At 33.4% G+C, this 57,671-nt stretch carries 48 protein-coding genes and 1 pseudogene (2 of these 49 only partly in view); 19 read left to right on the forward strand and 30 right to left on the reverse strand.

What is annotated here, in order from left to right; genetic code table 11:
- The 9 genes from FLAPXU55_RS00785 to FLAPXU55_RS00825 all read right to left on the reverse strand — a co-directional run.
- Window positions 1-2,163 carry the 5' portion of a carboxypeptidase-like regulatory domain-containing protein gene (locus FLAPXU55_RS00785; protein ID WP_180856045.1) on the reverse strand. The gene continues 609 nt to the left of window position 1, outside the view, so the window shows 2,163 of its 2,772 coding nt (coding positions 1-2,163); the start codon lies at window positions 2,161-2,163; its stop codon lies off the left edge, out of view.
- 314 nt (window positions 2,164-2,477) lie between these two features.
- Complete coding sequence (locus FLAPXU55_RS00790; protein WP_180856047.1) at window positions 2,478-3,341, reverse strand: hypothetical protein; 864 nt, start codon at window positions 3,339-3,341, stop codon at window positions 2,478-2,480.
- A gap of 56 nt (window positions 3,342-3,397) precedes the next feature.
- Window positions 3,398-4,552, reverse strand: coding sequence for a hypothetical protein (locus tag FLAPXU55_RS00795; RefSeq protein ID WP_180856048.1), 1,155 nt, complete (start codon window positions 4,550-4,552; stop codon window positions 3,398-3,400).
- Between the two features lie 349 nt (window positions 4,553-4,901).
- Window positions 4,902-5,627 carry a hypothetical protein gene (locus tag FLAPXU55_RS00800; protein ID WP_180856050.1) on the reverse strand — a complete coding sequence of 242 codons (726 nt, stop codon included), beginning with the start codon at window positions 5,625-5,627 and terminating at the stop codon, window positions 4,902-4,904.
- A 4-nt stretch (window positions 5,628-5,631) separates the two neighbouring features.
- Window positions 5,632-12,357 carry an RHS repeat-associated core domain-containing protein gene (locus tag FLAPXU55_RS00805; protein ID WP_180856052.1) on the reverse strand — a complete coding sequence of 2,242 codons (6,726 nt, stop codon included), beginning with the start codon at window positions 12,355-12,357 and terminating at the stop codon, window positions 5,632-5,634.
- Window positions 12,358-12,363: 6 nt separating this feature from the next.
- Entirely contained in the window at window positions 12,364-12,810 is a 447-nt protein-coding gene (locus FLAPXU55_RS00810; RefSeq protein ID WP_180856054.1) for a T9SS type A sorting domain-containing protein, read from the reverse strand.
- Between the two features lie 143 nt (window positions 12,811-12,953).
- Window positions 12,954-14,804, reverse strand: a complete 1,851-nt coding sequence (gene glmS, locus FLAPXU55_RS00815; protein ID WP_180856056.1) for a glutamine--fructose-6-phosphate transaminase (isomerizing) — start codon at window positions 14,802-14,804, stop codon at window positions 12,954-12,956.
- Between the two features lie 7 nt (window positions 14,805-14,811).
- The gene (locus tag FLAPXU55_RS00820) at window positions 14,812-16,443 is read right to left on the reverse strand and encodes a DUF4270 domain-containing protein (protein ID WP_180856057.1); all 1,632 of its coding nucleotides are present in this window, start codon (window positions 16,441-16,443) and stop codon (window positions 14,812-14,814) included.
- Window positions 16,444-16,464: 21 nt separating this feature from the next.
- Complete coding sequence (locus tag FLAPXU55_RS00825; RefSeq protein WP_180856059.1) at window positions 16,465-17,271, reverse strand: glycogen/starch synthase; 807 nt, start codon at window positions 17,269-17,271, stop codon at window positions 16,465-16,467.
- Between the two features lie 78 nt (window positions 17,272-17,349).
- Between FLAPXU55_RS00825 and panC the strand changes: the two genes are divergently transcribed.
- The 5 genes from panC to FLAPXU55_RS00850 all read left to right on the forward strand — a co-directional run bounded on the left by panC (window position 17,350) and on the right by FLAPXU55_RS00850 (window position 23,295).
- On the forward strand, window positions 17,350-18,228 hold the full coding sequence (gene panC, locus FLAPXU55_RS00830) for a pantoate--beta-alanine ligase (protein WP_180856061.1): 879 nt from the start codon (window positions 17,350-17,352) through the stop codon (window positions 18,226-18,228).
- A gap of 14 nt (window positions 18,229-18,242) precedes the next feature.
- The gene (gene panD / locus FLAPXU55_RS00835; protein ID WP_053473997.1) at window positions 18,243-18,593 is read left to right on the forward strand and encodes an aspartate 1-decarboxylase; all 351 of its coding nucleotides are present in this window, start codon (window positions 18,243-18,245) and stop codon (window positions 18,591-18,593) included.
- A gap of 201 nt (window positions 18,594-18,794) precedes the next feature.
- A complete protein-coding gene (locus tag FLAPXU55_RS00840) occupies window positions 18,795-19,949 on the forward strand; it encodes an alpha/beta hydrolase (RefSeq protein ID WP_180856063.1) in 1,155 nt (384 codons plus the stop codon).
- A complete protein-coding gene (gene radA / locus FLAPXU55_RS00845) occupies window positions 19,949-21,310 on the forward strand; it encodes a DNA repair protein RadA (RefSeq protein WP_180856066.1) in 1,362 nt (453 codons plus the stop codon). The genes FLAPXU55_RS00840 and radA overlap by 1 nt, the downstream gene beginning before the upstream one ends.
- Before the next feature lie 20 nt (window positions 21,311-21,330).
- On the forward strand, window positions 21,331-23,295 hold the full coding sequence (locus FLAPXU55_RS00850; RefSeq protein WP_180856068.1) for a transglycosylase domain-containing protein: 1,965 nt from the start codon (window positions 21,331-21,333) through the stop codon (window positions 23,293-23,295).
- A 131-nt stretch (window positions 23,296-23,426) separates the two neighbouring features.
- Here the strand turns inward: FLAPXU55_RS00850 and FLAPXU55_RS00855 are convergent, their stop codons facing one another.
- On the reverse strand, window positions 23,427-24,176 hold the full coding sequence (locus tag FLAPXU55_RS00855; RefSeq protein WP_180856070.1) for a LytR/AlgR family response regulator transcription factor: 750 nt from the start codon (window positions 24,174-24,176) through the stop codon (window positions 23,427-23,429).
- On the reverse strand, window positions 24,173-25,996 hold the full coding sequence (locus FLAPXU55_RS00860; protein ID WP_180856072.1) for a tetratricopeptide repeat-containing sensor histidine kinase: 1,824 nt from the start codon (window positions 25,994-25,996) through the stop codon (window positions 24,173-24,175). The genes FLAPXU55_RS00855 and FLAPXU55_RS00860 overlap by 4 nt, the downstream gene beginning before the upstream one ends.
- Window positions 25,997-26,143: 147 nt before the next feature.
- On the opposite strand from FLAPXU55_RS00860, the gene FLAPXU55_RS00865 reads away from it, so the two are divergent.
- The 4 genes from FLAPXU55_RS00865 to FLAPXU55_RS00880 all read left to right on the forward strand — a co-directional run bounded on the left by FLAPXU55_RS00865 (window position 26,144) and on the right by FLAPXU55_RS00880 (window position 30,749).
- Window positions 26,144-27,124, forward strand: coding sequence for an SIMPL domain-containing protein (locus tag FLAPXU55_RS00865; RefSeq protein WP_180856074.1), 981 nt, complete (start codon window positions 26,144-26,146; stop codon window positions 27,122-27,124).
- A 110-nt stretch (window positions 27,125-27,234) separates the two neighbouring features.
- Entirely contained in the window at window positions 27,235-28,395 is a 1,161-nt protein-coding gene (locus FLAPXU55_RS00870) for a vWA domain-containing protein (RefSeq protein ID WP_180856076.1), read from the forward strand.
- 22 nt (window positions 28,396-28,417) lie between these two features.
- A complete protein-coding gene (locus FLAPXU55_RS00875; RefSeq protein WP_180856077.1) occupies window positions 28,418-29,041 on the forward strand; it encodes a murein L,D-transpeptidase catalytic domain-containing protein in 624 nt (207 codons plus the stop codon).
- A gap of 67 nt (window positions 29,042-29,108) precedes the next feature.
- Window positions 29,109-30,749, forward strand: coding sequence for a DUF4139 domain-containing protein (locus FLAPXU55_RS00880; protein ID WP_180856079.1), 1,641 nt, complete (start codon window positions 29,109-29,111; stop codon window positions 30,747-30,749).
- Window positions 30,750-30,919: 170 nt separating this feature from the next.
- On the opposite strand, the gene FLAPXU55_RS00885 is transcribed toward FLAPXU55_RS00880, so the two are convergent.
- The 3 genes from FLAPXU55_RS00885 to FLAPXU55_RS00895 form a co-directional block, all read right to left on the reverse strand.
- A complete protein-coding gene (locus FLAPXU55_RS00885; protein WP_180856081.1) occupies window positions 30,920-31,957 on the reverse strand; it encodes an NADP(H)-dependent aldo-keto reductase in 1,038 nt (345 codons plus the stop codon).
- 307 nt (window positions 31,958-32,264) lie between these two features.
- Window positions 32,265-33,209, reverse strand: coding sequence for an OmpA/MotB family protein (locus FLAPXU55_RS00890; protein ID WP_180856082.1), 945 nt, complete (start codon window positions 33,207-33,209; stop codon window positions 32,265-32,267).
- Between the two features lie 145 nt (window positions 33,210-33,354).
- Window positions 33,355-34,116: an exodeoxyribonuclease III gene (locus tag FLAPXU55_RS00895; RefSeq protein WP_053473985.1), complete on the reverse strand. Its 762-nt coding sequence runs from the start codon at window positions 34,114-34,116 to the stop codon at window positions 33,355-33,357.
- 120 nt (window positions 34,117-34,236) lie between these two features.
- Between FLAPXU55_RS00895 and FLAPXU55_RS00900 the strand changes: the two genes are divergently transcribed.
- Window positions 34,237-36,039 (forward strand): GNAT family N-acyltransferase, encoded by a 1,803-nt coding sequence (locus FLAPXU55_RS00900; RefSeq protein WP_053473984.1) that lies wholly within the window; start codon window positions 34,237-34,239, stop codon window positions 36,037-36,039.
- Between the two features lie 89 nt (window positions 36,040-36,128).
- Here FLAPXU55_RS00900 and FLAPXU55_RS00905 read toward each other — a convergent pair whose 3' ends face one another.
- From FLAPXU55_RS00905 to FLAPXU55_RS00930, 6 genes are all read right to left on the reverse strand, one after another.
- Entirely contained in the window at window positions 36,129-36,509 is a 381-nt protein-coding gene (locus FLAPXU55_RS00905; protein WP_180856084.1) for a DUF805 domain-containing protein, read from the reverse strand.
- A 261-nt stretch (window positions 36,510-36,770) separates the two neighbouring features.
- Window positions 36,771-37,034 carry a TM2 domain-containing protein gene (locus FLAPXU55_RS00910; protein ID WP_073485822.1) on the reverse strand — a complete coding sequence of 88 codons (264 nt, stop codon included), beginning with the start codon at window positions 37,032-37,034 and terminating at the stop codon, window positions 36,771-36,773.
- Between the two features lie 90 nt (window positions 37,035-37,124).
- On the reverse strand, window positions 37,125-37,403 hold the full coding sequence (locus FLAPXU55_RS00915; RefSeq protein WP_053473981.1) for a TM2 domain-containing protein: 279 nt from the start codon (window positions 37,401-37,403) through the stop codon (window positions 37,125-37,127).
- A 22-nt stretch (window positions 37,404-37,425) separates the two neighbouring features.
- On the reverse strand, window positions 37,426-37,851 hold the full coding sequence (locus FLAPXU55_RS00920) for a DUF805 domain-containing protein (protein WP_180856086.1): 426 nt from the start codon (window positions 37,849-37,851) through the stop codon (window positions 37,426-37,428).
- A 211-nt stretch (window positions 37,852-38,062) separates the two neighbouring features.
- The gene (locus FLAPXU55_RS00925) at window positions 38,063-39,010 is read right to left on the reverse strand and encodes a 2-hydroxyacid dehydrogenase (RefSeq protein WP_180856087.1); all 948 of its coding nucleotides are present in this window, start codon (window positions 39,008-39,010) and stop codon (window positions 38,063-38,065) included.
- 81 nt (window positions 39,011-39,091) lie between these two features.
- Window positions 39,092-39,325 carry a hypothetical protein gene (locus FLAPXU55_RS00930; RefSeq protein ID WP_180856089.1) on the reverse strand — a complete coding sequence of 78 codons (234 nt, stop codon included), beginning with the start codon at window positions 39,323-39,325 and terminating at the stop codon, window positions 39,092-39,094.
- Between the two features lie 693 nt (window positions 39,326-40,018).
- Between FLAPXU55_RS00930 and nhaA the strand changes: the two genes are divergently transcribed.
- The 4 genes and pseudogenes from nhaA (at window position 40,019) to FLAPXU55_RS00950 (ending at window position 42,524) form a co-directional block, all read left to right on the forward strand.
- The gene (gene nhaA, locus FLAPXU55_RS00935; protein WP_180856091.1) at window positions 40,019-41,164 is read left to right on the forward strand and encodes a Na+/H+ antiporter NhaA; all 1,146 of its coding nucleotides are present in this window, start codon (window positions 40,019-40,021) and stop codon (window positions 41,162-41,164) included.
- 63 nt (window positions 41,165-41,227) lie between these two features.
- On the forward strand, window positions 41,228-41,770 hold the full coding sequence (locus tag FLAPXU55_RS00940) for a hypothetical protein (protein ID WP_180856093.1): 543 nt from the start codon (window positions 41,228-41,230) through the stop codon (window positions 41,768-41,770).
- Between the two features lie 189 nt (window positions 41,771-41,959).
- Window positions 41,960-42,067, forward strand: a pseudogene (locus FLAPXU55_RS24050) (c-type cytochrome); the annotation flags it as partial.
- 157 nt (window positions 42,068-42,224) lie between these two features.
- Window positions 42,225-42,524 carry an antibiotic biosynthesis monooxygenase gene (locus tag FLAPXU55_RS00950; protein WP_205720343.1) on the forward strand — a complete coding sequence of 100 codons (300 nt, stop codon included), beginning with the start codon at window positions 42,225-42,227 and terminating at the stop codon, window positions 42,522-42,524.
- 331 nt (window positions 42,525-42,855) lie between these two features.
- Here FLAPXU55_RS00950 and proC read toward each other — a convergent pair whose 3' ends face one another.
- The 10 genes from proC to FLAPXU55_RS01000 all read right to left on the reverse strand — a co-directional run bounded on the left by proC (window position 42,856) and on the right by FLAPXU55_RS01000 (window position 55,115).
- Window positions 42,856-43,632, reverse strand: coding sequence for a pyrroline-5-carboxylate reductase (proC, locus tag FLAPXU55_RS00955; RefSeq protein ID WP_180856096.1), 777 nt, complete (start codon window positions 43,630-43,632; stop codon window positions 42,856-42,858).
- 112 nt (window positions 43,633-43,744) lie between these two features.
- A complete protein-coding gene (gene mgtE, locus FLAPXU55_RS00960; protein WP_180856098.1) occupies window positions 43,745-45,094 on the reverse strand; it encodes a magnesium transporter in 1,350 nt (449 codons plus the stop codon).
- Window positions 45,078-45,863 (reverse strand): 16S rRNA (adenine(1518)-N(6)/adenine(1519)-N(6))-dimethyltransferase RsmA, encoded by a 786-nt coding sequence (rsmA, locus tag FLAPXU55_RS00965; RefSeq protein ID WP_180856099.1) that lies wholly within the window; start codon window positions 45,861-45,863, stop codon window positions 45,078-45,080. Before rsmA ends, mgtE begins: the two co-directional genes overlap by 17 nt.
- 491 nt (window positions 45,864-46,354) lie before the next feature.
- Window positions 46,355-46,666 (reverse strand): DUF4286 family protein, encoded by a 312-nt coding sequence (locus FLAPXU55_RS00970; protein WP_073485844.1) that lies wholly within the window; start codon window positions 46,664-46,666, stop codon window positions 46,355-46,357.
- Between the two features lie 117 nt (window positions 46,667-46,783).
- On the reverse strand, window positions 46,784-48,565 hold the full coding sequence (locus tag FLAPXU55_RS00975) for a tetratricopeptide repeat protein (protein WP_180856101.1): 1,782 nt from the start codon (window positions 48,563-48,565) through the stop codon (window positions 46,784-46,786).
- Between the two features lie 112 nt (window positions 48,566-48,677).
- Entirely contained in the window at window positions 48,678-49,949 is a 1,272-nt protein-coding gene (serS, locus tag FLAPXU55_RS00980) for a serine--tRNA ligase (protein ID WP_180856103.1), read from the reverse strand.
- Window positions 49,950-50,097: 148 nt separating this feature from the next.
- Window positions 50,098-51,492 (reverse strand): T9SS type A sorting domain-containing protein, encoded by a 1,395-nt coding sequence (locus FLAPXU55_RS00985; protein WP_180856105.1) that lies wholly within the window; start codon window positions 51,490-51,492, stop codon window positions 50,098-50,100.
- Window positions 51,493-51,516: 24 nt separating this feature from the next.
- Window positions 51,517-52,410 carry a hypothetical protein gene (locus FLAPXU55_RS00990; RefSeq protein ID WP_180856106.1) on the reverse strand — a complete coding sequence of 298 codons (894 nt, stop codon included), beginning with the start codon at window positions 52,408-52,410 and terminating at the stop codon, window positions 51,517-51,519.
- 91 nt (window positions 52,411-52,501) lie between these two features.
- A complete protein-coding gene (locus FLAPXU55_RS00995) occupies window positions 52,502-54,052 on the reverse strand; it encodes a patatin-like phospholipase family protein (protein WP_180856107.1) in 1,551 nt (516 codons plus the stop codon).
- A gap of 325 nt (window positions 54,053-54,377) precedes the next feature.
- Window positions 54,378-55,115, reverse strand: a complete 738-nt coding sequence (locus FLAPXU55_RS01000) for a DMP19 family protein (protein ID WP_235991979.1) — start codon at window positions 55,113-55,115, stop codon at window positions 54,378-54,380.
- Between the two features lie 236 nt (window positions 55,116-55,351).
- On the opposite strand from FLAPXU55_RS01000, the gene FLAPXU55_RS01005 reads away from it, so the two are divergent.
- The 5 genes from FLAPXU55_RS01005 to FLAPXU55_RS01025 form a co-directional block, all read left to right on the forward strand.
- Window positions 55,352-55,753: a hypothetical protein gene (locus FLAPXU55_RS01005; RefSeq protein WP_180856108.1), complete on the forward strand. Its 402-nt coding sequence runs from the start codon at window positions 55,352-55,354 to the stop codon at window positions 55,751-55,753.
- A gap of 37 nt (window positions 55,754-55,790) precedes the next feature.
- Window positions 55,791-56,075: a hypothetical protein gene (locus FLAPXU55_RS01010; RefSeq protein ID WP_180856109.1), complete on the forward strand. Its 285-nt coding sequence runs from the start codon at window positions 55,791-55,793 to the stop codon at window positions 56,073-56,075.
- A 3-nt stretch (window positions 56,076-56,078) separates the two neighbouring features.
- A complete protein-coding gene (locus tag FLAPXU55_RS01015) occupies window positions 56,079-56,594 on the forward strand; it encodes a hypothetical protein (protein WP_180856110.1) in 516 nt (171 codons plus the stop codon).
- A 5-nt stretch (window positions 56,595-56,599) separates the two neighbouring features.
- Window positions 56,600-57,157 (forward strand): YdeI/OmpD-associated family protein, encoded by a 558-nt coding sequence (locus FLAPXU55_RS01020; protein ID WP_180856111.1) that lies wholly within the window; start codon window positions 56,600-56,602, stop codon window positions 57,155-57,157.
- Between the two features lie 164 nt (window positions 57,158-57,321).
- On the forward strand, window positions 57,322-57,671 hold the beginning of the coding sequence (locus FLAPXU55_RS01025; RefSeq protein WP_180856112.1) for a PhzF family phenazine biosynthesis protein. It continues 553 nt past the right edge of the window; only the first 350 of its 903 coding nucleotides appear in the window; its start codon is at window positions 57,322-57,324; its stop codon lies beyond the right edge, outside the window.

Genomic DNA, 57,671 nt, shown 5'->3' on the forward strand with positions numbered 1-57,671 from the left:
GTAACCAGCTTCAAAAGCTTGTACTTGTTCCGGTTTTACCAATCCTATATTAGCTACCTGAAGATCGGCTACATTTCCTGATGCACCAAATGCCTGAACAGATGCTACAGTATAAGCATTACGATATGCATTTTGACCAGACATTCCAATAGTTGCCGGCTGACCAGCGATTGTTTGTCCTGCCGCACTTACATTTACAGTTTCCTGAAAACGATCTAAATTTTCTGCTGCTGAACCAATCAATGCAAATGGCCCTAAATCTAAACCAATATATTGATCTTGAGTTGTTGGGTTACGGAAACCTGTTTGATAAGACAATCTGAAGTTATGTCTTTTTGATGCTCCTGCAGAATATACAAACGAAACTCTAGGCGAAACATTTCCGTCAAAGTTTTGACTTTTATCATAACGTAACGATCCTGTAAATTTCAATCTGTCATCTAAGAATTTTTTCTGTAATTGTGCATATGCACCATATTCTCTGTAAGAGATTGGTCCGTCGTAATCTGTAAAGATTGTTCCTTCAGAGTTCATTATGTATTCTCTCCAAGATCCACCAACCTGAACTTCTGCCCATTTGATGATATCTCTAAAATTATAATTCACATCTGAATGATATAATTTTGAATGATCGATAAATTTAGCTCCTTGTGTTAAATCAGGATTTGAAACCACTGTTGCCAAAGCACTATTAAATTTCGCAGACCCTGGCTCAAATCTAGGAGATCCTGTTGGAGCAGGAATAAATGATATAGCAGCCGGAAGCACATTGTAATCAGCAAAATTTCTCGCTATTGCAGCAGATTGATTTGCATCTGTTCCCATAACTGCACCAGCATATTGGTAAGCTGTTGCGTAATTTGTAAACCATTCTGTATCTGATTTCGCAGCTCTGTTAACGTTCCATGCTGCAAATCTCATGTCATAAGAATCTCCAGCATCTTCACTTGTAAAATATACTCTACCAAAAAAGTTTTTTCCTTTTACTTCAAATTTACCTTGCTGCATTAAGAAATCTTTTAAAGCATATCTGTTTGCTCCTTGGTAAATAGTACTTCCTGTACCTATTTTATATTGCAGTATAAATTCTGTATCGTCAGCCCAAGGTTTGATATGAGCACTAAAGTCAGCTTTCATACTTTTAACTTTATTATCTGTCAAATCTTGTTCACGATATCCAGTTCTACTTACCTGACCAACATTTGGAACAAAAGTAGTAACCTCGTCACCATAGATATTTAATCCATCATAATTTTGATTTACTGCATGGCTGTCACCTCCTGGCGTCATACTTCTTTTATCTCCGGCAATCCATTCCGTAGCAGTCATATAAGTAAAATTAGCCTTCATAGCAAAATGCTTTGTGAATGCTTTTGCTGCTCTAATTCCGAAATCATTATAGTCATTTGTTCCTGCTATATCCTGACTGGTTTTACCATATTTATAGTAAACACTAATTCCTTCATTTGTAAAAGGGCTTTTACTGTTCATAAACATAATTCCGTTGAAGGCATTTGCTCCATAAAGAGCAGAAGATGCTCCAGGCAAAAGCTCAACGCTTGCCACATCAATATCAGAAACACCAATTAAGTTTCCTAACACAAAGTTTAAGGCTGGCGAAGAGTTATCCATTCCGTCTACCAATTGCATAAATCTGGTATTGGCAACTGTAGCAAAACCACGGGTATTGATTGATTTAAAAGAAATACTGCTCGTATTGAAATGCACTTCTTTTAAATTTTCTAATCCGTCATAAAAACTAGGAGCTGTTGTATTCTTAATTTCCTGAATACCCATTCTTTCAATAGTAACTGGGGACTCAATAACTCTTTCAGGAGTTCTGGAAGCAGAAACCACTATCTCGTCTAGTTTAGTTTCCTCATCTTTTAAAACCACATTTATTCTTTGGTTTACAGATGAAACGCTGATTGTTTGAGCTTCAAAACCTACCGCCGATACTTTTATCGAAAAAGGCAATTTTGCACTTGTGGTTAATTTAAATGTTCCATCAAAATCAGTGGATACACCTCCGCTGCCTCCAAGTACAACAACATTGGCACCGGGAATAGATTGTTTGTTACTGTCAGTAACAGAACCTGTAATTGTATTCTGCGCAAAGGATATTCCGCTGAAAAACAACATAATTAGCAAGTAGACTCTCATTAGGGTTAGTTTTTGGTTAGTTCTTATTAGTTTTAATAGCCAAAATACAAATATTTTTAATATTAATAAAAAAACGTTAAAAAAAATTCATATTCAGCACAAAATTTTAAACTATTTTAACTATTTCATAATAGCTTTTATTAGATAAAAATCAATTATGAAACCAAGAAAAACCTTAATACTATGCATACATATAAAATTTGAAAGAAAAATTGCGGATTTACTAAAAATACAGGGTCAAGAAAAAAAATTTGACAAATAAAAAAAGCGAGACCTAAATCTCGCTTTTTTAACATTATTTGTATTTTCTTAATCTAATTGCGATTAGACTCTATTTTATCCAATCGGTTTTGCAAATTAGCAATCTGTTTGTTTTGTTCAATAACATACAATGTTAATTCTTCAATTTTTTGAAGCAGTTTAGCATTCATTTCTCCCAAACTAATTCCATTTTTCAAAACTTCTGCTTCATTTGGGATATTTTCTAAATGACCTTTTGCTTTAATATGTGTTTCAACTTCTTCAAGTGTTGGCAGGTTATATTCTTTTTTAAAAACGAAATCTGCCCAGCCTGTTGCCTGCACTTTTACTTCTCTTGCTCCAATAGAACCTTCAACCGCCAGTTTATGGGCTCCAGTTGTTATTGTTCCAATACCTACATTACCACCAATTGGATTAATTATAATATTTCTTTGACCCATACCACCTTTGATAGACTGCAAATAAGAATATTCACCGTCTGTATTTATACCAATATTAATACCTAACCTATAAATTGCACCATCATGTATAGAAATACCATCTGAACTTGATATGCCTTTACTAGTTTGTACTTTTACTTCAAATGTATTTAAGGGAGATGGTGAATTGATACCTACATTACCACCATTTAAAAGGATTTTATCTGTACCATTTTCAACTGTAATATTGAAACTGCTTAAATCATAACTTAAACCAACCCATGATTTTCTTGTTCCCGAACTATTCAAGTATTGGGTATAAAGCCATCTGTCATCTGTAGTTTGCAATGCCAAAATAGCGTCATTAGAGCTTTTAATATGTAGCGGAGATGTAGGGGTTAGATTTCCAATACCTGCATTTCCGGATGTAGGAAATATATTTTGACCAAAGTTTGATTGCGCAATTAAGGCCAAAGCAAAAAATATAATTTTATTCATAATTTAATTTCAAGTATTTCTTTTTTATTTTGTTTTTTATTTCGAAATGTTTTTAATTAATTCTTTGTGCGACTCATTTCTAATTTACTCACTCTTTCCGCCAATTTCTTAAGCTCTTCATTCTGAATTTTTAAATCCTTTATTTCTTTATTTTGATCAATCATATACAATGTCAGTTCTTCGATTTTCTGCAATAATTTTACATTCATTTCACCCAAACTAATTCCGTTTTTCAAAACTTCTTCTTCACTTGGAATGTTTTCTAAATGACCTTTTTCTTTGATATGCGTTTCAACTTCTTCAAGTTTTGGCAGGTTATATTCTTTTTTAAAAACGAAATCTGCCCAGCCTGTTGCCTGCACTTTTACTTCTCTTGCTCCAATAGAACCTTCAACCGCCAGTTTATGGGCTCCAGTTGTTGAAGTTCCAATTCCTAAACTTCCGTTTGAGGTTAAGATCATCTTTCTAGTACCATATGAATCCCAAGAAAACAAAGGTCTGGTAATTACAGCTGAACCACTTAATCTTGCGTCAAATACCGTAATAGGATCAGCACCGATATCATTGGCAGACTCGATCATACCTGTTAAATAAAGGGCTGGTCTGTTATCACTAACACGATATCCTTGTAAAACAGGTAGAAATTGTTTATCAGCATTTGTTCCATTTGCAATTTTTAAATTATCTTGAGTCGCGTCGCTGACACTTAATTTCAGCAATGTTTCTGCACCTGTAATAGAAGGAGTCACAACTTCAAGACTGGCAGATGGTGTTGCGGTGCCAATACCAAAATTACCAGTAGTAATGTAGCTATTTCCTAGTCCTTTTATTTTTAAACTTCCAGACGATTCAATGTCACTTTTGGAGTCTAATAAAGTCCGCCATTCGCCCCAAGAGTTTTGATTATAGAAGGCACTCCTGAACATCATTTTATCACCTTCCCAAGTACTTTTAAAATATAGTTGAGAAATTGAATGTGCATATTTTCCATAAATTTCTAACAAAGATCCATAAGTAGATGGTGCACCAGCTCCTCCATAATTATCCCAAAGTTTTAAAGACATTGAATTAATCCCAACTCTTGGTAATGCATTAAAATCTTTTTGTTCTGTTGCCCATCTTAAACTGTTAGAACCTAAATTTCCGTCAAAAGTCTGACTGTAAACTAAAGCATTAAAAAACATTACTGCAAAAAACATTACTTTTTTCATATTTATATTTTTTTATTTTATTTAAGTTAAATCTTGTTAATGTAAATTTTAAAGCAAAATTTTACCTATTGGATATCATGTTTAAATGAAGTAATTTATTAAAAATCCCATCAAACCCCTGTTGTCGCGAGCATCTTGCCCGTGAACACAATCTAAATCAATTGATATTTTACTATAAGATAAATTCCTGTTTTATTATCGAACTTTCTTTTTTCTGCTCATCTTTTTTTATTTAGCATGAGCTAACTCTCTTTACGTTCACGAGCAAGATACTCGCGTCAGTAGGGGGAAGATCAGCTAGTATATTTGTAAATATATAATTAGTGATTGGTTTGAACTTTTATACATCTTACTTAAAAACAATTGGTATTTTTTGAGTTTCAATTTCTCCCTTAAAAATCTCAATATTATTCTCCTTATAATTAGCCAAAATATCTTTTGGAATAACTTTTTCAATGTCATCTTTTAGTTTGTACTTCAGACGAAATGTATACTTTTTTTCAGGATTTAGTTTAAAATAAATAGGTCTTCTTAAATTTTCTTCTTTATCTTCAACTACAAATGGGAGTGATAAGGATGTTTGAAAAAGATAATTTTCTTTTGAAGAAATAATAGCCTCTTGATTATAAAAATTTAAAATTTCACTTTTTATGTTATAACCATTTTTTTTCAATAATTCTTCTTTATTACTTTGAATATAAAAATCCTGTTCAATTAAACTACCCAATTTACAACTGTACGAAGGATCTATTAAAGGTTCATTTTTATATATAAAATTGCCCCTTTCATCTTCAATAATTATATCTAGATTATATATATCATATAAGTTTAAACTTTTAATAAAAAACAGATATTTTTTATCCGTTTGATTAAATAATTCAAACTTTACAATATTAGTAAAAATGTATCTTTCATTTTCACTATTAAACTTAGGATAATTATAAAAGGCTTCCATCGTATCTGCAGAAAACCTCTTACATATAATTTCCTTATTTATTAATTTTAGTTCCATTTTGTTTTCTTGACACGAAACAAATAAAATCAATGATAGAACCATCAGAATATTATTTTTCATTTTATTATCTTTGAATATTATTAAAAAATATAGGGTAGTTTTTTATACTAAAATTGTTAAATCCCGATTGATTTGCCATTTTATTATATAAATTATAAAAATGTGAATGATCAGCATTATTAAAAACATTATTGTCCAAATAGTGCATCATTTCATAGGCTCTTGTTTCAGTTATTGCTCTTGATTTAGATCCCCAAGCAGACATCAATCCATGATGATAATCCCAAGCATGTAATCCTTCATGCATGATTGTTAGAAATAAATCTCTGTTTGTAGTAAAAGCTTTAGCGTAAATAGTAACTTCTTTATTAATATACTTCCCATAGTCAGTTATTGCCGAATCATATTTTATATTAGGATTACCTGCATCATTATATAAAATATCTGCCAGATCCACATTTGTACGCATTCTTTTTACATATAAATCTCTACTAATTTCGTCCATTTGAGAGATATCTCTATCAGGATCATAATTACTATTTATTAGAGATTCATCTGCTATTGAATTAATTCTGTTTTCCTGTATTTTATGTGCATAATGATTCAATCCGCTAACAACAAGTCCTGTAGCAGCTCCCTGCCAAAAGTTTCCCCCAGTTAATTGTGCACCAACGCCACCAGATACAGTACCAAAACTAACCATACCAACTCCAGATTTAGCGAAATTGCCTGCTCCATGATAATCACTTGTTGATCCTCCTCCGCTCCAGGCACTAGCCGCAATACTACTTAAAGCCCCCGCAGCAAAACCACTCCAGAATTTTCCTCCTGAAACTGAGGTCATAGTACCTTGAAAAGCACCATGAGCTACTGCACTAACTCCTGCTCTAATATAAAAATTACTAATTGTTCCTGCTGCACTGCCAATACCATAGGTTACAGCAGCGCTTGCTGCACCAATAAAAGTTGCCTTAGCTAAACCTTCTACATTAAAAGGAACATCAGCCAATAAAGCGGTAAGCGTATAAGTTGTCGCTGCTATTATAGCTCCAATACATACTGCAACCCCAAAAGAAATTAACTCCTCTCCACTAGGGTCGATATATTTTAGCGGGTTATTTAGCACATAGCCATAACGGTTGTAGTTCTGTGTGTTGGCAGGGTCTTGTATAAAATTGTCTGGTTGTAAAAAGCGATGCATTTTGGGGTCGTATAAACGGCCGTTCATGTTTATAATGCCAACACTTTGTAAATGCTCGTGCCCTGTGTAATCCCGGTCTAAAACAGTTAACCCTGTTAATGCAACTCCCGAACCATTTTGTACTTTTAAAATGCCCCCCCAGGCATCAAACAAACGTTTTTCGACTATAGCACCAGCATTATCTGTTACAGCTACAATTGTCCCTTGATAATCCCTATGTAAATATAAATAATTTTGAGTCGTACCGTCGTTTTTTACGACAAGTGGCGCACTATAGCCGTCGCCGCCTATATAGGTTACAAACTCTACAGCTCCGGTTGTTCGGTTTTCTTTAATTTCCATTGTTCCGTCGCCTGAGTAATGTTTACGAAGCGGTCGGTCTAATTTGTTATCCTGTGACCCTCCATAAAACATTGTGCTGCGATCATTACCATCGTTGTAGGTAAAACTTAAGTAATCAATATAATTTCCATCGCGTCCTTGTTCTTTTATCGTTACAGGACTTTTGAAGGTATTATAAGTAATATCCAATGAAAGTTTTGAAGCAGAATTAGCTCCTACTCCTCTGTTTTTATAGTAATTTGAAGCTTCTGTACTTAATGAAATAGAATTAGTTTGGTACGTTTTTCCTGTTTGTGGATAATCGTAAGTTCCAACGTTATTTTTAGAAATTCTTCCTTTTATATCATAAGTCTGTGTTTCCTTTTGTCCTAGTTCATTATTATAGGTTAACAATCGGTCTAATTCATCATAAATAAAACTTTCATTCCAGCTGAACAAGTTGTTTGTTCTGTTTATTAAATTCCCTCTTTTGGGTTCAAAAAGGGTTGTAAGTGTCATTACATTTCCCGGATTGGTAACTGTTCTGTCTGCTTTAATCTGAGAAGCATAACCATAAATGTCATAATTATTTGTTATGGCAATTCCGTTTCCTAAACTTGCTTCTTTTAGCTTTCCTCTTTCATTTAATGAATTGGTCTGCCACAGGATTTTTTGGGTGGCATCATCCAGAATAATCTGCCAGGCAAAACCATTTTGATAGGTAAGTTTTACTTTTTTTGAATTCGATTTTCCCGAAATAGAAGCGGCAGATGCTTCCGTTAAAGTACGGCCATAAGTATCATAGGTAAGTTCTTTTACGAAAACTGCGTAAGGTGTTGTTTCCGTTTTTTTGCTGATTCTTTTATAGCTGTCATATCCAAATGAATTGATAATCGAAGTTCCTTCGTCAATATTTTTAAAAGAACTTTCTGTTATTAAATTGAATGCATTATAAGTATATTTACTTAAACTATTGTTGCCCGCTCCTTTTATAGTTTTTTCTATTAGTTTTCCTGCATCATCATATTCGTAAGCCGTTGTGCCGTTTGGCGTTGTTTCTGTTTTTATCTGCCCAAAAGCATCATAGGAGTATTTATAAGTTCCGGCATTTGGGTCTGTCATTTCAATCTTATTTCCCCAGCCATCTATTACCATTTTCACACTATTAGTGTCGTAATTAGATTCTTTTAATTGTCCGTTTGCGTAATAAACAAAACTAACAGCTCCTCCCGGATCAGTTGTCTGGGTTTTATTCCCTAATGCGTCAACGGTAACTGTTGTAATTTTACCATCGTCATTGCTTGTGGTTTTCAGCCCTTCATATTTAAAAGTTTGAATTTTACCTGTATGTGCGGTTATAGTGACCGGACGCAGTAAATAATCATATTCAAAAACTGTCCATTGGCTCGGAGATGTAAAATACGGTTCACTTTCTTTTGTTTTTCTGCCTAATCCGTCATAAACTATTTGTTTTGATACAGTAGACCCCACAGCGAAACCTTTACTGGTCGTTTTAACTATTCTTCCTAAAACATCATATTGTGTTATTGTTTTACCATCTGTATTATCAGTTGTAGTTGTTGTATAACCTCCATCTGCTAATCTATTGTAATCTACTATAGAAGTTAATGCTGTTTCTGATGCATTTTTTATTGTTGTTGTTTTAAGTTTACCCCAATTATCGTAGGTAAAACTGCTCACTACCCCAAGGTAATCTTTTGATTCCTTAACCTGACCTAGTGTATTATAATCAAAAGTAGTTACCAATTTTTGATGATCTGTTTTCTTAACAACAAATCGTTTGGTAGCATCATATTCATCGGTTATGAGTCTTGGGACAGGAGGAACTGGAGCGCTAGGTGCACTAACTTTTTTAGTCAATAAATTTCCTGCTGCATCATAGGTCATATCTTCAATTACACTATAAGTGTTATGTCCTTTTTTTTCTGTTTTAGTTAAATTACTTCCTGTATAAGTGTATATTTCTTCTGCTGTACGCGTATCTCCTGTATAAATGTTAGTTGAAGTATTTACTTTTTTTGGTCTCCCAACATAATATGCTGCGCCAGCACCTCCCGGATTATTTTCATATTGTGTACTGACAATTGTAGTTCCCTGCAGCGCAGAACCGCTAAATTGCTTTGTTGTGCTTTTTGTTTCTAAACCAAAATAATTAACACTGTCAACCGTTCCATCATAAGTGTAACTAATTTCTGTTTTGGTATCAGCCAAATGATCCACAACTGTTTGTTTAGTCAATAAAATATTATAAACACTGCTATTTGATAAAGGCGCACCTCCAGCTGCTGCAGATGGAGAAGCTTTAAAAATGCTTCCATCTGTTGCTTTTACACTAAAACCAGGCTTTAAAACTATTTGTACTGCCTGATAATTCACTCCCAGATTATCTTTCACAGCAGATGAAGCTGTAATTGAATTACTGGCGATAAAATTCTGGTTTTTGGTTACCTGATCGGTGATTAAAATGTTATTTTGCATTATTGGACTTAAAGGAATATTGCCTCCTTTTGTATATACAGCGAATTCGTTTGTTTTTGTATTTACTAAGTTGGTTGGAACTGTATTAAATACTGTATTTCCATCTCTACTTGTCCATGTAAATGTATTAGCACCTCTTAAAGCCGGGTCGTTATATTGCGTTGTCCACAATTTATCATCAGAATCTTTTAAATACCAACTGCTCCTGGTTGTTTTTGTAAATCCTACAGTTCCAAAATTAAAATTGGAAACAAAGCCTCTATATCTAAAATCCTGATACTTCGACACACCATTTATTGTCGCTATAAGTTTTGATACTAAATAGCTGTTAGGATTTCTGATAATTTCAATATTAGGATATGAAACACTATTGGCGGAGGAATAAAAATCAGCTGCATTTCCCAAACCTCCATCCAAAGATTCCATTGCCTTATACTCAATAGTCTGCTTTATATTGCCATTTGATTCTGTAACGGAAATTAATCTATTTTCGTTTCCAACATTTTTATTAAACTGATAATATTCGATTGTTTCCTTCTGACCTCTAACAAGAACAAGATCGGTATTAGCTCCATTATACTTGTAATTAGATGTAAGTGGGATTGGAATATCTGGAGAACCAGAATCAAAAACATTAGAATCATATGTTTGTACAAATCCAAATTCTCCCGTTTTTCCTATAGTATTTGAAAAAGCTGTTACCTGCCATTTTGTATTATGATCATTTATTGTCCATTTTGGTTTATAATATTTCCTCCAAACACGAACTAAATCTGATTTTCCATCTCCATTGATATCAATAGCATAGTAGGTACTAAAATCAGCCTGCGTGTCATAAGGTTTTCTTTCTTTAGTTGTGTCAGGACGATACTCTACAATATCATGCGATTCTTTTGTAAAAAATTCTCCTGCAGACGGGTTACCATTACTGTAATAAATATGCCATTTAGTTTGACCTTCTCCCCCTTCGGAGTCTGGTAGCATAATATCAGTCTTTCCATCACCATTAAAATCTCCAAAAAGCATTTGTTTTGTTTTAGAATATGCATCTAATATTCCTGATCCTATTGTTTCTATTTCACTCCATGGACTAGTGGTAAGTTGTTTAAAACTTATAATTTTATAAGTTTTATCTGGATTTACAATTAAAATATCTGATTTACCATCACCATTAAAATCATTTATATATTTTTCACCTTCATAAGACTTAGAAGAAGATACAAGTTGAAAGAATCCGGCAGAGCCTAATGCAGTGGAAGAATTTGGATTCATATCTAATAAATAAAAATTCTTTCCTTGATTAGTAACTCTAACATCACAGGAACAATCCCATTGAGATGTACCATCAACATTAACCTCCCAGACTTCATTAGATGTTGACTCAATTAAAATTTCCGAAATACCATCACCGTTAAAATCACCTTCATAGTACTTATTACTATCTTTAATTGAATTTATTAAAGGGTCTTCACAATTAGGACAAGTTGTTCCTGGAACAGGCATATAATTATCAAAATAAATAATCTTTTTGAAATTCAAAACTAAGCTATTATTCACTAGATTATTTACTTTAAATTCAGTAGTATTAGTCAATTCGTTAATTGCTAAAATTGAATGGTATTGATTAATTTTATTATTTGTAAGAGTTGTAATTGACCTAATTCTCCCCCTATATGTTACATCAAACGCGGGCAGAGTAATGGGTGCATTACCTGAATCGCCTGAAAATAAATTCGTAAAGAGCTTGTTATTTGCTATAAAATCTAATCTTCCATCACCATCAAAATCTCCCGCTAAATCTATTTTATCAAATTGCAGATTATTTATATACTTTTTCTCGGTTCTAACTTCTTTAGTAGAAGTGGGAGCATAAGCAAAAATGACAGGATTTGATTCTTCATTTCGAGCATTAATTTCTGTTATTTTTTCTAACCTTTGATATCCTAACTCCTTATCTTCAATGTGTGAAAGTTTATACGTTCGAAAAATGTCGTTATCAGCATAAACTTCAATCCTTTGAAGAATTTTTATATTGTAAACTGGCAAACCCTTTATATAATCTTTCTCAAAACGTTTTGAATCCCAATAAATGAAACTAATTTTGTTTTGAGTTGGTATATTCATTTTCACATTTCCACTAAATGTAATTGTATCTATATAAAGCTGATCACTACCATAATAAGTAATAGTTTTATAATTATAATCGATAAAATTTGTATCAACATCTTCGTAACGTACAATATACCATGAATTTATTGAAGCGGAATTTTGTAAACTTCCTGAACCTTTAGAACCGTACCAACTTCTAGAGCCATCGGGAGCTGTTACAATAAAGTAAGTAACACTTCCTTCTATTTTTAACTCAATTCTTGTATTACTTTTGTATTCTGTTTCGTATGTAGAACCATTTGCCCAATAAGTTCCTGTTTTTAATAAAAGACGTTGCCCATCTAATGCTAATTTATCATTATCATCAAAATCTACACCATCTACAAAACCATCAATATCAAGACGTGCCGCCATACGGCTGATAGCAGAAATACTATTAATACTCCATCCTTGTCCGGCAATACCTCCTTTTACTCCACTACTATAAACTAAGTTAATTATAGGTGCTGTGTTTTTAATACTTGGCGGTGTAGCAATAGGCAATGTATAAACAGCTGTTCCTGATGCAGAAATTTGCAGTTCACCTTTTGTATCGGTAAAGTTTTGAGAAAAAGAAAAATGAGTTATTACAATTAACATGAAAATATAAAACTTCCTCATAGCAAATTATTGTTTAATGATTTTAATAGATTTTTCTCCTCCATCTTTATAAGAAAGCAGCACCAGATAAATACCTGTAGGATAGTGCTGAAAAGGAATATTTAAATTGTTTAAACTGCTATTTGCCTGGTATGTTTGTAAAACCTGTCCCGTTATAGAATAAACATGAACAGAGGTCACATAATTATCCTGAGCCAGCTGCCATTGTAAATACAATTGTTCTTTTACAGGATTTGGATAATAGGAAATAACATCTTCAGGAAAGAATTTCTCTAAATCATTTTCGACTACAGCTTCAATTTCTTTAACCTGCTGTACAGATTTTGATAAACAATTGATGCATAACGATCTGTTGATTTGATTTCCGGCACCATCATAACTAAAAGTTAGTTTGGTTTGTGCATTTGTAGAAAAGCAAAAATAAAATAGAATAAAAAGTAAAGATAGGCGCATAAATAATAAATTTAAAATATTTCCTACAAACATAGTTTTATATTTTAAATCCTACAAATTTATGTTAATAAAAAAATTTTAGACATAAAAAAAGCGAGACCTAAATCTCGCTTTTTTAACATTATTTGTATTTTAAAAAATATTTATTCTACCGTAACAGATTTTGCTAAGTTACGCGGCTGATCAACATTACATCCTCTCATAACTGCAATATAGTAAGAAAGCAATTGTAACGGAATTGTCGTAATAAGCGGTGATAATGCATCAGATGTTTCAGGAATTTCGATTACATAATCGGCTAATTCGCGAACCTGCGTATCTCCTTTTGTAACAACGGCAATGATTTTACCACTTCTGGATTTAATCTCCTGGATGTTACTTACAATTTTATCGTAATGACCTTGTTTAGGTGCAATTACAATAACCGGCATTTGCTCATCAATTAAAGCAATTGGTCCGTGTTTCATTTCGGCAGCAGGATAACCTTCTGCGTGAATATAAGAGATCTCTTTAAGTTTTAAAGCTCCTTCTAATGCTACCGGGAAATTATATCCTCTACCTAAATAAAGGCAGTTTGGAGCATCTTTAAATTTAGCAGCAATTTCTTTTGCTCTGTCATTTGTTTCTAATGCTTCTGCTACTTTTTCAGGAATTAATTCTAATTCTTGTAAGTAAGCATGGAAATCAGGATTTGACAAAGTTCCTTTTGCTTTTCCTAATCGTAAAGCAATCATGGTAAGAACTGTGATTTGAGTTGTAAAAGCTTTTGTAGAAGCTACTCCAATTTCTGGTCCTGCGTGCGTGTAAGCACCTGCATGGCTTTCTCTTGAAATAGATGAACCTACAACATTACAAACTCCAAACACAAAAGCTCCGTTTTCTTTAGCCAGTTTAATAGCCGCCATAGTATCGGCCGTTTCTCCAGATTGAGAAATAGCGATTACAACGTCATCTTTATTTATAATTGGGTTTCTGTATCTAAATTCAGAAGCGTATTCTACTTCAACCGGAATACGTGTAAATTCTTCAAAGATATACTCAGCAACTAAACCTGCATGCCATGAAGTTCCACAAGCAACAATTAAAATTCGCTTAGCGTTTAAAAATTTCTCCAGATTATCTTCAACACCAGCCATTTGAACAATTCCTTCATTGGCATGAAGTCTTCCTCTGTAAGTATCTTTAATTACACTTGGCTGTTCGTAGATTTCTTTTAGCATGAAATGATCATAACCTCCTTTTTCAATCTGCTCCAAATTCAATTGAAGTTCCTGAATGTAAGGATCTACTAAAGAGTCATCTTTAATTTTTCTTACTTTAAGAGGTTTGTGCAGTCTGATATTAGCCATTTCACCATCTTCTAAATATACAGCATTTGCTGTATATTCAATAAACGGAGAAGCGTCTGAAGCAATAAAAAATTCTCCTTCACCTACTCCAATTGCCAGTGGACTACCTAATCTTGCAGCAACAATTTCGTTTGGATTTTTTTTATCAAAAACGGCAATTGCATAAGCTCCTACAACTTGGTTTAAGGCAATCTGAACTGCTTTACCAAGTTTAATCTTCTCATTTTTCTGAACTTCTTCAATCAGGTTTACTAAAACCTCAGTATCAGTATCAGATTTAAAAGTGTATCCACGCTTAATTAACTCTTCTTTAAGCGGCGCATAATTCTCAATAATTCCATTGTGGATGATTACTAAATCTCCAGAATTAGAAACATGAGGATGCGAGTTCACGTCATTTGGTACACCGTGGGTAGCCCAGCGTGTGTGTCCAATTCCAATATTTCCATTTATTGTAAAACCTTCATTAGCTTTAGCCTCAAGATCTGAAACTTTACCTTTTGTTTTACAAACTTTTATACCTGATTCGCCATCATACAACATAACGCCGGCACTATCATATCCTCTGTACTCAAGCCGCTTTAAGCCCTTGATAACAATAGGATAGGCCTCTCTATGGCCGATATATCCAACAATTCCACACATATATTACTTATTTATTTGGTTTCGTGTAGTAAACCTCAAGCCTCAATCTTTTATCGTAATCCGCATTACCGGCAGGTATATTATTACCATATAATATCGTACCTAACGGATTCATAACTGATGCTCTTGGTGCTTCTGAAAAATATTCATTTGTACTTGCGTTCAATAGAATTCTATTTTTCAATTTGTTTGATGTTACAGCACTTATATCATCTATAACAACTAATCCTAATTTAACATTGGTTGCAGTTGCAGTTTTTATAATATTACGAATATGATTTGTTATCCTAATTTTATAAGTAGTTCCTCTTTTTGTAGTTGCATCAACATTAATTATGCCTCCATAAATAACTTTTGACATTCTCGGGTCACTAGTTATACTTGAACTTCCATCTGCACTATAATCTAAAATTGGTATATTATTTGTAAAGTCATATAAATATACTCTTTTAGGTTCCTGAGCTTCCAGATTATCAGTCTTTTTAACCGCCATTTTTGCAGCATCAATAGTAAAGACTAAATTGGCTTCATTTACCAGCCATCCGTTTTTTCTAATCTCTTCTAATTTAGAACCAAAATCTTTAAGTTCTATAATGGCAAGAGATCCCTGACCACCTTTTAAATAAAGCCTGTCATCACCCGTAGTCATATTACGGCTGCTTATCGCATTTTGATACGCGGCATCTTTAACATCCTGAAAAAGATTAACATTACTTCCTGTTAAATTAATTACTAAAGTTCTATCTTCTTTTACGTCATCAGCATCGGTTGTAATATCTGTTTTTGCTTTGTAATAAACCGTGATTTTTCCTTTAGAAAAATCCATCAAAGCCATATTACTTGGACTGCCGCTAACTCTTTCAACCTTAAAATATAATCCTCTAAAATATTCCTGAAACACATCAGCAGCAGAAAGTTTTTCTTTTGCAGCATTTAAAATTTTAGTTTGGAAAAATGCCTTATTTAATTTTAAGCGCATCGCTGGCGATGTATACGTTTTAACATCTTTACCATCTTTATCTTTTGTTACCTCTGTAGTTTCCTTAGAACTAAAATAGAATTTATTATTTTGAAATTCGTTAGCATCATCATTCAACAACGTCCCTTTATTAGTATCAAAATCACTATTTTGATCATTATAATAAAGCTGTGCTAATTGATTCCCATTATCATAGTAAGAACTTCTCATTAGATATTTAGACTCGTAAACACCTAATTTTAAAAATCCGCCTTCGCTTCCATAAATAGAATCGAGCGCATAATCATTCCTTCCAGTTTTAGCATTTATACCTGTAACGTGACTAAAATAAGGTATATTAACAGTTACACTATCAATTACAGGTGCGTCTCCAACTGCTACTCCATAAGCAGCAAGTCCTACCTGCGTATTATAATTTGCTGTAGTTGTACCAAAAACCGGATTATCATAAATCCCTAAAGCATTAATTGCTAAAGAATTTGATTGTATTGGAGTTACTTCTTGATTATAAGCTATAACATCATATTTTTCAGATTCCAATCCAAAATGATCATCACCAATTAAATCATCACCAATCGCATTAAAATCTTTGTCGCAAGAATATAAAAAAACAACTGTTGCAGCTAATAGAATTTTCTTAATAAAAGAAGTATTGTACATATTCGTATTAATAGTTAAAATTTAAAGACCCATAGTTTTATAGAAATTTGTATACGCTTCAGCGAATGCATCTTTCGCGGCGAAAGGTAAAAAAGGTTTTCCTGAAGATTCTATAAATTTTGTTAAACTTGGAGAAACATTTTCTGACGCAATAATGACAGCATCAGAATGCAATATGCTGGCCTTTAAGACATTTTCATAATTTGGGATTTCAAGATCAGAAATTGATTCGTGAGGAACACCATCAAATTTAACCTTGTTTATCATTTCTAAATCTAAATTTTCATCAAAAGACTGACCATAAACTGAGGTAACGATTTTTGTATCGTTAAATAAAGCCTCATTTTTATAGTAGTGTTTCATATAAATTGGAAGCATCGCAGCCAACCATCCATGAACATGGATAATATCTGGAACCCAATTTAATTTTTTTACAGTTTCAACAACTCCTTTTGCAAAAAATATCGCACGCTCGTCGTTGTCTGGATATAAAACCCCTTCCTCGTCTGCAAAAGTGGCTTTACGTTTAAAATATTCATCATTATCAATAAAGTAAACCTGAATTCTTTCTTTCGGAATTGAAGCTACTTTGATAATCAATGGCATATCTAAATCATTCACTACCAAATTCATCCCTGAAAGCCTGATCACTTCGTGTAATTGATGTCTTCTTTCGTTGATATTTCCATATCTTGGCATGAAAATTCTTATCTGACCTCCCTGATCGTTAATCATTTTAGGAACGTCATAAGACATTAAAGAAACCTCATTTTCAGCCAAATAAGGCACGACTTCAGATGATACGTATAATATCCTCTTATCTTTCATAATAGTATTTTACTTAATTTTTGGTAATAAAAACGTCGCAAAATTACAAAAATTTATGCAGTTTATAACTAATATATTATGTTTGCACTAAATTTTAATAATACCGCCATGCATATTTTCTACGGTAAAGTAGCTCTGATAGCCTATTTAAAAACTATCAAAACCGCAAATTCGACTATAGGATTTGTCCCAACCATGGGAGCTTTACACCAAGGGCATCTGGCTTTAATGCAGCGTTCACTTAAGGAAAATGACGACACCGTTGTAAGTATTTTTGTAAATCCTACGCAATTTAACAATCCCGAAGATCTTGAAAAATACCCTCGAACTCTTGAAGAAGACGTCAAGAAAATGAGAGGATTAAGTGACAAAATAATTTTATATGCTCCTTCTGTCGATGATATTTACGAAGGACAGACAATTTCGCAGTCTTTTGACTTTGATGGTTTAGAAAATCAGATGGAAGGAAAATTCCGTCCGGGTCATTTTAATGGTGTTGGAACAATCGTAAAACGCCTATTTGAAATCGTTACGCCAACTAATGCTTATTTTGGTGAAAAAGATTTTCAACAGCTTCAAATTGTTAAAAAACTGGTCGAAAAAAATAATCTTCCGGTAAATGTTGTTGGCTGCCCAATTTTTAGAGAAGACAATCTTTTAGCAATGAGTTCCAGAAACGAAAGGTTAACTGCTGATGAAAGAAAAGAAGCCGCAATAATCTATAAAGTTTTAACGGAAGCCAAAGAAATCTTCCAAAACAATACACCTGAAGAAACCATTAAATTTGTCGAAGATTCCTTTAAAGACAACGAAAGATTTGAACTCGAATATTTCGTCATTGCTGATGAATCGACATTATTACCTATCGATCACAAAACAAACGATAAAAAATACCGTGCGTTTATAGCGGTATTTGTTAATTCTATAAGACTGATAGACACCATTTCATTAAATTAAATTACCTTTGCTCCATGCAAATTCAAGTTATAAAATCAAAAATTCATCGAGTAAAAGTTACTGGAGCTGATTTAAATTATATTGGCAGTATTACTATTGATGAAACTCTACTCGAGGCTTCAAACATTATTGAAGGCGAAAAAGTAGCTATTGTTAACATTAATAATGGAGAACGTTTTGAAACTTATGCCATTAAGGGAGAAAAAAATTCAGGTGAGATCACGCTGAATGGACCTGCTGCCCGAAAAGTTCAAAAAGACGATATTATTATTATCATTTCTTATGCAACCCTCGATTTTGAAGAAGCTAAAACCTTCAAACCGTGGATCATTTTCCCAAATGAAAACGATAATTCGTTAACATAAACCACATTCCTTTCTTATTTACGTGTGAAATTTGTCAAAAATATTTTTGTACAAACAGATTTTCTTTTGCCTAAATCGAAAATTTATTAACCGTAAGAAATCATTGCTTTTTTTATTATCCCCAAATCACAAAAAGCAAATAAAATAGTATATTGCTACACTATTTCGAATACTTTTTAATTCACTGAAATGCCACAAATCATGAAAAAAGTTTACCTACTCATTACATTAATTTCCGTTTCTGTATTCTCCCAGAAAAAATTTGACAATATCCAATCCGAAAAACTAGGAGAAGAAAGAAGAATAACAATTGGACTTCCTGCTTCTTACGATGCAAAATCAGATAAAAAATATCCTGTTTTATATTTATTAGATGGTGATTATTTATTTGATCCGTTTTCCGGAGCTATAAGTTATGGTAATTATTGGGATGATATTCCGGAGATGATTATCATTGGAATTCATCAAAATAAAGATGAAGAACGATACGACGACACAACAATTGATCAAAACGAAGGTCTGCCTTTTGAAAAAGGAGCAAAATTTTTCGAATTTATTGGTTCAGAGCTTATTCCGTATGTAGAAAAAAAATACCGTACATCTCCTTTTAGAATTATTGCGGGTCATGATGTAACAGCAAGTTTTGCTAACTTTTATCTTTACAAAGAAGAACCTCTTTTTAATGCATACATTTGTTTGAGCCCGGAACTTGCGCCAAAAATGGAAGTTCGTATTGCTGAAAAATTTGCCAAAATACAAAAACCAATATTCTATTATCTTTCTGCCGGAGAAGGTGATATCAAGAAAATAAAAGAACCAATTGAAAAATTGGCCGGAAATATTAAAATCGCAAATAATCCGTTAGTGAATTATAAATACGAAGTATTTAAAGGCGCGACACATTATACTGAAGTTTTACATTCGATCCCGAGTGCATTATATCAGATTTTTGATATATACAGACCAATAAATTCTGCCGAATACAACGACAAAATTGCGGTTCTTCAAACAGGTTATGCTGATTATCTGCAAAAAAAATACAATGATATGTCTGAAGTTTTAGGCGTTCAGATTCCTGTTAGAATGAGTGACTTTAAAGTAATTGAAAATATTATTTTAAAAAGAAATGCCTACGATGAATTAGGAAGAATGGCCGAAATTGGAAACGTAAATTATCCAAAAGCCATGTTAGGAGAATATGAATTAGGCTTGATGTATGAAAAAATGGGCGATCCTAAACATGCTTCAAAAAAATACCAAAATGCTTCACAAATGGAGCCAATTGGCGATTTGAATAAAGATTTGATGTATGAGAAAATTGACGAAATGAATACGCTTGCTAAAAAAACCAAATAATGTCAAAAGTTAAAACTTCCTTTTTTTGTCAAAATTGCGGGACCCAGTATTCTAAATGGCAGGGACAGTGCAACGCATGCAAAGAATGGAATACAATTGCCGAAGAAATTATTCAGAAGCAGGAAAAAGCAGCGTGGAAAAGTGAACCAACCTCAACAAGCAAAGCACCGAAACCTTTAAAAATAAATGAAATTGATTCGGCTCAGGAAATCCGAATGGATACTACTGATGGCGAATTGAATCGTGTTTTGGGCGGCGGAATTGTTCCGGGATCTTTAACGCTTTTAGGCGGAGAACCGGGAATTGGAAAAAGTACACTTTTACTTCAAATCTCATTAAAATTACCTTATAAAACCTTATATGTTTCTGGAGAAGAAAGCCAGAAACAGATAAAAATGCGTGCCGAAAGAATAACGCCAAATAGCGATAACTGCTATATTCTAACAGAAACCAAAACGCAGAATATCTTCAAACAAATTGAAGCCATTCAGCCTGAAATCGTAATTATCGATTCTATTCAGACTTTACATACTGATTATATTGAATCGACTGCCGGAAGTATTTCTCAAATTAGAGAAACTACTGCCGAATTGATCAAGTTTGCCAAAGAAACGAATATTCCGGTTATTTTAATTGGACATATTACCAAAGACGGAAATATCGCCGGGCCAAAAATTCTGGAACACATGGTTGATACCGTTTTGCAATTTGAAGGCGATAGAAACCATATTTACCGAATTTTACGCTCCCTAAAAAACCGTTTCGGTTCCACTTCTGAACTCGGAATTTACGAAATGCTTGGAAGCGGTTTGAGAGAAGTAAGCAATCCTTCAGAAATATTGATTTCGCATAAAGACGAAGAATTATCAGGAACTGCCATTGCTACAACACTTGAAGGAATGCGTCCGTTAATGATAGAAATTCAATCTTTAGTAAGCACAGCAGTTTACGGAACACCGCAACGAAGCACTACAGGTTACAACGCTAAAAGACTAAACATGATTTTGGCTGTTCTTGAAAAAAGAGCCGGATTCCGTTTAGGTGCAAAAGACGTTTTCTTAAACGTAACCGGAGGAATTTCTGTTGATGATCCCGCAATTGACCTTGCCGTTGTCGCTGCAATTTTATCATCAAATGAAGATATTCCGGTTGGAAAAGGTTTTTGTTTTGCCGGCGAAGTTGGACTTTCTGGAGAAATCCGTCCTGTAAACCGCGTTGATCAAAGAATTCAGGAAGCTGAAAAATTAGGCTTTGACACCATCTTTGTTTCTAAATACAATAAAATTGCTTTAAAAAATACCGGAATCAAGATTGAACTTGTGGCAAAAATTGAAGATGTCGCGAGTATTCTTTTTGGTTGATTTTTTATAAAAATACCACTATGAATTTTCCAAAACAAAAAATATTCAAAGCTTTAAAAATACTGGCTGTAATAGTAGTTTTGCTTTGCATCGGATTATACTTTTTCCGCAATTCACTTTTAAAACAAGCCATTGCAAAAGTAACCCATAAAATGGCTGTTGATTACAACAGTGATTTTTCAATAAAAGATGCTTCTTTTAATGGTTTATCAAGCATCAAACTTACTGATGTTGTTTTGGTTCCCAAAAATGCCGATACACTTTTAAAAATTAAAAACATTGAAACCAGCGTCAGTTTAAGTAATTTATTAATTGGCGATGTTCAGCTTGGAACTCTAAAAGTTGACAACGGTTATATTCAATTAGTAAAAAAAGGAAAAATTCGCAACTTCGATGCTTTCTTAAAAAGAGACCGCGACGATTCTGAAAAAAGCGAAAAACGAAAATATGGTGCTTTTGCCTATCGCATTATTTCAAAACTGCTCAATTTAGTTCCGACTGATATGAATTTGGATAACTTCCAATTCAAAATTGACGATAACGGCAAAAAAACCGCTGTAGCAATCAATAAACTGGTTTTAAACAACAAACAACTCGAAACCAGTATTCATGTCCAAAGCAAAGATTTTGATCAGCGCTGGAACTTAAAAGGTTTTGCGGATCCAAGAAACCAAAAAGCAGATATTCGATTTTTTAATCTCGATACAGGAGCGATTCGTGTTCCGTATCTTGATGAGAGATATGGTTTGAAAGCTAGTTTTGATTCTATTCGTTTAAACGTTGAAAATATTGATAAAAGCGGAAGCGAATTTCATCTTGACGGTTTTACTTCAATCGTAAACCTAAAAATCAATCATCCAAAAATTGCCAGCAAAGATGTTGTTATAAAAAATGCACGTTTTGATTATCGATTTTTATTGGGCGATGATTTTATTTCGATTGACAGCACTTCGTCAATGACGCTGAATAAAATTAAACTGCGTCCGTATGTTTCTTACGATACTGAAAAAGATACGGTTTATACTTTAAAAGTTGATATTCCGAAAATGAAAGCGCAGGATTTTATCGTTTCGCTTCCAGATGGTTTGTTTACGCATTTTCAGGGAATGCAGGCAACCGGAAATTTCGATTATAAACTGGATTTCAAATTCAATAAAAACAAACCAAATACGCTTGTTTTTGACAGTAAACTGAACAAAGAAGATTTACGAATTACAAAATATGGCGAAGCCGATTTAAATAAACTAAATGGCGAATTTGTTTATCGTGCCATAATTCAAAATGTATTGCAAAGACCTGTTTTGGTTGGAAATGCAAATCCAAATTATACGCCTTTAGACCAGATTTCTCCTTATTTAAGAAAATGTGTTTTAACGACCGAAGATCCGTCGTTCTTTTCGCATCGTGGTTTTATAAATGAAGCTTTCAAACAATCGATTCTAAAAAACATTCGAACTAAAAAATTCTCACGCGGCGCGAGCACGATCAGCATGCAGTTGATTAAAAATGTTTTCCTTACCAGAGAAAAAACGCTTTCGCGAAAGCTTGAAGAAATCCTGCTAGTTTACATTTTAGAAAATAACCGAATTGTAAGCAAGGAAAGAATGCTGGAGGTTTATTTCAACATTATTGAATGGGGACCAAATGTTTACGGAATTGGCGAAGCGAGTCATTTCTATTTCCAAAAAAGTCCGTCAGCTTTAAATGTTGACGAATGTTTGTACTTGGCAACGATTATTCCGAAGCCGAGAAAATTCATGTATCAATTTAATGACGAAGGAAACCTGAAAGATTATGCATTGAAAAATCAAAAATTCTTGAAGAATTTAATGTTCCGTCGTGGTCTTTTAGTTCCTGAAGATACAATTGGGCAGCTTCCTGTTTATATTTCAGGAAATGCGCGTTCATTAATAAAAATCAAAGCTCCGGATTCGACTGCGGTTAAAAATGATTCTTTATCTACTGATGAGGAATTTGATTTGTAGGTATTTGCCACGAAGGCGCTAAGTCACAAAGTTTTGTCATTTCTCCTGCAAGGTTTTCAAAACCTTGTAGGTGTTTGTTACTATTTACTCTCTAATACCTACAAGGTTTTGGAAACCTTGCAGGAAACGAATTACCTAAAGTTTCTTAAAAATTCTTCCTTATAAGTTGAAGAAACTTCGATTTCAGTTTCATCATTAAGTGTAACAATCCCGCCTTTATTATACGATTTCACACAATTCATATTAATAATATGCGATTTATGAACCCGAATAAAAGGCAAAGGCAAAATTTCTGAAAAGTGTTTTAAAAATCGGCAGACCATTTTTTTACTTCCGTTATTGAGATATAAATCGGTGAAGTTGCCGTTACCGCGAAGGCGCACGATTTCTTCCATTTTTACTACTTCAAAACCTTCAAGTGTTGGCAGAATAACTTGCTGTTTTTCCGGTTTTTGTTCGTGAAAGTTTTCTACGATGATTTTATTTCGGTTGAAGATTTCATTATTCATTATTTGATGCTGGACTTTATTTACCGCAACAATCAATTCCTCTATACTTATGGGTTTTAGCAGATAATATGCCGCACTCTGATTTAATGCTTTCAGCGAATATTCAGAAAAAGCGGTGACAAATATGGTTTCAAAATGTAAATCTTTACAAGCTTCCAAAACATCAAAAGCATTTCCAAAAGGCATTTCGACATCCAGAAAAACCAATTGCGGTTTCACTTCATGAAGCAGCGGAACAGCTTCTTTTATATTTTGAGCTTCACCGACAACCTCAACCTGCGGACAATATTTGCTTAAATAATTTTTAAGCACTTCGCGCGCGGCCAATTCATCTTCGACAATTACACTTTTTATCTTCTGCAGTGTCATCATATTTTGTCAATTAATGGAAAAACAATTTCAACAATAGTTCCCTTCTCTGCTCCTTCTTTTTCCGAAATATTAAACGAAATGTTCTTTTTATACAATTCGTTTAAAAGATCAATTCGCTCTTTTGTATTGTTCAAACCACGGGATTCGTAGATTTTCTGGTTTGTTGTTTTCAGTTCACGGCTTTTTGTTAAACCAATTCCGTTATCATCAATCGTAACGATTATTTTTCCGTTTTTAAAATCAAAGCGAAGCGATAAAAATCCTTTTTGATCTAAATAACGTAATCCGTGCCAAATTGAATTTTCCAAATGCGGCTGGATAATCATATTCGGAACAAAAACCCTTTCGGCATCCAGCGAATCATCTACAATAATTTCAAAATCAAATTTATCCTCAAAACGCAAATGTTCTAAATCCAGATATTTCTTAAGCTGTTCGACTTCTTTATCCAAAGAAATAAAGTCTTTATTGGAATTTTCCATCATATTTCGCATCAAATTCGAATACGAAGTCAGGTATTTATTCGCTTCCAGTTCCTTATTTTCAGATATAAACTGATTCACGCTATTCAAACTATTAAAAATAAAATGCGGGTTCATTTCGCGACGTAAAGACTGCAAAGCGATTTCTTTATTTTTTATTCTGATGGAATACAATGCTTTCGAAATAAACGTAAACAAAAGCAGCAGTAAAATTACCGAACCAATTAGAAAATAATTGAAAGTGTTTTTCTTTGAAATCAATTCGTCTTTCAAGGTTTTTTCTTTCTCTAACTGACGAATTTTATCTTCGGTAATCTGAAATGTTTTGGCATCGATTAAAGTCGTATCAGAATGAATGAGCTTTTCGAAGTTTTCAAAAAACTGTTCATACAATGCCATACTTTCTTTGTCTTCGCCTTTGGTTTTGTAATATTTAATTAAGGATGACAAGCTTTTTTTGGCTTCCGCCGAATTTCCTTTTTGAAACGATAAATCATACGCTTGTTTCAAAGACGAAATTGCTTTTTCGGCTTCTGACTTCTGAAAATAAAGTGATGCCAGCGATTGCAATTGTTTTATTTCGGTGTTATAATCTTTATTCGTTTTGGCCTCGGCAAGCAGCTTTTCGTTTATCGTTACGGCTTTATCAAACTGATTGTCTTCGGCATACACTTTTGCAATTTCATTCTTAATTTTAATTACAGATTCCGGTTTGTCTTTTGCATATACCAAGGCTTTTTTATAGCTTTCTATTGCAACCTTTTTATCTTTTAATTCTAATGAATTTTGTGCTTTTTGTACATACGCATCTGTAACTTCTTGGCTTTTCTTTTCTTTTTTCAGCAATTCAATATTAGAATCTACATAACCCTTTTGACTTTCCGGATTCGACTGATTTTTAAGTCGGTTGGCATCGTTTAAATTTATTTTTTCTTCAGAAATATCTTTTGCCAATGAACCTGCGACTTCATAATTTTTAATTGCCGAATCAAAATTCTTTTGGTTTTCCTGTGTTTTGGCTAAACTTCGGGTTACACGTGTTTTATCTTCGGTTAGTTTTAGTTTGGTATAACTGTTTAAAGCTCTTTTAAAATATTCTTCGGCTTTGGCATTATCTCCATTATTTAAAAATTCATTCGCCAGCCTTTCATAATTCTGAGCAATTTTTGATTCATCATTTTCATTTAATGATTTCGATAAATCGTCGGCAGCTTTACTGATTTTGACTTGTTTGCTTTTTTCACTTTTTTGTTCAGGAAGCGCCTGCGCTATTGTTCGCTGCGGAAACAATAACACTAAAAAAAACAGACTAAAACCAATTAATAAATGACGTTTCACAATATGTTATTTAGAAATGTAAAGTAACCTAATTTCAAATTCCTATCCTATATTTTTCACCAAGTCAAATGCCCTGTTGACCCATTCTGTCAAAAATACGTTTTTTCGATCAATACATTTGACCACTAATTCTTAAAAACTATAATCATGAAAAAACTATTCTTTACATTTTTAACTGTATTATCTTCTTCATTTATAATTGGTCAGGCTTCGGGAAATGTCAATTATAAGAATCCGCAATCTTATAATAACGATAATAATACGATCGACACCGATTTCCCTTCAAATGGTGATATTGTGGTAAGCGTAAAAGGGCTTGCTAATATTAAAGCAGATGCTTACACGGCAATTTTCAGCGTAACTCAAACGGGTAAAACCACTAAGGAAGTAAATGAATTAATTGATCAACGAATTACGCAGTCGCTCAATGCCATTAAACTTAAAAAAGGCGTTGAGACTTTTGTTGACATGATTTCGTTTGTGCCTGCTTATGAATATGAAGCCGAAAAAAAGCTTTTTAATCGTAAAACTTATAATGAAGTTCCGGCCGGATTTGAGTTGAAGAAAAACATTCATATCAAATTTTCAGATCCAAATCAGCTTAATGAGTTTATTGCTATTTTATCTAATAACGAAATATACGATTTGGTACGAGTGGATTATTTCTCTAATACATTAGAAACGGTTAAAAGAGAAATGATGCTTAAAGCAAAACTTTTGGTTCAGGAAAAAATTAAAAACTATCAGGAATTGCTTGGCGAAACATTTATAAATGCCGAAAAAAGAATCACCGACGATTATATCGTAAATGTTCCGGTAGAAATGTACAAATCGTATGAAGCTTACAATGGTTCTTCTTTAAACTTAAAAAAAGCAGCAAACGTTAATCAGCTTAGCAAATCTGTTACACTTTATTATCAGCCTGTATTTAATAAAGAGTTTGATTTTGTAATTAATCCTACTGTTTTAGAACCTGTTATTCAAGTACAATATGAGGTTAAAATGGCGATTAGCAGAGAAAAGAAACAGCCTTTAAAAGCAGACAAAACAGATAAAGAATTTATTTTGATTACTCCAAATGGTGATTTAAAAACATTGAATACAAATACAGCTAAACCAGTTCATTAATCTGGCAGAAGTATTTCACCAAGTCAAAATACCGTTTCACCATTTGTGTAAAAAGCGCGCGTTTTTAGTTTTTAAGTTTGATCTGTAATCATCCAATTAAAACTAAAATTATGAAATCAAATCTTTTTATTTCCGCGCTTTTTGCTACTGTGTTTTCTTTTGCCGGCTGTAATTCAGCTAATGCAAATCCAAAAAATAAAACTAAAATTGAAAAACCGGCTTCTGCTGCAGCGACTAAAATTCAAGTGGCAATTTTGCTTGACACTTCGAGCAGTATGGAAGGTTTAATCGATCAGGCCAAATCGAGATTATGGAACATCGTGAATACTTTGACGACTTTAAAATATGAAGGAAAAACTCCGGATATCGAAATAGCGTTATATGAATATGGAAATAGCGGCTTATCAGAAAAATCAAATTACATCAGACAAATTACGCCGCTTTCAACAGATTTAGATTTGATTTCGGAACAATTATTTGCGCTTAGAACCAATGGCGGAAATGAATATTGCGGCGCTGTAATTCAGGATGCGACAAAAGAATTAAAATGGGCAGACGAGAACAACAGCATGAAACTGATTTACATTGCCGGAAACGAGGGATTCAATCAGGGAAAAATCAGCTATAAAGAAGCCATAAGCAGTGCTTTAAAAAATGATATTTATGTAAACACGATTTTCTGCGGTAATAAAACAGAAGGTATAAACATATTTTGGAAAGATGGCGCTGACCGCGGAAAAGGAAAATATTTTAATATCGATGCCAATCAATCTGTAGAATATATCGCAACGCCATATGACGATGAAATCAGTAAATACGATGAAAAAATAAACAAAACCTACATTAATTACGGCGCTAAAGGTGCTGACAAAAAAATGAATCAGGTTATGCAGGATCAAAATGCTAAAAAGGTTTCGAAAGCTAACTATACAGACCGCGCCGTAAGCAAATCAAAAGCGGTTTATAAAAATGAAAGTTGGGATTTAGTCGATAAAACAAAAGATGATGCAGCGGCACTTTCGAAAATTAGAAAAGAAGAACTTCCCGCTGAACTTCAGGGTAAATCGACTGAAGAATTGCAAAAAATCGTAGCTGAGAAAACGAAAGAAAGAGAAACAATCCAAAAAGAGATTAGTGTTTTGGCTAAAAAACGTCAGGCGTATATTGATACCGAAGCTAAGAAAACTAAAAAACAAGACGATCTTGGTAACACGATTAATACTTCGATAGTTGCTTTTGCAAAAGTGAAAGGTTATACGGTTGAGAAATAAATCATGCTGCAAATCCTGAAACATGAAAAAGAAAATATTCTTTTTGCTTTGGCTGAGCATTTTTGGCTTGAGTTTTGCCTGTAACAATAAGGAAGAAAAGCCAAAAATCATTACAAGTTCAAAACCGGTTTACTCCTACGAAGAGAAACTAAAAAGTGAGATAACTGAGATTAGGAATTTTTTGGGGAAAACTCCTAGATACAATTCAAGTGTTGTCTTCTTATTAGATATGAAGATTGAATCTGGAAAAAACCGGTTTTTTGTTTATGATTTAAAACACAACAAAATACTCCACAAAGGCTTAGTTGGCCACGGTTCCGGATCTGAAACCGGAATTGCCGGAAAACTTAAATTTAGCAATACAAAAGATTCTAATTGCAGTTCGCTTGGCAAATATGCAATTGGTAATTCTTATTTTGGAACTTTTGGAAAAGCATACAAATTATACGGTTTAGACAAAACCAATAGTAATGCTTTTGATCGAAATATTGTACTTCACAAATATGTAGACATTCCTTATGAAGAACAAATAAATCCTATTTGTAATAGTTTGGGATGCCCAATGGTTAATGAAAAGTTTTTTGGCGTAATTGAAAAAATGATTGATGGTTCTAAAAAGAAAATCATTTTAGTGATTTATTATTAAGTTAAACCAACCTTTCGGCCATTTTTGTCATCTATACTTATATAAAAACACTTTAAATTATACTCCGATGATTAAAAAACAAGCAACGGCGCTTTTATTATTGTTAGGCATTTTTGCCTTTGCGCAAAAACCAATTTTCACCACTGCAAAAGTAAAAGCGGCAACGGTATATTTTAATGCTGCCAAAATTTCTCAAACTGCAAGTACAACTTTACCATTAGGAACAAGCGAAATTGTAGTTAAAAATGTGGCAGTAAATTTAAATGAAAGTTCTATCCAAATTGGTACGCCGGCAAGTGTAACGGTTTTGTCGGTTCAGTTTACTAATAATTATATTTCAGAATATGAAACCGATCCGAAATCGCCTTTATTGAAAAGAGTTCGAGATAGTATTGTTTTGGTTGAAAAGGAAATTCAGAAAGTAAATAATACTATTAATTCTGAATCAAAAACCATTCAGTTATTAGATAAAAACCAACAGATTTCCGGCGTAAATTCCGGATTAAATGTTGCCGAATTAATGAAAATGGTGGAGTATTATAAAACCAAGCAATTAGAAATTGCCAACAACATTAATACGCTGACGGAGAAAAAGCAAAAACTGGACGAAACGCTTCAAAAGCTAAACAACAAACTTGAAGTTGATACAAGTAAAGAAGAAAAAACTTCATCTGGAAAACTTATTGTTCAGGTTATGAATAGTGCTGCCGGGCCAGTTCCATTAGAAATATCGTATTTAACCAATAACGCTGGCTGGTCTCCTTTTTATGATTTGCGTACCGAAAGTGTTGCGGCTCCAATTAATATGATGTACAAAGCACAAGTGGTTCAAAATACAGGAATTGACTGGAAAAAAGTAAAACTGACTCTTTCAAGCGGTTATCCAAATCAAAATAATCAGGCGCCAATATTGAGTTCTTGGTTTCTGGCGAATCAGGTATATAATGATGAAGTTGTGACTATTGGTTATGGAACACAGAAAAAAAGGAATCAGCTTCAGGGAAGTGTTTTTAAAGATAAAATAGCAGGTGTCCAAACGGAAATGGCTGCACCTGCGATAGCAGAATCTTCTGTTTCGAATTACACAACAGTTGCGGAAAACCAGCTTAATATTTCTTTTGATATTGATATTCCATATGATATTTTATCGAATGGAAAAATTCACAGCGTCTCTTTAAAAGAAATAAAACTTCCGGCAACGTATAAATATTATGCGGTTCCAAAAGTGGAAAACGATGCTTTTTTACTTGCTGAAATTGCAGATTACAGTAAATACAATTTATTGCGAGGCGAAGCGAATATTATTTTTGAAGGAATGTATGTTGGTAAAACGTTTATTGAACCGAATCAAACCAGCGATACTTTGAACCTGAGTATGGGACGCGACAAAAAAGTATCTATCAAACGTGAAAAAGTCGCAGATAAATCAGGAACTAAGTTTTTATCTGCTAAAAAAGAACAGACTTTTACTTTTGATATTACAGTAAGAAATAACAAAAAAGAAGCGGTTGAATTGCTTTTGAAAGATCAATATCCATTGACTACAAATAAAGATATTGAAGTAGAATTACTGCAAAGTGATTCGGCAAAAGTAAATGCCGAAACCGGAATATTAACCTGGCAATTGCAGTTAAAACCAAATGAAACCAAAAAATTCAGAATTAGTTATAAAGTGAAATATCCAAAAGATCAAACTTTGAACTTATAAATGGATAAACATTTAAACACAAATTCCACAAATTTCATGGATTGATCTGTGTTAATTTGTGGAATTCGTGTTATAAAAGGCCTTCGACTACGCTCAGGCTGACACTTGAAATGTAGAAGTTTCCTGATATTGTCAGGCTGAGCGAAGTCGAAGCCCTATGCAGCAAATACTTAAGGCGCTGGATCTGGAATAATCGCCTGAACGTGGTTAATTTCGGCTATAATTTCTTTTGATAAAACCACATCAATTGTGGCAATGTTTTCTTTTAATTGATCCATTGTTGTGGCACCAATAATCGCACTTGTCAAAAATGGCTGTTGTAAAACAAATCCCATTGCTAATTCAGTCAACGTTAATCCGTGTTTTTTAGCAATTTCCTGATACAATTTTGTTGCTTGTGTACATTGTTCGCTTTTGTAACGTGTGTATTGCGGAAAAAGATTAACTCTCGCATTTGGATGTGCTTCGCCAGTTAAAAATTTACCCGTTAAAACTCCAAACGCTAAAGGTGAATATGCCAATAAACCAACGTTTTCATATTTTGAAACTTCGGCAGAACCCACTTCAAAAAGACGGTTCAATAAATTATACGGATTTTGAACGGTTTTAATTCTTGGAAGGTTTTGGTATTTGCTTTCTTCTAAAAGACGCATCATTCCCCACGCATTTTCATTTGAAACCCCAATATGTTTAATTTTTCCTTCTTTGATTAATCCGTCAAATGTTTCGAGGATTTCTCTAAAATGATCTTCCCATGCATCATCATGACCATTAAAACCACGCTGACCGAAATAATTTGTTTTACGTTCCGGCCAGTGCATTTGGTACAAATCAATATAATCTGTTTGAAGACGTTTTAAGCTGTTTTCTAAAGCATATTTAATACTTCCCGGAGAGAAATCTGCTTTCTCGCGCATATAAGTAAAATTCGGGTTTGGTCCCGCAATTTTAGAGGCTAAAATCACTTTATCTCGATTTCCGGATTTTTTAAACCATGTTCCGATGATTTTTTCTGTGCTTCCGTAAGTTTCTTCACGTGCCGGAACGGAATACATTTCGGCAGTATCAAAAAAGTTTACGCCTTGTTCAAGTGCATAATCCATTTGAGCATGGCCTTCAGCTTCTGTATTCTGCTGGCCAAAAGTCATGGTTCCAAGATTTATTTTACTAACTTTTATATCTGTGTTTGGGATTGTAGTGTATTTCATTTTTTTAAGGTTCTAAGATGCTGAGTTGCTAAGATTCTAAGGTTTTTACTTTAATACTTTTTATTAGGTTCAAAGTTTTAGACGCGCAAAGGTACAAAGGGATTTTACAAATCTAAATTTGACAAAGGTTAAAAAAAGTACAAGATTTTTTATGATAGCGTTTCCTGCAAGGTTTTCAAAACCTTGTAGGTATTATTATTTCTCAACAAACTCAAGCTTAAACCTACAAGGTTTTGAAAACCTTGCAGGAACAAAAAAAGGCTCAAAGTAAAAACTCTGAGCCTTTGAACCTATGTCCCTTTGAACCTTAATTTATACTATTAAGCATTTCAGCGATTTCATCTAATCTTGGCGTTAAGATGATTTCGATTCTACGGTTTTTAGCTTTTCCTTCTGGAGTGGCGTTGCTTGCCAAAGGAGAAAATTCGCTTCTTCCCGCTGCTGTAAGTTTTTGTTTGTTGATTTTATTGTTTTCGCTCAAAATAGCTACAATTGCAGTTGCTCTTTTAGTCGATAAATCCCAGTTGTTTGCAATTGGTCCAGAACCAGCATATGGATCATCATCTGTATGTCCTTCAATAAGAACCGAAAGATCTGGATTATCACCCAAAACTTTTCCAAGTTCTACAACCGCTCTTCTACCTTCTGTTCCAACAGCCCAGCTTCCTGAATTAAAAAGTAATTTGTTTTCCATCGAAACATATACTTTTCCGTTTTTTTGTTCAACTGTTAAACCTTTACCTTCAAAACCATTAAGGGCTTTAGATAAAGTTTCTTTTAGCCTGCGCATTGCTTCTTCTTTAGCAGCAATCATATCCTCAAGTTCTTTCAAACGGTTTGCTGTTTTGTCTAAACGTGCTTGTTCATCGGCCAGTTTTTTAGATTTTGCCTCTAATTGAGCAAGCAAATCACGGTTTTTAGCCATATTACTTTCTAATGCATCGTTGCTGTTTTTCTCTAATGCATTATAAGAATCCTGCAATACTTTGTATTTTCTTTGCTCAGTAGCTAAATCAGCTTTTTGTTTGGCAAGTTCATCTTTTGTTGCCGATAAATCTTTTGTTAGTTTATCACGGTCTAATTCTAACTGATTTTTTGCTGTTTTTAAATCTGCATTTTCGTCAGCGATAGAACGGTTTTCTTTTTTTAGATCTGAATATTTTGTTTCAAGATCATTGTAAATCTTTTTGGATACACAAGAAGTTGTAGACAATGCCAAAACTACTAATCCAATGGAGGCTTTTTTAATCATTTTACTTTTGTTTTTTATTTGGGGCGATAATAATTCTTAATATTTTAAATTCAAAAATTCCAAATTCCAATGTTTCATAGTTTTAATGGAATGTATATTTTAAATCTTTGAACCGCAGTTCTTCCAACAAGAACAATACCAAACTTTACTCAATTTCAACTAAAACCGGACAATGATCTGAGTGAATGGCATCTGGAAGAATAACGGCACGTTTTAAACGATGCCCCATTACTTCGCTCACTAAATTATAATCGATACGCCAGCCTTTGTTATTTCCTCTGGCTCCTGCGCGGTAACTCCACCATGAATAATGATGCGGATCTTTATTAAAATGACGGAAACTATCAATAAAACCAGACTTCATAAAACTATCCAGCCAGGCACGTTCTGCAGGTAAAAATCCCGAAACCGTTTTGTTACGAACCGGATCGTGAATATCAATTGCTTCGTGGCAAATATTGTAATCGCCGCAAATAATAAGGTTTGGAAGCGTCAGTTTCAATTCGTTAACATAGGTTTGAAAATCATCCATAAACATAAATTTATGATCTAATCTTTCGATGTTAGTTCCAGAAGGTAGATATAAACTCATTACCGAAACATCATCAAAATCAGCACGTAAGTTTCTGCCTTCAAAATCCATATGATGAATTCCAGTTCCGTAAACCACTTTTTTAGGTTCTATTTTAGATAATATTGCAACACCGCTATATCCTTTTTTTGTTGCAGGATAGTAATATTGATACGGATAGCCGGCAGCCGTTATTGCTTCGACAGGAATCTGATCCTGAGTAGCTTTTATCTCCTGAAGGCAGATAACATCTGGACTTGCCGCCTGAAGCCATTCAATAAAACCTTTAGTAATTGCAGCACGAATTCCGTTTACATTATAAGAAATAATTTTCATATGGATATTTTTTTTAGGATTCCAAATGTAATAAAAAAGAGGAAAGTTTGTAATTGAATAAAGGAAAAGTAGAGTTTTTTGTTATCTTTGTTCGCTGCTCTAATAAATTAAAAATAGTACATGGGTTTAGTTACCGCGAAAGAAGTTGCAAAGGCAATAAATGTTGAGAAGTACGGAGTGCTTGGTACCTTCTCAGGCTGGATTCTTATGAAGGTTCTTAAGATCTCTACCCTTAATAAAATTTACGATCATAATAAACATTTAGAGGATGTTGCGTTTTTAAATGGAATTTTGGATGAGATGGAAATCAAATTCGAAATCCCTGAAGAAGATTTAAAACGTTTACCTAAAGATGGCGCTTATATAACCATTTCAAATCATCCGCTTGGAGGGATTGATGGTATTTTGCTTTTGAAATTAATGCTTGAAAGAGAACCAAATTTCAAGATTATCGCTAATTTCTTATTGCATCGAATTGTTCCGCTAAAAAAATACATCATGCCGGTTAATCCTTTTGAAAATCATAAGGATGCTAAATCGAGCGTTGTTGGAATCAAAGAAACTTTACGTCATTTAAGTGACGGAAAGCCTTTGGGAATTTTCCCTGCCGGGGAAGTTTCAACTTATAAAGATGGAAAATTAGTTGTAGATAAACCTTGGGAAGAAGGTGCTCTAAAATTAATCAGAAAAGCCAAAGTTCCGGTTGTACCGATATACTTTCATGCTAAAAACAGTAAATTATTCTACTGGCTTTCTAAAATTGATGATACGCTGCGTACTGCAAAACTTCCGTCAGAACTGCTTACACAAAAAGACCGTGTTATTAAAGTTCGTATTGGAAAACCAATTTCTGTAAGCGAACAAAATGAAATAGAATCTTTTGAAGAATATTCAGAATTCTTAAGAAAGAAAACCTATATGCTTGCCAATCCTTTTGAGAAAGACACCAAATTGATTGACACAGCAAGTTTAAAAATACCAAAAGCGCCTAAAAAAATCGTTACGCCGGCAAATGAATCAAAAATGATTGATGAAGTTCAGGCGTTAAGAAACAGCGACTGCAGGTTATTACAGAGTAAAAATTATGAAGTGTTTTTTGCACGTGCAAAATCAATTCCCAATATTTTACATGAAATTGGACGTCTTCGTGAAATTACATTTAGAGAAGTTGGTGAAGGAACCAACGAATCTATCGACATTGACGAATACGATCAATATTATCACCATATGTTTTTATGGGATGATGAAACCAAAAAAATCGCAGGGGCTTACCGTATGGGATTAGGAGCTGAGATTTACCCGAAATACGGCATCGAAGGTTTTTATCTGACTGACTTATTCCGTTTTGAGCCTGAATTGCATGATATGATGCATAAATCGATCGAAATGGGACGTGCTTTTATTATTCGTGAATATCAGCAAAAACCAATGCCTTTATTCTTGTTATGGAAAGGAATTATTCACACTACGTTACGTTATCCTGAGCATAAATACTTATTAGGCGGTGTAAGTATCAGTAATCAGTTTTCAGATTTCTCTAAATCACTGATGATTGAGTTCATGAAATCAAATTACTACGATCCGTATATTGCACAATACATTCACCCGAAAAAGGCGTATAAAGTAAAACTGAAAGATGCTGATAAAGACTTTATTTTTGACGAAGCTGAATCTGACTTAAATAAATTCGATAAAATTATTGACGAATTAGAACCTGGAAATTTACGTTTGCCTGTTTTAATTAAAAAATACATCAAGCAAAATGCACGTGTGGTTGCTTTTAACGTTGATCCTTTGTTTAATAATGCTGTCGATGGTTTAATGTACATTAGAATCGCAGATATTCCGGAAAGCACAATGAAACCTGTTATTGAAGAGTTTCAAATAGAATTAGAACGTAAATTATCTGAGAAAGAAGATTAATCAGATTTACTCCAAAATAGAAAAATCCCATTTGCTAATACAAATGGGATTTTTTATTTACAATTTTTATTTAAAAACTAGTTTGAAATTTATTCTTTTCCAATTTCATCTAATTCTTCTAATCCGTTTTTAGGATCTGCGCCATATAGATTTGGTCCTTTTTCACCTTCTGTAGCAAGTAAAACAATGTTATAGATTGGAATAAGTATAAACCATCCACTTTTACCTATATCATGCATTCTTCTTATTCCCACAGCAAGTGACGGAATCAAAACCACTAAATTATAAATCAAACCTAATATACCTGTTTTTGATGGTCCAAAAGTCAAACCTGCTACTCCATCTATAATTCCTATTACAGCTGATATAATAATATTAAATAAAAAGAACATCCAATATTCTCTTCTTCTTGCTCTTCCATCAAAATTTGCATAGTTCTGCAGAACTACTTTTTTGTACATTTCTAACATAATATAATCTTAATAATTCCCCTACTCTTAAGGATTTTCAGTTACTCCGACTTTTTCTAATAAGTCGCAAGAATACTTACTTTAAAAACACTTTTAAACCACTAAAAGCCATCAAAGTATTATAAAAAGACATTTATGAATCAATCTTCGAATAGAGGAATTATATTTAACCTGTGCATAAAAAAATCCCATTTGCTTATGCAAATGGGATTTTATGTTTACAATTTTTGTTTAAAAACTAGTTCATTTTACTTTTCAGGATTAAAACCAGCCTTTTCTGCCAACTTGATAAGTTTGATAAAAATCTTCGTCTGATTTTGTCAGGTAAATAATCCCTTCGATTAAACCTATTAAACCTCCTACTCCGCATAAAAGACCTAAAATAAGTTGAATTATCCCTTCTTTACTATATCCTAAATAGAATTTATGAATTCCTAATACTCCTAATAAAATAGCTAGAATTCCAGCAACAACTTTTTTGTTTTCTGGTTTTGGTCCTCCAAATTCTGATTGTGTGTTTTCCATAGTTTTATTCTTAAAATTAGTATTTAAATTAAAAAATAATCGGGCAAAAAAAATCCCATTTGTTATGATACAAATGGGATAAATATGTTTTTAGAACCAGCCTTTCTTACCTACTTGGTAAGTTTGGTAAAATTCTTCGTCTGATTTTGTCAGGTAAATGATTCCTTCAACGAAACCAATTATACTTCCAACTCCACAAGTAACAAGAGTAATAACTAATTGGATAATTCCTTCTTGTGTATATCCTAAGATAAATTTGTGAATTCCAAATCCTCCTAATAAGATTCCAAGGATTCCGGCAACAACTTTTTTGTTTTCTGCTTTTGGTTCAGATGGTGTATTCCAAGATTCTGGTTTTGTAGTCTCCATTTTTATATATTTAGTTAATTAATTATTGCAATTCAACTTTACCAATTTCATTGATTTCTTCGATATCATTTTTAGGGTCTGATCCGTATTGATTTGGTCCGTAGTCTCCATCTGTACAAAATAAAATCAAAATCCAGATTGGTCCGGCTACTGGAATAAAAGAAACAAGATAAAACCAGCCGCTTTTTCCAATATCATGAAGTCTTCTAACAATTACTCCTAAACCCGGAAGAAGTGTTACAAATAAATAAAGTATCACAAGAACATATGCAATAATTCCTCCTGTAACAGCGTCACCAAATAATGTCCCAACTATTAATCCAATAATTATTAACGAAAACATAATTATACTGTTTGCAAGTGCAAAATACCAATATTCACTTCTTCTTGCACGACCTTTAAAGTTTGCATAGTTTTCAAAAACCACTTTTTTGTACCATTCAATCATAAATTAATAAATTAGTTAGTTTACCCCTACTCTTTTTAGGATTTTCAGTTTCTCCTTATCTAAAATTTTGTTAAAAAAATCGAAAACAATATTAAACAAAAATAATTTTAAAAACTAATAATGAACATTACTTTTACAGAATTGCCTTGTTATTAAAAACTAAACTGATTTTATTAAAATCAAGAAGTAATTAAATTCTGATATCAATAATTTACTTCGAATACACTTTTTTTATTTTATCAACAATAACCTGTGCCAAACGCTCGTGACTTTCAAAAGTCCAACCTGCAATATGAGGCGTTAAAATTACTTTTCGCCCGTCTAATAAATACTGAAAAGCTTCGGGAGTATTTTTATCCTGAAAAAGAGTTTCAAAAGACAGTTTTTCATATTCCAAAACATCAAGACCTGCACCAAGAACTTTCCCAGTTTTCATTGTCTCAACTAAATCTGCCGTAACAATATTTTTACCTCTCGAAGTATTAATTATCCATATTGGCTTTTTGAATTCGTTAATAAATGCGGCATCCACCATTCTATCCGTTTCCGGAGTCCACGGAATGTGCAGACTCAAAACATCTGTTTTTTCATGAAGTTCCTTTAATGAAACTTGTCTGGCATTTTCGTCTCCCACATTATCCTGAATATCATAACATAAAACTTCGACATCAAACCCTCTCAGTTTTTTTGCAAATGCTTTACCCATATTTCCATAACCAATAATCCCTACCGTTTTTCCATCCAGTTCGTGGCCGCGGTTACTTTCTCTGTTCCATTGACCAGAACGAATTTCATAATCGGCAATATTCAATTTATTAAAAAGAGAAAGAATCATCCCTAAAGTATGTTCTGCAACCGCATTACGATTTCCTTCGGGAGCGGCAATTAGTTCAATATCTTTAGATAAAGCGTAATCACAGTCAATACTTTCTAAACCCGCACCAACACGTGCAATAAACTGTAAATTGGTCGCTTTGTCCAGAAATGTTTTATCAATTTTAAATCGGCTTCGAATTACGATTCCGTTATAATCCTGAATTTTAGCTTCAATTTCTTCTTTAGAAGATTTAAAATCGGCGTGATTTTCAAAACCTGCTTCTTCCAGTTGCTGCCAAAGAATAGGGTGATTGCTATCGATATGAAGAATTTTTATACTCATTTTTTATTCTGTTTTATTAAAACAAAAATACAGCTAATTCTTAATTGTTCCATTTTTAAATGAAAACACAATTTCAATTATTTAATCAATATCCAGATAAGGATCAAGAACTTCTGCCAATTTATTGAGCCAATAAAAATTATCATCGATATTAGGTAATTCAGATTCCAAAGTTTCACATCCGCGCATAGAACATAACGAAAGCGCATGATTTACTTGTCGTATCGTTTTGGCCATATCTTCTGGATCAATACTGTGTATGAAAAAGTCTTTTAATCTGTTTTCAAATTCTTGTGAAAGGTTTTCTGTAGTCATTATCTTATTTTTTTGTGAATGAATTGCCTCCAGTTTTAACTGGAGGTTTTATTATGTAAAAAGGGAAAGGCTTTAGCCGAATTTCTATTTAAAAGTAAAATCTATTAATTCTTTAAATTCAAGATTTAAAGCATTTTAGATTTTTACAAGAGTTTAGTGTGGTATTTACTTCAGCTCTTTTATTCTGCCTATTTGAGATTAGGAATGTCACTATCACAAAAGTCGTAATAATTTTCTTTAAATAAGACTCATAAATGTGTCCAAAATATTAAAAGTTTTATTATTTTTTAAATGAAATAATTCCTCTCGTTTTGTCATTTCGAGGAACGAGAAATCGCACTAGAAACTCGACAAAGATTAGATTCTCTTTGTAGATTTTCCTTTGAAAGAGAAATAATTTGGATAAAGCCTTAACATTTTGAACATACAAAACCTCCAGTTAAAACTGGAGGCAATTAATCTTGTTTTGTCATTTCTCGTTCCTCGAAATGACATAAAAGCTTTTTTCTCAAATTGGGTTAGACGCATTGCTGTGCGTCTCTACGATAAAACCAGACAAAACCTTTGTCTCTTTGAACCTCTGAACCTTTGTCCCTCTCGAACTAAACTTTTTTATTGGTCAGATTTTTTTTAACTTTGAAAAACAAGCCTCAAAGAAATTCTCTCTTTTCTAAATCACACAATCTTTCTAAAATGAAATTGACCAAGACTTTTAAAGCCTTTTTTGAAAACGAAAAATCAGGAGGATTGCTTCTATTATTTGTTACGATTATTTCTTTGTTTGCCGCAAATTCGTCTTATGCGACGGAATATATTTCTTTTTGGGAAAAAGATCTGGGCGGACATTCGATTACACATTGGATCAACGACGGATTAATGACGATTTTCTTTTTGTTGATTGGTTTAGAATTAGAACGCGAAATTTATCATGGCGAACTTTCCAATATAAAAAATGCATCATTGCCTATTATGGCTGCTTTTGGCGGAATGCTTGTTCCAGCGGCTATTTTTCTGGCTTTAAATTTTAAAACCGCAACGCAAAACGGTGCCGGAATTCCAATGGCGACAGATATTGCTTTTGCAATTGGAATTTTATCCCTTTTAGGAAACAAAGTTCCCGCATCTTTAAAAGTCTTTTTGACTGCACTTGCCGTTATAGACGATTTGGGCGCCATAATTGTCATCGCTGTTTTTTATACAAAATCAATTGCATTTTTAAATTTAGGCATTGCTTTAGGAATCTGGATTTTATTATTTGCCTTAAACCGAATGAAAGTTTACAATCTAATTCCGTATTTAATTGGCGGCGTAATAATGTGGTATTTTATGCTAAACTCCGGAGTTCATGCTACAATAACGGGCGTTATTTTAGCCTTTGTGATTCCGTTTGGAGACGGAAGTGAAAAATCATCTTCTTATAAATTGCAGCATTTTTTACATAAGCCTTCGGCATTTTTTATTTTGCCTTTGTTTGCCATTGCGAATACTTGCATCGCCATAAATTCTGATTGGCATGCCGGATTAAACCATCCCAATACATTTGGAATTATTCTTGGTCTCGTAATCGGGAAACCTTTGGGAATTGCACTTTTTTCTTCCATTGGCGTAAGTGCCGGATTATGTGCTTTGCCAAAAAGCTTAAAATGGGCGCATATTTTAGGCGCCGGAATGTTGGGCGGAATTGGTTTTACAATGTCTATTTTTATTACACTACTGGCTTTTAAAGATCCTGAAACAATTCTGTATTCTAAAATATCAATTATTATAGCTTCTGTACTTTCTGGTGTTCTGGGATTTGCTTATTTAAAGTTTGTTCTTTCCAAAGATAAAAGCGTTTAGTTTTTTGGCACGCAGATTTTCGCAGATATAAACAGATTTAATTTTAATAATCTTAATTAAGAAATGAAAAAGTATTATTGTTTGTTGTTTAGTTTTGTCTTCCTTTTTTCTTGTAACGACAAAAAACCCGTTTCTGAAACTCCCATTTCAAAAAAAATTGTTACTGTTACTTTACCAAAGCCATTTGACAAAAAATTGATAGAAGGCACTTATGAAACAAAAGCCGAAGAAAACGATTCTGATGATTGTCAGTTTTCTTTACAAATAAATAAAACAAAAAGCGGGTATTCATATTTCTTAAAAACAAAAACCAGACAACTTAAAGGAATTGCAACTTTTAAAATCCAAAAATATGGAGAAAAATATTTGATTTTGGAAGGTATAAAATGGGATGAATATGAAGGCGATATAAGTCATGAAGAAGAAAATGATTCTGTTTCGGATTCTGAAACTTCTTCAAAAGAATTAGAAATCCCAGTTGGAATCGAAGCTTCTTATGTAAAAGACACATTGACAATTCAAAATTATGGCAACTCGATGAATTCCTATACAAAGCTTTCAGAATGTGGGAGGAAATATATTCGATTGATTAAAACCCAAAAGTAAAATTCCAAATTCTAAACTTCGCAAATGAAGAAAATACGCCATATCCTTTTGTTTTCAATTACTTTGATAATTCTGCTTGTTGGAGTAATGTTCTATGAAATAAAAACGTATGAACCTGTAACAAATTGTCAAATTCCTGTTCCTTTTTGTGGAACAGAAAGTCCTAAATTAACAGAAAAACAATATGGGGGAAAAGAAATTTTTAACGCTAATTGTGCTGCTTGCCACAAACTAGACGCCAAAAGCACTGGTCCGGCACTTCGTAACATTGATTCATTAGTTTTTGTAAAATGGATGATCGATAAAAATCACAGGATTGACACCACTAAAATTGAAAAATTAGAACTTGATTTTCACAGAACGAAGTTTAAAGATTATTTAAATGAAGAAAATCTTCCTTTGTTAATAGATTATTGTTCAGGAATACGTTATTAAATCTTAAAAACTTACCATTATGATAGCAAGAATATGGCACGGAAAAACAAAAGTTGAAGATTATGAAGCTTATACCCAATTCATAAATGACACTGCAATTCCTGATTACTCAAAAACAGCTGGTTTTGTAAAATTGTCTTTTTTAAGAAATATCAAAAACAACGAAGCGCATTTTACGCTAATTACATATTGGGAAAACCTCGAAGTAATTAAAAATTTTGCCGGAGACGATTTCGAAAAAGCGAAATACTATCCTGAAGATGATGACTTTTTATTAGAATTTGAAGAGAAAGTCGAGCATTTTGAGGTTTTTGCTTAAACAATTATCCTAAATGTCATCCTGAGCGAAGTCGAAGGACTTTATTGCGCATAAGGTCTTCGACTTCGCTCAGACTGACAATTCGGTAAACTTTTAAATCTCAAAAAGAAAATTCCAAATTGCTCTCAATATTGTCATTTCGAGGAACGAGAAATCTTCGCAAGTAGCTCCGCAATCTAATGTCTCAATCTTTGTAGAGTTTCTTGCGGAGATTTCTCGTTCCTCGAAATGACAAAACAATGTTCAAATGCATTTTACCTAAAACAAAAAATCCCAAACCCCAACAAAAATTGGAATTTGGAATTTTAAAAATATTGGAATTTCTTTAAAACTATCCTTTGATTTGCTTCAAAGAAGTCTTAATCCCTTTTATTAAAGACGAACTAAAACCATTGTGTTCCATTTCATTTAAACCAACAATTGTACAGCCTTGTGGCGTTGTTACGCGGTCAATTAATTGTTCTGGGTGCACTTTCTCTTCTAAAAGCATTTTTGCGGCTCCTTTTACGGTTTGTGCGGCAATTGCCAGAGCAGTATTCGAATCGAATCCAATTTCGATTCCTGCCTGCATAGAAGCACGAATATATCTTAAAGCATATGCAGTTCCACATGCGCCTAAAACTGTCGCTGCATCCATTAATTTTTCGTCGATTACAGGAGCCGTTCCTAAATCCTGAAATAAGTCAACAATTGGCAATGCTTTTTCTTTGTCTTTTTCAGGGAAAGAAATACAAGTTGCCGATTCTCCAAATTGTGCTGCAATATTTGGCATAATACGCACAACCGGATATTCGTTATTTGTTTTTGTTTGAAGAACATCCAAAGACAATCCGCTTACGGCAGAAGCAATTGTTTTATTTTGAATTACCGGCAAAATCTCAGCCAAAACAGTATCTACCTGATACGGTTTTATGGTTAAAATTACCACATCGGCTTCCTGAATATTATGTTTATTATCGTTAGAAACCGTAATTCCGTATTCGGCTAAATATTGAATACTTGCAGTGTTTCTTCTGGTTACGGTAACCTGATTGTTTTTAGAAAATTTTGCAATTCCCAAGGCAATAGAAACCCCAAGGTTTCCTCCCCCTATAATATGTACTTTCATCCTGCTTGGTTTTAATTTATTTTGGACTTGCTAACAGCCTGTTTTTCGGCTGTAAATTACGCAGATTTTAAGGATTTTAAATCACTGTAATCTATTAATTTGTGGCAAAAATTTAAAACCCAAGAATCAATTTGGCTACTCCAAAATAGAGCATAATTCCAAAAACATCATTGGTTGTAGTGATAAACGGCCCGGTTGCAATTGCGGGGTCGATTTTGTTTTTATGAAGAAAAAGCGGTACTAAGGTTCCTAAAATTGCAGCAAACATAATTACCACTATCATAGAGATCGAAATAGCAATTCCCACTAAATATTGTCCGTACATAAGAGAATGATATCCTAGTAAAAGCAGGGAAATTATACTTCCGGAAATCATCGAAACGGTAATTTCTTTGCTAAAATAACTTTTACTGAATTCCTTCAAAGTTCCGTTTGCCAAACCCTGTACCACGATTGCCGATGCCTGAACTCCAATATTTCCGGCTGTAGCCGAAAGCAGGGGCACGAAAATAATTAGGGTTGAATATTTCTGAAAAGCGGTTTCATTATCTTTCAAAACAAAAGATGCTACAATCTCGATTACCATACCAATTAAAAGCCAAGGCAGACGTGCTTTTGTTAATTCAAGAACGCTGTCATTTGTTTCAATGTCCTGCGTAATACCCGCTGCTAACTGGTAATCTTTATCGGCTTCTTCTTTAATTACGTCTACGATATCATCAATTGTAATTCTTCCCACCAAACGACCAAGCTCATCCACAACCGGAATTGCCTCCAAGTCATACTTTTGCATAATACGTGCTACCTCAACATCTTGGGTATCAACGTTTACGAAATTTAATTTTCGGATATAAACATCGCCAATTTGTGTTTTTGTAGATGAAGTCAGTAAATCTTTAAGAGACAATCTTCCTTTTAAGCGGTTTTCATCATCAACAACATAAATAGAATGTACTCTCGAAACATTTTCTGCCTGAATTCGCATTTCCTTTACGCAGGTTAAAACATTCCAGTTTTCATTGACTTTTACAAGCTCTTTACCCATCAAACCACCCGCCGTGTTTTCATCGTAGCGTAATAATTCGACAATGTCTTTTGCGTGTTCTACGTCAAGTAACTCAGAGATAACTTCTGCTTTGATTTCCTGCGAAAGTTCAGCGATAATATCTGCCGCATCGTTTGTCTCCAGCTCATCAAGCTCTTCGGCAATTTCTTTCGGTGAAAGTCGACTTAAGATATTCTCACGCAGATCTTCTTCTAATTCCAGAAGAATCTCGGCGGTTTTATCACTATCTAAAACTTTAAAGATATAGGTTGCTTCGTCAAAATCCAGTTCATCAAGGATTTCGGCGATATCAGCATGGTGAAGGTCGTTAAGTAAAATTTCAAGTTCATTGTCATTTTTCTTAACGATTAAATCTTCTAATTGATGAATAAATTCTTTGCTAACTTTGAACTCCATCGGCTTCTATTTTTTGAGTCAAAACAATAAATTCGTCAACGCTTAGCTGTTCGGGACGTTTATCAAAGATAGTGTCTTCTCGCAGTTTATCTGATAAATTTAATGTTTTCAAACTGTTACGTAATGTTTTTCGTCTTTGCTGAAAAGCTGTTTTTACAACCGTAAAAAATAACTTTTCACCACAAGGAAGGCTATAATCTTCCTTTCGGGTCATTTTCATCACACCCGACTTGACCTTGGGCGGAGGAATAAAAACATTTTCGCTTACAGTAAACAAATACTCAGTATCATAGAAGGCCTGAGCTAAAACGGATAAGATTCCGTAAGCTTTTGATCCTTTTTTTTCGCAGATGCGCTCTGCAACTTCTTTTTGAAACATTCCGGAAAACTCCGGAATCTGATCTCTAAACTCTAATGTTCTAAAAACAATTTGAGTCGAGATATTATAGGGGAAATTTCCAATTATAGCAAATTGCTTATCCTTGTAAACTTCATTAATATTATATTTTAGAAAATCCTGAGAGATAATCTGATCTTTTAATTTTGGATAATTTTCGCCCAAATACACCACAGATTCTGTGTCAATTTCAATAACGTGTGTATTTATTGGCTTTTCAAGCAAATACTTAGTCAACACACCCATTCCTGGTCCTATTTCTAAAACCTCCTCGTATCCCTTTAAACTCAAAGTATCTGCAATTGCTTTTGCAATACTTTCGTCTTTAAGGAAATGTTGTCCTAAATGTTTTTTGGCTTTTACTTTTTCCATTTTCTTTCTTGTTTTGCCACAAGGGCGCAAAAGTATTCTTTTTGAGGCGAAGGGTCAAAGCTTATTTCACTTTTTTTGCCACAAAGGCGCAAAGACACAAAGCTTTATTCTTTTTTGCCACGAAGGCTCGAAGGCACAAAGTTTATTCTTTGTTTTTCCGTTCGATTATAATCTGAAAATTATCTTTATTTTTATCTACTTTGTTTTTTACAGGAAATCTGCTTATTCGTTCGCTCAAACGTAAAAAACTATAAAACCTTTCCGCTTTTGATAATTTCAAAAAATCGTCCTGCTGCTGTTTATTACTTTCCTCTTTTGTTTGAAATCGGATTTCCATAATATCTTTGTTTTTTTGTGTTGCAACAAAGGCTCAAAGCTTTATTTTTTTTGCCACGAATTCCACAAATTATCACAAATTTTAAATCTATAATCTGTGTAAATCCGTTTAATCAGTCAAATCTGTGGGCTATTCTGTTTACTGAAAACTAAAATTAATGTTCTGAAATAACCTCCAGCTCTGTTCTAAAAGAAAGCATTTTATCTGCAAATAATTCTAAAGCTTCTCTGTCAAATCTTGGCTGGTCTTCTAAATAATACTTCTCTAAAGTATCTTTACTATCTGTCGTGTATTGTACAGAATAAGTAATTCCGCCCATTTCTTCTTCAACTAAAACTTTTACAATTCTTGCTGATGAAAATTTTTGTGTCGCCAAGATTTCCGGTATGTGCTTTTCCTGCATCCATTTTAACCATTGATCGTGTGCGCTTTCGTGTATATTAGTAGTAACGTTGAAAATAATCATGTTTCTTAATTTTAGATATCAGATTTTAGATTTTAGATTCTCTGTAAAAGGTTAGAATCTAATTGAACTAAATCCAAAAATCACTTTTTTATAAATTCTTTCTTTGGAATTTGGAATTTACAAATTCTTATCCCCTCTTAACTCGCGGTATTTTTTTCTGGCATCAACAAAGTAAATACTATCCTGATGGCTAAAAATTACCTTTTCATATAAAGGCTTGGCCTTTTCTACATCTTTCAATTCGTCATTGTAAATTTCTGCTGAGAAAAACAGTGCTTCATCTACATAAATTCCGTCGCTGTGGCTGTCAATGATTTGCTGGTATTGGCTTAAAGCCGAAGTATAATCTTTCTGACTTTCATATATTTTACCTAAACGCAACAATGTTACAGCTTCGATTTCCTGCCCTTTAAAGGTTTTCAGGATGTTTTGAAAATGTATAATTGCTTCTTGTTTTTTATTTTGATAAAGTAAAAAATCGCCTTTTGCAAATTGCTTTAAAGCTGTTTGAGTTGAATCAGCAACGGTATTGTCATTTATCAGTAAGAAATATTCAAGAGCGTCGTTAGCAATTAATTGTGTGTTTGCCGATTTTAATTCTTTAAACTGTTTTAAAGCCCATTCAAAATCGCCTTTGTAATAACTTGTTTTTGCTGCTTTTAAACTTGCTTCATGCGACATGACATCATTCTTTAAATCCAATTGAATCTGAGAATAGTAAATTAATGCCTGATTGAACTTTTCTTCTAAAAGCAAAATATCTCCCAGCTCCATCTTTGCATCAGCCTGTTGATAAGCGTTTAAATTTAATTCTAAAGCTCTTTTTACAACTGTTTTGGCTTCTTCTGTCTTTTTTAAATTAAAAGCCAGGAAATGTGCCTGAATTAATTGCAAAGATAAGGTAAAAGGATTTATTTCATAAGTTACCAGTAATTGCTGCAGTTCTGCTGTAATGGCCGGATAATCTTTTTCCTGTGCTTTATCAATTTTAATCTGCATTAAATTGGCATTGCTCTGAATCAGTAGATCTGTATCTTTTGTGTTTAGAAGAATAAAATTCAGAATTTCAGAAGCGGTGTCTGTGTCATCTTCATTTAAGGCAAACTGACTTAAGTTTACAATACTGATTAAAGATTCCGGTTCGCGTTTGTAAATGGCTTTTTCCTGAATAAAGGCTTTTCCAAATTCTTTTTGCTGTACATAAAACCAGCTTAAATAATGATTCCAAAAAACATCCTGATCTTTTTGCGTTCTTAAAATCAATGCTTTTCGCATAGCATCTTTAAAAGCCGTATTATCTGTTTCGCCGTTCATAAAACGGGATAACTGTGTTTGGATTAAATTAGCGTTTTGCTGGTTATTATAAGATTCTGTCAGTAAAAGATCTATCATTAAATCGGTTTTTCCTAACTGGCCGTACAACATTCCAATTTGAAAATTGAAATTATAATTCGGCTGAACCTGCATGGCGGTTTGATACGCTTTTAAGGCATATTCTAATAAAACCTTTTTCTCGAAAGCATTTCCAACTCCGTAAACATCATTTGGACTGGTTTTGATTTTATCGATTGCCTGTTCATAGTAATTTTTGGCTTTCGATTCGTTTTTCTGTAACTGGTAATTGTATCCCAATTCAACTAAAAAAACACCTTGTTTATAGGCATTGTAACGACTTAAAATTGTTTTTTCGGCAAGGTCAAACTGCTGCAATTGCTGATAACAATCTATCGTTCGTAAAAAGTATTGGGTATTTGATGGTGAACTTCTTAAAAGATCTTCGTAAATGATTTTTGCTTTTTCAAAATCACCTTTGTCGTAGTAATTGTTTGCTAACTGTTCGTTTTGCGAAAATGCAAAACCAGACCACAACAAAACGATATAGATAAAGATGTTTTTCATATTTCAGTTTTTAAATGTGGTATTTTTTAGTATTCAGTCACAGTTTACAGTCTCGGTAATCGGTTCAGTTAAACTGAAAACTGAGACTGTGACTGTAAACTATATACTAAAGTTAGTCAATTATATCAAATCCGCAGTAAGGACGTAAAACTTCTGGGATTACAATTCCTTCCGGCGTTTGGTAATTTTCTAAAATTCCGGCCAAAACTCTAGGCAATGCTAATGAACTTCCGTTTAATGTATGTGCCAATTGGTTTTTCCCGTCTTTGTCTTTGAAACGTAATTTCAAGCGGTTTGCCTGAAAAGTTTCAAAGTTAGAAACTGAACTAATTTCTAACCAGCGATCCTGCGCCGTAGAAAATACTTCAAAATCGTAAGTCAAAGCTGATGTGAAACCCATATCGCCTCCGCAAAGACGTAAAACTCTATATGGTAATTTTAATTCTTTTAGAATGTCTTTTACGTGCTCTACCATTCCGTCAAGCGCTGCGTATGAATTATCCGGATGTTCAACACGAACGATTTCTACTTTATCAAATTGATGTAAACGGTTTAATCCGCGAACGTGCGCTCCGTAAGAACCTGCTTCACGACGGAAACATGGTGTATAAGCGGTATGTAAAACCGGTAATTCGCTTTCGTTTAAAATTACATCGCGAAATAAATTTGTAACCGGAACCTCAGCTGTTGGGATCAAATATAAATCATCAATTGTTGAATGGTACATTTGCCCTTCTTTATCTGGCAATTGTCCTGTTCCGTATCCTGAAGCTTCGTTTACCAAATGCGGAACCTGAACTTCATCATATCCTGCTACTGTGTTCTTATCTAAAAAATAGTTGATTAACGCACGCTGCAAACGAGCTCCTTTTCCTTTGTAAACAGGAAAACCAGCTCCGGTAATTTTTACACCCAATTCAAAATCGATGATATCGTATTTTTTTACCAATTCCCAGTGCGGCTGTGCGCCTTCGTGTAAAACCGGAATATCGCCTTCCTGAAAAACATTCAAATTGTCATCTGGAGTTTTTCCTTCAGGTACAATATCTGCCGGAAGATTTGGTAACGTGTATAATTTATTTGTTAACTCAACCGCCAAAGCTTCTGCTTTTTCGCCAAGTTCTTTGCTTTTTTCTTTTAATGAAACGGTTTTTTCTTTTAAGATGGCTGCTTTAGATTTCTCACCCGCTTTCATTAATTCGCCTATATCTTTGGACAATTTATTAGATTCAGCTAAAGTATTATCTAATTCCACCTGAGTTGCACGACGATTTTCGTCTAATTGCACCACCTCTTCAACAACGCTTTTAGCATCGATATTTCGTTTTGCTAAAGCCTTGATTACTTTCTCCTGATTTTCTCTAATAAATGCGATTTGTAACATAGCTTGATTTTTATAACTATTGTATTTTTTAATAACGGAAGCAAATTTAAGGAAATGTTTGCTAAGATTACGTACAAAGTTTAGTCTAAAGTTATTTGAAGGATTCCGCAGAGATACACGAAGTTTTCGCAAAGATGCGAAGAGAGTTTTATTCTTTTATTAGTTTAAAAGTTTGGACAGAATCGCCAAGCGTTACTTTCAAAATATAAAATCCGGAATCAAGACTAATGATGTTTATAGTTCCGTCGCTGGTTTTTCCTTTTAAAACTGATTTTGATTCGAAATTAAAGAATTCAAAATCAAAGTTTTTAGCACCGAAGTTTTCTATGGAAATCGTTGTCTGCGCCGGATTTGGAGAAACAAAAGGTTTGTTTTTAACCAATTTTTCTAATGGCTGTTTATTGCAGGCACTTTCTAAAAGCGAATCCAGGTCATTTTCATCGTATACCAAAGCGTAATGAAGTTCTTTTGCTTTTTGAAATAACTGGCAGGCTTCGTCGTACTTTTTCTTGTCGAGATAAATTATTCCGAGGTTTTTCATTGCATACGAATTGTTTTTATCCATTTCTAATGCAGCTTCTAAATCAGCAATTCCTTTTTTAGATTCTCCCAGTTTATGATAAAGTAGACCTCGGGTTGTTTTTAAATCTCTTCCACCCTTTATATTTCCTTTGTCATGTTGAAAGGCTTTTTCAATATTTTCAAATGCTTTTTCATACTCTCCTTCATCACTCAATAATCTGGCAAGTGCCGAGTATGACTGGGCATGGTCTGGTTTTTCTTTTATAATTTTCTCTAAATAATAGCGCGCTAAATCATACGATTTTCGTTTTTGCAACAATGTTGCAAAGTTGTATAAAATGCGATAATCAGTAGGTGCGTTCTTGATTGCTTTAAAATAATAGTTATATGCAAAACCTTCCATTTCGAGGGTAGCATATACACTTCCCATTCGGTCATAAAGTTTACTTCGAAAGACTGCCGTTTTCTTTTGTGCGGAATCTGACTCTACTACTTTTTTGTTTTTTGGATCTTTATCAATGGCAAATTCAACCTTTTTTAAATCTTCAATTGCCAAAGTATTATTGCCAAGACTTACTCCTAAAACTCCTCGATTATACAAATCATTAATAGTTGTTGGATTAAAATTCGTTCTTGTATTAATATCCGTCAGCATTTTTAAGGCTTTTTTGACTGATTCTTCGCGGTCTTTATTAAACGGAAGTTTATGATCTGTTCTGCCCGTCATTTTTCCGTGTGCAAAATTCCAGGTTACGAGTTTTTCGCCTTGATAATTATACTGAAAACAATCGCCATCTTTCAATCCGTCTTTATCAAAATAGAAAACTTCGTTTACTTTTCCGCTTGGATAATAGGTTTTAGAACTGTCTTGCTTTTTATCTGCACCGAACCAAATTTCGACCGAAACTACTTTATCATCATAATAATAGCGCGTAACATTATCTGCGGCCTCTTTTTGTTTTTCCTGAGCCAGCAAGAAAAAAGGCCAAATGAGTACAACAAAAAAGATTTTTTTTGACATGTTTTGTTTCAATTGAATGCGAATTTACAAAAACCGATTTCGATCGTCTTTTTTAAACGAATAAGTTTTTCCGTCAAATTTCAGTTTTTGGAATTCTTTTTTGACTTTTAGGTCGCTTTTTTGCTGAATGTCGTTTTCTAAATCTTCTTCGGCAGCGTCTTCATAAGTATAGATTTTTGAAACTAATAAATCATAAAAACCGCTTGTTTGCGAGGCAGAAAGACTAATTCCGGTTTCTAAGGTTTCTATTTGATACGTTCCTCCTCCGTTTGAATCTCCGTTTGCGGAGCGAATTGGATATTCGTATAAAACTTTCCTGATTCTGTTTCCATCAAAAGTGACGATAGTAAATTTTTCTTCAGAATACATTACAACTCTGCTGTTTGAATATACTTCTGTGCTAAAAGCTATGGCCGGAGTTTTGTCATTCAACTGTAATACATTATTCAAAATATATGTTTTGGCAACTCTTAAACCTTCATTTTCGTAATAACCGAGATTTTTATCGGTTTCTTCTGCCAGAATTTTTCCGTCTTCATTATTAACAAAAACGAATTTTCTTTCGTAGTAATTGCCTAAATCTTCTTCGCCCTGCTTTGTTTTATTTTTCTTAATAACGCAAATCACAAAAAAGGTTGTTTCGTTGTTGTAACGAATCGAACTTACATCTTCAATTTTAATGTTTGAATACTTGATGTTTAGATTTTCGGCGGTTTTTTTGAGCAGGCTCAAATTGAGTTCTTCGGAAGGAACAATGTCTTCACTTTTTCTAAAAAGAAGCTGTTCTGCTGGTTTTGGGTTTTCAGACTGAACGGCTAACGATGGGGCGTTTTCGTCAATGATCTGTTTTTCATTTTTTCCACAGGAATATAGAAATAGAAAAATGCCACTGAGAATTAAGTAGGTTTTAATTTTCATTGGTGTTGATTTTAAAATTAGGGGCTATCAAATATAAAATATTCTTAGTTAGCTTTTTAATTAAAATCAAAAATTTAATAAAATTGGTAAATTATTTATATTCTACTAATAATTCTCTTAATTCATTGCTTTTTAAAAACACAGCAAATCGTCCTGCCAAAAGCAGCATATCTCTTTCTTCTGGTCTGATTCGCAGTTTTGTTTCAATATGTGAGGTGTATTCATACATTAATAGAATTTCTCCGGCTGTAAATTCTGAAAATTTATCTTTTTGAAGTGTTGCAGCGATTATCTCACCGTCTTTATTTTTTCTGAATGCGCTTTCGCCGAATTTGTTTACAATATCTGTTTTAAATTCAGTATATAATTTAAACCAGCCGGCTGCATCGTCATTTGTGGTTTTTAATTCTGTTATCAGTTCTTCGTACTTTTCATCTTTTTGCATTTTTTGTAAATGATTTCGAATAGTAGTAAAACCAATAACCTGATAATTTTTTACCGGAATTTTATAGCGTTCAAAAGTGTTTTCTACGTCTCTGTCAAAAGTTATGTATCGGGTTTGAACAGTATAAAGTGATGCAGTTTCAAAAAGGGAAAGCAGTCCAATTTTCGTATCGTTGATATATGGTGTTTTTTTACCTTGTCCGAGACAATCAATAAAAAGCGCTTTTTTGTTTTTGTCATCAACAGTAGTATCGGCATGGAGCAACTCAACCAAAGTTTTATAACCTGTATTATCTGAAGCGCCTCCGTCAATAATACATAAAATTTTATCCTGATTTTTAATCCCGAATTTCACCTTTGGGAGAACTCCCGGAAAAGCAGAACTTGCCGTAATTCCGTAAGTTACGGGAAAATTGTAACCGTCGTTTATTTTGTTTTGATCCAAAACAAGATCAGCTTTATTGGGCGCGAGTGATTCATCTATAGCTAATCCTTTGATGATATGTGGCATAAACGGAATACGCTCGCCGTTATTGAAAGCAGTTCCGTTGGCAACAAACATCGGCAGCGAAGGTTCTGATTTGCTTTCCTTTGGAACAAAAAAATCAGACAAAAGCATTTGAGTATCAAATTTATCTTTGTTGTCAGGATTTGTCACATCATATTGCAAAATATCGGCATCAATGCGTTGTGACATCGATATTTTATCACCTTTTTCGTTTCGGCTGTTGTTTAAAAGCGATAAAATATTGGCCGATTTATCTACATAATCTTTGAAGGCATCGGCTTTTGAAAAGTAAAATTCGTTGAAAGAACAATTGTCGTGATGCAGTTTGTTTTTTAAAACGGTTAAATAATATCCCGCCGAAAAACAACCTCCAGAAACTGTTGAATAATAATCTATTTCATTTAAAAAATTGCGTTGCAAGTAATTCTCGTCAATTTCTTCCAGTCCGAGAAGAACGCCCATACTAAAAAATTGTGCTCGAGAGCCTCCGCCAGAAATACCAATTCCGAGTGCAATATGCGGATTTTGAAATTTTTGATCTCTTTCCTGAACCGATTTATAATCTGATAAGGAAACCGCAGGAATCGAACTGTAATTAATCTCTGAAAAAAGGTTGATTTTATTTTGGGAAAATCCTTTGTCTAAAAAAACAAGAAACAACATTACCAGCTGCAGTCTTTTAATTTTCATGCTAAATTCTTTTAATTAATATTGTTTATTCAACATTAAACAATCTGAGTATATACGAGAGTTAGTAGAGAATATCCGGAACTAAATTTAAACCAATTAATTCAGAAAGAAGTGTTTACGTGGAAAAAAGTTTATTCCACAAAACTGCACGGAGATTTTTCGCAGAGATTCGCAAAGAATATTTAAAGTAGTGTGAATTAATCTCGCAAAGTCGCGAAGTCGCAGAGAAATAAAACTTTGCGACTTCGCGACTTTGCGAGATTAAAACATAAAACCTTAGCGAATCTCTGCGAATAAACTTTGTGAATCTTTGCGGCAGAAAAAACTACGCACGTTTAATTTCATGCCCAACGTATTCCTCCAAATCCGCAAACATTTCGTCTACAGAAAGGACTTCAAAATCGGGATGGTTTTTTAAGAAATTGGCGTTTAGTTCGGCTAGATTTTCTTCTAATTCAAAAAAAGTATCATTGTTCAATGAATCACGAACCGGGTTTACGCCTTCTAATTTTGCTTTCAGGAATTTTCCGAGCTTGATGTTACTTATTAATTTCACTTTTTTGCTTTGCTCCAGAAACAATTCTAAGTGCTTTTCGGCACCAATTAAAGCCAAACCTTCTTCGATAAGTTCGTTTAATTCTTTGTTCCAGCCTGAATTGTAGACAAATTGCGAAAAATTCCCTTCTGTATATTGTGAATAGTAATAATCGAGATAATAACTCGTCAATGCATCTTCATGAATAAATTCGTCGTCTACACCTTCTTCTCGCATTAAATTGATTACCGAAATATTAGAGTGAATAACATCTTGCGGATTTTCACTTTTCATTGCTGTTTCAGAAACTATTATTCTACCGAATTCCTCCATTTGGGTTTTGTTTTGAGATTTGTTTTTGCTGAGATCAAGATCTTCGCCGTTCTTTTTTTCATTCATTTTAGCTGTTAAAGCCTTTAATCTTTTGGCCTGAGCTTCTTTTTCTTCTCGAAGCTTCGCCTTTTTTCTGTTCAGCAACTTAGTGTGCAAGGCCTTATTTTTTGTGTTTTTTTCGGGTCCCTTTGCCATTACTTATATTGTTTATTAATGTAATATAATCGCTTTTCTACTTAATTATTATTTTGCAAATTTCGAATAAAAAGACGATTTAATTCGTGCACAATTAAAAATTTAAAGATTTTTATTGGTCAAACAAAAGGAAAAGCCTTATTTAAAATAAATAGCGTATAAACACCTATAGATTAGTATAATTTTATCGGTATACTTGTTTGCATAATTTAATGTTTCTTTTAAAAATCAAAATCATGGCTGACGATCAAAACAAATTTAACGAGTTGAAAGAATATTTAGAAAAAGAAATTCGCCAACATCAATTTGCATCCCGTACTAAGAACGTACTTGCTCAAACTCTTTTTTTTCTTGCCATTATTACAAGTGGAATTTGTTTAATTAATGTTGCGACAAACTGGTTTTCAAAAACTGAATTATCAGCAATTGCTGCAATTCCGGGAATTATTCTATTAATAACTAATACATTTAAATTCGAGGCAAGATCAAAATGGAATAAACTTAAACAAAGAAAAATGGAAGGTTTATACCGCAAATTAATATTTGAAAATGCTACTGTTGAAACTATTTCTAAAGAAATTACGGACGAACTAGAAAAACTTGATGAAACAAGGATTGAATTAGTAAAACCAGCTTAATTCATTTTTTAACATCACTTTTAAATATACAAACGAAATGAACCTTAATAAAAACATAACTCTATTTTTCCTTTTAGGAATTCTCTCCATTTTAGCGGGAATAATTTATGCTATAATCCTGATAACAGGAAATTCAGCGCAAGATGGTTTATTAGGAATTTATATATTATTCGGTTTGATTCCTGTATTTCTAGTCATATTGATTGACCGATTATTGGTTAGAAAGTTTGGAAATCAAAAAGTCAATAAAGTTCAGTTTTCTTTTCTGTTATTTATTATACTTTTATGGATTGTTAGAGCTATTGCGAATTTGTTCGTTTAAATTATGAGGAAAACAGTTTTATTAATTACAATTGGATGTCTTCTCTTCGGCTGCAAAAAAGAAGAAACAACAGAATTTCCGTTTGACAGTTTGGTTTTATCTTCTTCAAATTTAGCTGAGATTAATTCAATAAAATTTACAAGGAGTGATACCTTGTATTTTCAAAGGAATTATCCTGATCCTCCACAAAATTTCTATGCAATAATTTCAAATGATAAAAAAATTGAACTAAACCAGTATCTTCAAAATCTAAACATAAACAAATATAAGCCTTTCTTCTATGATGAAAACCTCGACGATGGTCAGAGTTATTTACTTCAGGTTAAAGCTAAAGACACAAACAAATTGATTTTTATACATGGCTCTGACGCTCCTAAAGAGCTTTATAATTATATTGATTCGTTAATTGCTTTAAAAGAAGATTTGAATTTTATACCAACAAAACAAGTTATTGACTTTGGTAATTTAAGTTCAATTCTTCCTATACCGCCTCCACCACCGCCTTTAAAAGAGAACTAATAAATATGAACCCAACCTTTTTCCCTACCCAAGAAAAATTTAGAGAATGGTTAGAAAAGCATTATCAAAAAGAAACCGAACTTATAGTTGGTTTCTATAGAGTGAGCACCAAAAAACCATCTATGACCTGGTCAGAATCTGTAGATCAGGCACTTTGTTTTGGCTGGATTGACGGCGTTCGAAGAACTATTGACGAGGAAAGTTATACGATTAGATTTACGCCAAGAAAAAAATCGAGTATTTGGAGTGCTATAAATATTAAAAAAATCGAAGTGCTCACAAAAGCCGGATTGATGAAAGAAGCTGGAATAAAAGCTTTCGAACACAGATCTGAAGAAAGATCTAAAATTTACTCGCATGAAAATGAAGCGTATGTTCTCGACCCTGAGTTCGAAAAGGAATTTAAAGCTAATAAAACAGCTTGGGAATATTTCAGCAATCAGGCGCCATCATACAAAAAAGTAATAATTCATGTAATTATGAGCGCCAAACAAGAAAAAACCAAACTTGCAAGATTAGAAAAAGCAATAAAATTTAGCGCCGAAGGAAAGCGAATGTTGTAAAATAATGAAAGCCTATTTTATCAACAGATCAACCCGAAATTTTGGATTCTGAAAGTGAACTTCTTTTAATAAAATAACTATAAAAATGGGTATTTTTCCTGTAGGTTATTTACAATAATAAACCGTAATTTTATTGCCTCAAAAAAAAATAAAAGAAATAAAGAATGGAAGGAAGAAAAGCATTAGAATATTACGTTTTAGATGTATTTTCAAACGAAAGCTACAAAGGGAATCCACTTTCTGTGGTTTTTACCGATGGTAATTTAAAATTAGAAACCTATAAGGATATTTCTAAAGAATTTGGCTATTCTGAAACCTCTTTTGTCTATTATTCTACAACAGAAAAAGCGCTGACTGTTCGTTCGTTTACTCCAACCGGAATTGAAATCGACGGCGCAGGACATAACTTATTAGGCGCTGTCTGCGGTGCTTTGTTAAAAGGAATGCCCATTTTTGAAGAACAAAACGAAAGTGAACCTTTTGTAATTATGAAACGTTCCCCAATTCCGTTAAC

It is taken from the genome of Flavobacterium panici (genome assembly GCF_903819335.1).
Lineage (GTDB): Bacteria > Bacteroidota > Bacteroidia > Flavobacteriales > Flavobacteriaceae > Flavobacterium > Flavobacterium panici.

Coding starts and splice junctions, on each gene's coding strand:
- FLAPXU55_RS00940 (WP_180856093.1), top strand. CDS start 41,228: ATGAAAAAGTATTATTGTTTGTTGTTTAGTTTTGTCTTCCTTTTTTCT.
- serS (WP_180856103.1), bottom strand. CDS start 49,949: ATGTTACAAATCGCATTTATTAGAGAAAATCAGGAGAAAGTAATCAAG.
- FLAPXU55_RS00820 (WP_180856057.1), bottom strand. CDS start 16,443: ATGTACAATACTTCTTTTATTAAGAAAATTCTATTAGCTGCAACAGTT.
- FLAPXU55_RS00810 (WP_180856054.1), bottom strand. CDS start 12,810: ATGCGCCTATCTTTACTTTTTATTCTATTTTATTTTTGCTTTTCTACA.
- FLAPXU55_RS00890 (WP_180856082.1), bottom strand. CDS start 33,209: ATGATTAAAAAAGCCTCCATTGGATTAGTAGTTTTGGCATTGTCTACA.
- FLAPXU55_RS00995 (WP_180856107.1), bottom strand. CDS start 54,052: ATGAAAATTAAAAGACTGCAGCTGGTAATGTTGTTTCTTGTTTTTTTA.
- FLAPXU55_RS00800 (WP_180856050.1), bottom strand. CDS start 5,627: ATGAAAAATAATATTCTGATGGTTCTATCATTGATTTTATTTGTTTCG.
- FLAPXU55_RS00900 (WP_053473984.1), top strand. CDS start 34,237: ATGGGTTTAGTTACCGCGAAAGAAGTTGCAAAGGCAATAAATGTTGAG.
- nhaA (WP_180856091.1), top strand. CDS start 40,019: ATGAAATTGACCAAGACTTTTAAAGCCTTTTTTGAAAACGAAAAATCA.
- FLAPXU55_RS00855 (WP_180856070.1), bottom strand. CDS start 24,176: ATGATGACACTGCAGAAGATAAAAAGTGTAATTGTCGAAGATGAATTG.
- FLAPXU55_RS00905 (WP_180856084.1), bottom strand. CDS start 36,509: ATGTTAGAAATGTACAAAAAAGTAGTTCTGCAGAACTATGCAAATTTT.
- FLAPXU55_RS00975 (WP_180856101.1), bottom strand. CDS start 48,565: ATGAAAAACATCTTTATCTATATCGTTTTGTTGTGGTCTGGTTTTGCA.
- mgtE (WP_180856098.1), bottom strand. CDS start 45,094: ATGGAGTTCAAAGTTAGCAAAGAATTTATTCATCAATTAGAAGATTTA.
- FLAPXU55_RS01015 (WP_180856110.1), top strand. CDS start 56,079: ATGAGGAAAACAGTTTTATTAATTACAATTGGATGTCTTCTCTTCGGC.
- FLAPXU55_RS00825 (WP_180856059.1), bottom strand. CDS start 17,271: ATGAAAGATAAGAGGATATTATACGTATCATCTGAAGTCGTGCCTTAT.
- glmS (WP_180856056.1), bottom strand. CDS start 14,804: ATGTGTGGAATTGTTGGATATATCGGCCATAGAGAGGCCTATCCTATT.
- FLAPXU55_RS00985 (WP_180856105.1), bottom strand. CDS start 51,492: ATGTCAAAAAAAATCTTTTTTGTTGTACTCATTTGGCCTTTTTTCTTG.
- FLAPXU55_RS00805 (WP_180856052.1), bottom strand. CDS start 12,357: ATGAGGAAGTTTTATATTTTCATGTTAATTGTAATAACTCATTTTTCT.
- panC (WP_180856061.1), top strand. CDS start 17,350: ATGTTTGCACTAAATTTTAATAATACCGCCATGCATATTTTCTACGGT.
- FLAPXU55_RS01010 (WP_180856109.1), top strand. CDS start 55,791: ATGAACCTTAATAAAAACATAACTCTATTTTTCCTTTTAGGAATTCTC.
- FLAPXU55_RS00920 (WP_180856086.1), bottom strand. CDS start 37,851: ATGATTGAATGGTACAAAAAAGTGGTTTTTGAAAACTATGCAAACTTT.
- FLAPXU55_RS00925 (WP_180856087.1), bottom strand. CDS start 39,010: ATGAGTATAAAAATTCTTCATATCGATAGCAATCACCCTATTCTTTGG.
- FLAPXU55_RS00885 (WP_180856081.1), bottom strand. CDS start 31,957: ATGAAATACACTACAATCCCAAACACAGATATAAAAGTTAGTAAAATA.
- FLAPXU55_RS00895 (WP_053473985.1), bottom strand. CDS start 34,116: ATGAAAATTATTTCTTATAATGTAAACGGAATTCGTGCTGCAATTACT.
- FLAPXU55_RS00850 (WP_180856068.1), top strand. CDS start 21,331: ATGAATTTTCCAAAACAAAAAATATTCAAAGCTTTAAAAATACTGGCT.
- FLAPXU55_RS00930 (WP_180856089.1), bottom strand. CDS start 39,325: ATGACTACAGAAAACCTTTCACAAGAATTTGAAAACAGATTAAAAGAC.
- FLAPXU55_RS00990 (WP_180856106.1), bottom strand. CDS start 52,410: ATGAAAATTAAAACCTACTTAATTCTCAGTGGCATTTTTCTATTTCTA.
- FLAPXU55_RS00795 (WP_180856048.1), bottom strand. CDS start 4,552: ATGAAAAAAGTAATGTTTTTTGCAGTAATGTTTTTTAATGCTTTAGTT.
- FLAPXU55_RS00865 (WP_180856074.1), top strand. CDS start 26,144: ATGAAAAAACTATTCTTTACATTTTTAACTGTATTATCTTCTTCATTT.
- FLAPXU55_RS00915 (WP_053473981.1), bottom strand. CDS start 37,403: ATGGAGACTACAAAACCAGAATCTTGGAATACACCATCTGAACCAAAA.
- FLAPXU55_RS01020 (WP_180856111.1), top strand. CDS start 56,600: ATGAACCCAACCTTTTTCCCTACCCAAGAAAAATTTAGAGAATGGTTA.
- FLAPXU55_RS00840 (WP_180856063.1), top strand. CDS start 18,795: ATGAAAAAAGTTTACCTACTCATTACATTAATTTCCGTTTCTGTATTC.
- FLAPXU55_RS00870 (WP_180856076.1), top strand. CDS start 27,235: ATGAAATCAAATCTTTTTATTTCCGCGCTTTTTGCTACTGTGTTTTCT.
- FLAPXU55_RS00790 (WP_180856047.1), bottom strand. CDS start 3,341: ATGAATAAAATTATATTTTTTGCTTTGGCCTTAATTGCGCAATCAAAC.
- rsmA (WP_180856099.1), bottom strand. CDS start 45,863: ATGGAAAAAGTAAAAGCCAAAAAACATTTAGGACAACATTTCCTTAAA.
- FLAPXU55_RS00910 (WP_073485822.1), bottom strand. CDS start 37,034: ATGGAAAACACACAATCAGAATTTGGAGGACCAAAACCAGAAAACAAA.
- panD (WP_053473997.1), top strand. CDS start 18,243: ATGCAAATTCAAGTTATAAAATCAAAAATTCATCGAGTAAAAGTTACT.
- FLAPXU55_RS00970 (WP_073485844.1), bottom strand. CDS start 46,666: ATGATTATTTTCAACGTTACTACTAATATACACGAAAGCGCACACGAT.
- radA (WP_180856066.1), top strand. CDS start 19,949: ATGTCAAAAGTTAAAACTTCCTTTTTTTGTCAAAATTGCGGGACCCAG.
- FLAPXU55_RS00950 (WP_205720343.1), top strand. CDS start 42,225: ATGATAGCAAGAATATGGCACGGAAAAACAAAAGTTGAAGATTATGAA.
- FLAPXU55_RS01005 (WP_180856108.1), top strand. CDS start 55,352: ATGGCTGACGATCAAAACAAATTTAACGAGTTGAAAGAATATTTAGAA.
- proC (WP_180856096.1), bottom strand. CDS start 43,632: ATGAAAGTACATATTATAGGGGGAGGAAACCTTGGGGTTTCTATTGCC.
- FLAPXU55_RS01000 (WP_235991979.1), bottom strand. CDS start 55,115: ATGGCAAAGGGACCCGAAAAAAACACAAAAAATAAGGCCTTGCACACT.
- FLAPXU55_RS00875 (WP_180856077.1), top strand. CDS start 28,418: ATGAAAAAGAAAATATTCTTTTTGCTTTGGCTGAGCATTTTTGGCTTG.
- FLAPXU55_RS00880 (WP_180856079.1), top strand. CDS start 29,109: ATGATTAAAAAACAAGCAACGGCGCTTTTATTATTGTTAGGCATTTTT.